Origin of the sequence: Tenacibaculum sp. FZY0031, assembly GCF_036350695.1 — a bacterium.
Taxonomy (GTDB): Bacteria; Bacteroidota; Bacteroidia; order Flavobacteriales; family Flavobacteriaceae; genus Polaribacter.
This window is the reverse complement of sequence record NZ_JAZDVY010000009.1, coordinates 81908-139578: the sequence shown is the minus strand read 5'-3', so window position 1 is coordinate 139578 and position 57671 is coordinate 81908. Positions and strand designations below refer to the sequence as shown.

The 57671-nt window shown below is 32.4% G+C and carries 57 protein-coding genes; 29 read left to right on the top strand and 28 right to left on the bottom strand.

Annotated elements, in window-relative coordinates; genetic code table 11:
- The first annotated feature begins 149 nt into the window (after nt 1-149).
- From V1T75_RS13940 to V1T75_RS13910, 7 genes are all read left to right on the top strand, one after another.
- Complete coding sequence (locus V1T75_RS13940; protein WP_330489114.1) at nt 150-431, top strand: riboflavin synthase subunit beta; 282 nt, start codon at nt 150-152, stop codon at nt 429-431.
- Complete coding sequence (gene mutL / locus V1T75_RS13935) at nt 432-2285, top strand: DNA mismatch repair endonuclease MutL (protein WP_330489113.1); 1854 nt, start codon at nt 432-434, stop codon at nt 2283-2285.
- Nucleotides 2286-2292: 7 nt separating this feature from the next.
- A complete protein-coding gene (locus V1T75_RS13930; RefSeq protein ID WP_330489112.1) occupies nt 2293-3018 on the top strand; it encodes a rhomboid family intramembrane serine protease in 726 nt (241 codons plus the stop codon).
- 42 nt (nt 3019-3060) lie between these two features.
- Nucleotides 3061-3921: a rhomboid family intramembrane serine protease gene (locus V1T75_RS13925; RefSeq protein WP_330489111.1), complete on the top strand. Its 861-nt coding sequence runs from the start codon at nt 3061-3063 to the stop codon at nt 3919-3921.
- Nucleotides 3922-4935 carry an endonuclease/exonuclease/phosphatase family protein gene (locus V1T75_RS13920; RefSeq protein ID WP_330489110.1) on the top strand — a complete coding sequence of 338 codons (1014 nt, stop codon included), beginning with the start codon at nt 3922-3924 and terminating at the stop codon, nt 4933-4935. It abuts the gene before it with no gap.
- A gap of 208 nt (nt 4936-5143) precedes the next feature.
- Nucleotides 5144-5869, top strand: coding sequence for an aspartyl/asparaginyl beta-hydroxylase domain-containing protein (locus V1T75_RS13915; RefSeq protein WP_330489109.1), 726 nt, complete (start codon nt 5144-5146; stop codon nt 5867-5869).
- A gap of 21 nt (nt 5870-5890) precedes the next feature.
- Entirely contained in the window at nt 5891-6886 is a 996-nt protein-coding gene (locus tag V1T75_RS13910) for a hypothetical protein (RefSeq protein ID WP_330489108.1), read from the top strand.
- Here V1T75_RS13910 and V1T75_RS13905 read toward each other — a convergent pair.
- The 5 genes from V1T75_RS13905 to V1T75_RS13885 form a co-directional block, all read right to left on the bottom strand.
- Complete coding sequence (locus V1T75_RS13905; RefSeq protein WP_330489107.1) at nt 6883-7425, bottom strand: hypothetical protein; 543 nt, start codon at nt 7423-7425, stop codon at nt 6883-6885. The two genes, V1T75_RS13910 and V1T75_RS13905, sit on opposite strands and share 4 nt — an antisense overlap.
- A 164-nt stretch (nt 7426-7589) precedes the next feature.
- Nucleotides 7590-8009, bottom strand: coding sequence for a hypothetical protein (locus V1T75_RS13900; protein WP_330489106.1), 420 nt, complete (start codon nt 8007-8009; stop codon nt 7590-7592).
- Between the two features lie 37 nt (nt 8010-8046).
- Nucleotides 8047-8388: a zinc-ribbon domain-containing protein gene (locus V1T75_RS13895; RefSeq protein ID WP_330489105.1), complete on the bottom strand. Its 342-nt coding sequence runs from the start codon at nt 8386-8388 to the stop codon at nt 8047-8049.
- A 109-nt stretch (nt 8389-8497) separates the two neighbouring features.
- Entirely contained in the window at nt 8498-9139 is a 642-nt protein-coding gene (locus V1T75_RS13890) for a response regulator transcription factor (protein ID WP_330489104.1), read from the bottom strand.
- A 6-nt stretch (nt 9140-9145) separates the two neighbouring features.
- On the bottom strand, nt 9146-11026 hold the full coding sequence (locus V1T75_RS13885) for an ATP-binding protein (RefSeq protein ID WP_330489103.1): 1881 nt from the start codon (nt 11024-11026) through the stop codon (nt 9146-9148).
- A gap of 201 nt (nt 11027-11227) precedes the next feature.
- On the opposite strand from V1T75_RS13885, the gene V1T75_RS13880 reads away from it, so the two are divergent.
- The 5 genes from V1T75_RS13880 to V1T75_RS13860 all read left to right on the top strand — a co-directional run bounded on the left by V1T75_RS13880 (nt 11228) and on the right by V1T75_RS13860 (nt 13939).
- Nucleotides 11228-11461: a thioredoxin family protein gene (locus V1T75_RS13880; protein ID WP_330489102.1), complete on the top strand. Its 234-nt coding sequence runs from the start codon at nt 11228-11230 to the stop codon at nt 11459-11461.
- Between the two features lie 68 nt (nt 11462-11529).
- Entirely contained in the window at nt 11530-11793 is a 264-nt protein-coding gene (locus V1T75_RS13875; RefSeq protein WP_330489101.1) for a DUF2024 family protein, read from the top strand.
- Nucleotides 11793-12395, top strand: a complete 603-nt coding sequence (locus tag V1T75_RS13870; protein ID WP_330489100.1) for a MarR family winged helix-turn-helix transcriptional regulator — start codon at nt 11793-11795, stop codon at nt 12393-12395. The genes V1T75_RS13875 and V1T75_RS13870 overlap by 1 nt, the downstream gene beginning before the upstream one ends.
- 91 nt (nt 12396-12486) lie before the next feature.
- Entirely contained in the window at nt 12487-13212 is a 726-nt protein-coding gene (locus V1T75_RS13865) for an AAA family ATPase (protein WP_330489099.1), read from the top strand.
- Nucleotides 13205-13939 carry a YggS family pyridoxal phosphate-dependent enzyme gene (locus tag V1T75_RS13860; protein WP_330489098.1) on the top strand — a complete coding sequence of 245 codons (735 nt, stop codon included), beginning with the start codon at nt 13205-13207 and terminating at the stop codon, nt 13937-13939. Before V1T75_RS13865 ends, V1T75_RS13860 begins: the two co-directional genes overlap by 8 nt.
- Here V1T75_RS13860 and V1T75_RS13855 read toward each other — a convergent pair.
- From V1T75_RS13855 to V1T75_RS13845, 3 genes are all read right to left on the bottom strand, one after another.
- Nucleotides 13936-15495 carry an ABC transporter substrate-binding protein gene (locus tag V1T75_RS13855; RefSeq protein WP_330489132.1) on the bottom strand — a complete coding sequence of 520 codons (1560 nt, stop codon included), beginning with the start codon at nt 15493-15495 and terminating at the stop codon, nt 13936-13938. The two genes, V1T75_RS13860 and V1T75_RS13855, sit on opposite strands and share 4 nt — an antisense overlap.
- Before the next feature lie 118 nt (nt 15496-15613).
- Complete coding sequence (locus V1T75_RS13850; protein WP_330489097.1) at nt 15614-15931, bottom strand: antibiotic biosynthesis monooxygenase family protein; 318 nt, start codon at nt 15929-15931, stop codon at nt 15614-15616.
- Nucleotides 15928-16428, bottom strand: coding sequence for a GNAT family N-acetyltransferase (locus V1T75_RS13845; protein ID WP_330489096.1), 501 nt, complete (start codon nt 16426-16428; stop codon nt 15928-15930). Before V1T75_RS13845 ends, V1T75_RS13850 begins: the two co-directional genes overlap by 4 nt.
- A gap of 127 nt (nt 16429-16555) precedes the next feature.
- Between V1T75_RS13845 and mtaB the strand changes: the two genes are divergently transcribed.
- The 5 genes from mtaB to V1T75_RS13820 all read left to right on the top strand — a co-directional run bounded on the left by mtaB (nt 16556) and on the right by V1T75_RS13820 (nt 21373).
- Complete coding sequence (gene mtaB / locus V1T75_RS13840) at nt 16556-17890, top strand: tRNA (N(6)-L-threonylcarbamoyladenosine(37)-C(2))-methylthiotransferase MtaB (protein WP_330489095.1); 1335 nt, start codon at nt 16556-16558, stop codon at nt 17888-17890.
- A gap of 344 nt (nt 17891-18234) precedes the next feature.
- The gene (locus V1T75_RS13835) at nt 18235-18981 is read left to right on the top strand and encodes a DUF6438 domain-containing protein (RefSeq protein WP_330489094.1); all 747 of its coding nucleotides are present in this window, start codon (nt 18235-18237) and stop codon (nt 18979-18981) included.
- Nucleotides 18981-19646 carry an alpha/beta hydrolase gene (locus V1T75_RS13830; RefSeq protein WP_330489093.1) on the top strand — a complete coding sequence of 222 codons (666 nt, stop codon included), beginning with the start codon at nt 18981-18983 and terminating at the stop codon, nt 19644-19646. The genes V1T75_RS13835 and V1T75_RS13830 overlap by 1 nt, the downstream gene beginning before the upstream one ends.
- A 36-nt stretch (nt 19647-19682) precedes the next feature.
- Nucleotides 19683-20585: a lytic transglycosylase domain-containing protein gene (locus V1T75_RS13825; protein WP_330489092.1), complete on the top strand. Its 903-nt coding sequence runs from the start codon at nt 19683-19685 to the stop codon at nt 20583-20585.
- 212 nt (nt 20586-20797) lie between these two features.
- Nucleotides 20798-21373: a helix-turn-helix domain-containing protein gene (locus tag V1T75_RS13820; RefSeq protein WP_047790475.1), complete on the top strand. Its 576-nt coding sequence runs from the start codon at nt 20798-20800 to the stop codon at nt 21371-21373.
- 35 nt (nt 21374-21408) lie between these two features.
- Here V1T75_RS13820 and V1T75_RS13815 read toward each other — a convergent pair whose 3' ends face one another.
- From V1T75_RS13815 to nadC, 11 genes are all read right to left on the bottom strand, one after another.
- Complete coding sequence (locus V1T75_RS13815) at nt 21409-23223, bottom strand: hemopexin repeat-containing protein (protein ID WP_330489091.1); 1815 nt, start codon at nt 23221-23223, stop codon at nt 21409-21411.
- Between the two features lie 143 nt (nt 23224-23366).
- Nucleotides 23367-24032 (bottom strand): phosphonatase-like hydrolase, encoded by a 666-nt coding sequence (locus tag V1T75_RS13810; protein ID WP_330489090.1) that lies wholly within the window; start codon nt 24030-24032, stop codon nt 23367-23369.
- Nucleotides 24033-24040: 8 nt separating this feature from the next.
- The gene (locus V1T75_RS13805) at nt 24041-25192 is read right to left on the bottom strand and encodes a TIGR03364 family FAD-dependent oxidoreductase (protein WP_330489089.1); all 1152 of its coding nucleotides are present in this window, start codon (nt 25190-25192) and stop codon (nt 24041-24043) included.
- Nucleotides 25182-26444, bottom strand: a complete 1263-nt coding sequence (locus V1T75_RS13800; RefSeq protein WP_330489088.1) for a DUF5690 family protein — start codon at nt 26442-26444, stop codon at nt 25182-25184. The genes V1T75_RS13805 and V1T75_RS13800 overlap by 11 nt, the downstream gene beginning before the upstream one ends.
- A 76-nt stretch (nt 26445-26520) precedes the next feature.
- On the bottom strand, nt 26521-29376 hold the full coding sequence (locus V1T75_RS13795) for a TonB-dependent receptor (RefSeq protein WP_330489087.1): 2856 nt from the start codon (nt 29374-29376) through the stop codon (nt 26521-26523).
- A gap of 314 nt (nt 29377-29690) precedes the next feature.
- Nucleotides 29691-30383: a GTP cyclohydrolase I FolE gene (gene folE, locus V1T75_RS13790; protein ID WP_330489086.1), complete on the bottom strand. Its 693-nt coding sequence runs from the start codon at nt 30381-30383 to the stop codon at nt 29691-29693.
- 47 nt (nt 30384-30430) lie between these two features.
- On the bottom strand, nt 30431-31795 hold the full coding sequence (gene hisS / locus V1T75_RS13785; protein WP_330489085.1) for a histidine--tRNA ligase: 1365 nt from the start codon (nt 31793-31795) through the stop codon (nt 30431-30433).
- Between the two features lie 178 nt (nt 31796-31973).
- Complete coding sequence (locus V1T75_RS13780) at nt 31974-32909, bottom strand: YihY/virulence factor BrkB family protein (RefSeq protein ID WP_330489084.1); 936 nt, start codon at nt 32907-32909, stop codon at nt 31974-31976.
- 100 nt (nt 32910-33009) lie between these two features.
- Nucleotides 33010-33579, bottom strand: coding sequence for a pentapeptide repeat-containing protein (locus V1T75_RS13775; protein WP_330489083.1), 570 nt, complete (start codon nt 33577-33579; stop codon nt 33010-33012).
- Nucleotides 33580-35682, bottom strand: a complete 2103-nt coding sequence (locus tag V1T75_RS13770) for a M3 family metallopeptidase (RefSeq protein ID WP_330489082.1) — start codon at nt 35680-35682, stop codon at nt 33580-33582.
- 84 nt (nt 35683-35766) lie between these two features.
- Complete coding sequence (nadC, locus tag V1T75_RS13765) at nt 35767-36627, bottom strand: carboxylating nicotinate-nucleotide diphosphorylase (RefSeq protein WP_047790486.1); 861 nt, start codon at nt 36625-36627, stop codon at nt 35767-35769.
- Nucleotides 36628-37757: 1130 nt separating this feature from the next.
- Between nadC and V1T75_RS13760 the strand changes: the two genes are divergently transcribed.
- The 7 genes from V1T75_RS13760 (at nt 37758) to V1T75_RS13730 (ending at nt 45169) form a co-directional block, all read left to right on the top strand.
- On the top strand, nt 37758-38345 hold the full coding sequence (locus V1T75_RS13760) for a 2OG-Fe(II) oxygenase (RefSeq protein ID WP_125343691.1): 588 nt from the start codon (nt 37758-37760) through the stop codon (nt 38343-38345).
- Nucleotides 38346-39188: 843 nt separating this feature from the next.
- Entirely contained in the window at nt 39189-40301 is a 1113-nt protein-coding gene (locus tag V1T75_RS13755; protein WP_330489081.1) for a PIN domain-containing protein, read from the top strand.
- A gap of 182 nt (nt 40302-40483) precedes the next feature.
- On the top strand, nt 40484-41689 hold the full coding sequence (locus tag V1T75_RS13750; protein WP_330489080.1) for a hypothetical protein: 1206 nt from the start codon (nt 40484-40486) through the stop codon (nt 41687-41689).
- On the top strand, nt 41686-42129 hold the full coding sequence (locus V1T75_RS13745) for a three component ABC system middle component (protein ID WP_330489079.1): 444 nt from the start codon (nt 41686-41688) through the stop codon (nt 42127-42129). Before V1T75_RS13750 ends, V1T75_RS13745 begins: the two co-directional genes overlap by 4 nt.
- Nucleotides 42126-43976 (top strand): DUF3732 domain-containing protein, encoded by a 1851-nt coding sequence (locus tag V1T75_RS13740; protein ID WP_330489078.1) that lies wholly within the window; start codon nt 42126-42128, stop codon nt 43974-43976. The genes V1T75_RS13745 and V1T75_RS13740 overlap by 4 nt, the downstream gene beginning before the upstream one ends.
- Nucleotides 43977-44233: 257 nt before the next feature.
- On the top strand, nt 44234-44710 hold the full coding sequence (locus V1T75_RS13735; RefSeq protein ID WP_330489077.1) for a hypothetical protein: 477 nt from the start codon (nt 44234-44236) through the stop codon (nt 44708-44710).
- A gap of 69 nt (nt 44711-44779) precedes the next feature.
- Nucleotides 44780-45169 carry a hypothetical protein gene (locus V1T75_RS13730; protein WP_330489076.1) on the top strand — a complete coding sequence of 130 codons (390 nt, stop codon included), beginning with the start codon at nt 44780-44782 and terminating at the stop codon, nt 45167-45169.
- Between the two features lie 146 nt (nt 45170-45315).
- Here V1T75_RS13730 and V1T75_RS13725 read toward each other — a convergent pair whose 3' ends face one another.
- Complete coding sequence (locus tag V1T75_RS13725) at nt 45316-46167, bottom strand: hypothetical protein (RefSeq protein WP_330489075.1); 852 nt, start codon at nt 46165-46167, stop codon at nt 45316-45318.
- Nucleotides 46168-46247: 80 nt separating this feature from the next.
- Nucleotides 46248-46373: a hypothetical protein gene (locus V1T75_RS13720; RefSeq protein WP_330489074.1), complete on the bottom strand. Its 126-nt coding sequence runs from the start codon at nt 46371-46373 to the stop codon at nt 46248-46250.
- A 145-nt stretch (nt 46374-46518) separates the two neighbouring features.
- On the opposite strand from V1T75_RS13720, the gene rlmH reads away from it, so the two are divergent.
- The 3 genes from rlmH to V1T75_RS13705 all read left to right on the top strand — a co-directional run bounded on the left by rlmH (nt 46519) and on the right by V1T75_RS13705 (nt 49476).
- Nucleotides 46519-46992 (top strand): 23S rRNA (pseudouridine(1915)-N(3))-methyltransferase RlmH, encoded by a 474-nt coding sequence (rlmH, locus tag V1T75_RS13715; RefSeq protein WP_330489073.1) that lies wholly within the window; start codon nt 46519-46521, stop codon nt 46990-46992.
- 167 nt (nt 46993-47159) lie between these two features.
- Nucleotides 47160-48026, top strand: a complete 867-nt coding sequence (locus V1T75_RS13710) for a hypothetical protein (RefSeq protein ID WP_330489072.1) — start codon at nt 47160-47162, stop codon at nt 48024-48026.
- 169 nt (nt 48027-48195) lie between these two features.
- A complete protein-coding gene (locus tag V1T75_RS13705) occupies nt 48196-49476 on the top strand; it encodes a glycosyl hydrolase family 18 protein (RefSeq protein WP_330489071.1) in 1281 nt (426 codons plus the stop codon).
- Nucleotides 49477-49536: 60 nt separating this feature from the next.
- Here the strand turns inward: V1T75_RS13705 and lgt are convergent, their stop codons facing one another.
- The 6 genes from lgt to V1T75_RS13675 all read right to left on the bottom strand — a co-directional run bounded on the left by lgt (nt 49537) and on the right by V1T75_RS13675 (nt 54889).
- Nucleotides 49537-50397: a prolipoprotein diacylglyceryl transferase gene (lgt, locus tag V1T75_RS13700; protein WP_330489070.1), complete on the bottom strand. Its 861-nt coding sequence runs from the start codon at nt 50395-50397 to the stop codon at nt 49537-49539.
- A 113-nt stretch (nt 50398-50510) separates the two neighbouring features.
- Nucleotides 50511-50747 (bottom strand): membrane protein insertion efficiency factor YidD, encoded by a 237-nt coding sequence (gene yidD / locus V1T75_RS13695; RefSeq protein WP_330489069.1) that lies wholly within the window; start codon nt 50745-50747, stop codon nt 50511-50513.
- On the bottom strand, nt 50748-52229 hold the full coding sequence (cysS, locus tag V1T75_RS13690; protein WP_330489068.1) for a cysteine--tRNA ligase: 1482 nt from the start codon (nt 52227-52229) through the stop codon (nt 50748-50750).
- A 108-nt stretch (nt 52230-52337) separates the two neighbouring features.
- A complete protein-coding gene (locus tag V1T75_RS13685) occupies nt 52338-53804 on the bottom strand; it encodes a coiled-coil domain-containing protein (protein ID WP_330489067.1) in 1467 nt (488 codons plus the stop codon).
- Complete coding sequence (locus V1T75_RS13680) at nt 53785-54348, bottom strand: hypothetical protein (protein ID WP_330489066.1); 564 nt, start codon at nt 54346-54348, stop codon at nt 53785-53787. Before V1T75_RS13680 ends, V1T75_RS13685 begins: the two co-directional genes overlap by 20 nt.
- On the bottom strand, nt 54341-54889 hold the full coding sequence (locus tag V1T75_RS13675; protein WP_330489065.1) for an RNA polymerase sigma factor: 549 nt from the start codon (nt 54887-54889) through the stop codon (nt 54341-54343). The genes V1T75_RS13680 and V1T75_RS13675 overlap by 8 nt, the downstream gene beginning before the upstream one ends.
- 100 nt (nt 54890-54989) lie before the next feature.
- On the opposite strand from V1T75_RS13675, the gene meaB reads away from it, so the two are divergent.
- Together meaB and V1T75_RS13665 are read left to right on the top strand one after the other, a co-directional pair.
- Nucleotides 54990-56063 (top strand): methylmalonyl Co-A mutase-associated GTPase MeaB, encoded by a 1074-nt coding sequence (gene meaB, locus V1T75_RS13670; protein WP_330489064.1) that lies wholly within the window; start codon nt 54990-54992, stop codon nt 56061-56063.
- Nucleotides 56064-56158: 95 nt separating this feature from the next.
- Complete coding sequence (locus V1T75_RS13665) at nt 56159-56500, top strand: tRNA-binding protein (RefSeq protein WP_330489063.1); 342 nt, start codon at nt 56159-56161, stop codon at nt 56498-56500.
- A gap of 81 nt (nt 56501-56581) precedes the next feature.
- Here V1T75_RS13665 and V1T75_RS13660 read toward each other — a convergent pair whose 3' ends face one another.
- Nucleotides 56582-57634, bottom strand: coding sequence for a HesA/MoeB/ThiF family protein (locus V1T75_RS13660; protein ID WP_330489131.1), 1053 nt, complete (start codon nt 57632-57634; stop codon nt 56582-56584).
- Nucleotides 57635-57671 lie beyond the last annotated feature (37 nt).

The following is a 57671-nucleotide window of genomic DNA, read 5'->3' as shown; positions in this document are numbered from 1 at the left end:
AAGCGTCAAGATTCAATATAATCTTGACGCTTTTTAACTTTAATTTATACACATTTTTTGACCACCTGTCTATAATTCAGTAACTTTGGAATTCGTCTTATTTGGTGTGATTTTTGTTCCACTTAAGCTATTAAAGAAGCAATAATTTTATGGGATTTATCAAAAGAGAAAATAAAAAGTTCGATTACAAACCTCGTTATTACAAAGGGGAAGGTAACCCTTATCAAGTAAAACATAAGTTTGATGAGTACAGAACTACTGTTGGAAAAAGAAAGAGTTTAAAGGGAAAATTCAATGCTGCTTTTGACGAATTAAAAGAATCTGGTTACAAACTGAACAAAACCATCGTGATTATAGCGTTGCTTTTAACGCTTATTTTCTTGTTTATTATCGATTTTGACCTTACAATTTTTTCCCCTAAAAACAACTAAATGTCCGATATTATACAGCTACTACCCGACCATGTTGCGAATCAAATTGCTGCAGGAGAAGTTGTGCAACGCCCTGCTTCTGTAGTAAAAGAGCTAATTGAAAATTCTATTGATGCTGGTGCTACTTCGATTACCTTATTGTTAAAAGACGCCGGAAAAACATTAATTCAAGTAATTGATGATGGTAAAGGAATGAGCGCTACCGATGCCCGTTTAAGTTTTGCACGTCATGCCACTTCAAAAATTAAAGATGCACAAGACTTATTCAATCTAACCACCAAAGGTTTTCGTGGAGAAGCTTTAGCTTCTATTGCTGCCATTGCACATGTTGAATTAAAAACGAAGCAGGAAAATGCTGAGTTAGGAACACAGATAAAAATTGAAGGAAGTGAAATAACCTCTCAAGAAGTAGTGTCAACCGCGAAAGGAACTAGTATTGCTGTTAAAAACTTATTTTTTAACATTCCTGCGCGTCGTAACTTTTTAAAATCTGACACTGTTGAAACGCGTCATATAGTTGATGAATTTCAACGTGTAGCTTTGGCACATCCTACTATTTCTTTTTTATTACACCACAACAACAACGAGCTTTATCACTTAAAGAAAAGTAACTTACGCAAACGTATTGTAGCTATTTTTGGAACTAAAATGAACGAAAAATTGGTTCCTATTAATGAGCAAACAGATATTATTACTGTTAACGGTTTTGTTGCTAAACCTGAATTTGCAAAGAAAAAACGTGGTGAACAATTCTTTTTTGTAAATAACCGTTTTATAAAAAGTTCTTATTTAAACCATGCTGTAGTAAATGCTTTTGAGGGGTTATTAGAAAATGGTTCGCATCCTTCTTATTTCTTGTATTTAGAGGTTCCTCCTAATACAATTGATATCAACATTCACCCGACAAAAACGGAAATTAAGTTTGATAACGAAAAAGCATTGTATGCTATTTTACGTGCTACTGTAAAACACAGTTTGGGACAGTATAATGTAGCTCCTGTATTAGATTTTGACAGAGATGCTACCTTAGATACTCCTTACGATTATAGTAAAAAGAGTAATTCATCTGTTCCTCCAATAACTGTTGATCCTACATTTAATCCGTTTAAAACGGAAACTAATTATAAAGAGCCTTTGAGTACGAGTAGCTCTCCGAAAAGCAGTACAACACAGAGTTACCAATCTAACTTTAAAAAAGATGTTGGAAACTGGGAAGCTTTGTATAGCAATTCTGAAACTTTTGAACCTATTCAGCAAGAGCAGCTTTTTGAATCTGAACAAGAAACTGAAACAGGAAAAACCTTCCAAATTCAAAAAAAATACTTGTTGAGTTCTATAAAATCAGGTGTGGTATTAATTCATCAATCTTTAGCACATCAACGTGTTTTGTATGAAGAATTTTTAGAGAATATTACTGTTAAAGAAGCAAGCAGTCAGCAACTGCTGTTTCCTGTAAACATTTCTTTTTCTTCATCTGACATAGAAATGATATACAGTATAAAATCCGATTTAGAGAGTGCTGGTTTTATGTTTGATGAATTCACTAAAGAAAGTGTGGTTATTGCTGGAATTCCCACTTCAATAAGTGAAAGTCAAATCACTCTTATTTTAGAACAACTATTAGACGATATTAAACTCGAAGTCCCTGATACTAGCTTTAGCCACTTTGACGTGATGGCAAAATCATTTGCAAAGTCACTAGCCATAAAAACAGGAACTTCTTTAAATGCTAAAGAACAAGAAAATTTAGTAAACAATTTGTTTTCTTGCAAAGAACCTAACATTTCACCCTTTGGCAAACCTACATTTAAAACATTAGCTTTAAATGAAATAGATGCCATTTTTAATAAATAAAAGTACTATGCCTAGATTAACACAAGCCATAAAGCATTTGATAATTATTAACGTGATTATGTATTTTGCTCCACAGTTATTAAACATGGATTTAACTAATCTATTTGCTTTACATTATCCCAAAAATGAACATTTTGGAGCTTGGCAATATATTACGCACATGTTTATGCATGGTGGTCCTGCACATTTACTTTTTAACATGTACGGTTTGTGGGCTTTTGGTACTCCACTAGAGCAAATGTGGGGACGAAATAAATTTTTATTCTTCTATTTTTCCGCTGGTATTGGCGCAGGTTTAATTTACACGCTTGCCAATTACTATCAATTTAATGGAATATACGAACAGCTAATTGGAATGGGTGTTTCTCCTGCTGAAATTCAAAACATTTTAAGTTCTGGGCAGTATAACGATAGCTTAATAACTTTATCTAATAAAACTATGCGTGAGTTTTATAGCTTATATCATACCCCTGCCGTTGGTGCCTCTGGTGCTATTTATGGAGTTTTAGTTGCGTTTGGATTGACCTATCCTAATGCCAAACTAGCATTGATTTTCTTCCCTGTCCCTATCGCTGCTAAATACTTTATTCCTCTAATCATTTTAAGTGACTTGTTTTTTGGTATGACAAGCTATTCTATAGGTAACATTGCACATTTTGCGCATATTGGTGGAGCTATTATTGGTTTTATTATTGCTTGGTACTGGAAAAAAAATCAATTTAAATTTCATTAATTTAGTAGCTAAAAATTTTCATTCTTACTGAAGTTATACATCATGAATGTACTTGAAAACTTAAAATATAGATTTAAACATGCAGGAATTGTAGAACAATTAATTTATGTAAACTTAGCTGTTTTCTTACTTGTTTTTATAAGTAATACTTTTGGATTTCTTTTTCAATCAAAAACAAATTTTTTAGTAGAATGGCTTGCATTACCTGCCAACTTTGATGATTTTATCCTAAAACCGTGGACGATTATAACCTATGGTTTTTTACACACTAGTTTTTTACATATTTTACTCAATTTAATTGCTCTATTTTATATAGGGCATTTATTCCAACAATACTTTACTCCCAAGCAATTGCTTAGTTTTTATTTATTGGGAACACTGTTTGGAGGGATTATTTTTGTTGTGAGTTATAATTTTTTCCCTGCTTTACAAAACGTTGCTCATAATAGTGTTTTGCTGGGTGCTTCGGCAGGTATTTCTGCCATCTTTATTGGTATTGCTACCTATATCCCCAATTACGAATTAAAATTTCCCTTAATTGGTTTTGTAAAATTGTGGGTATTAGCTTGTATTTGGATTGCTCTTGATATTATTCAAATTCCAGCAGGGAATGCTGGTGGACATTTAGCACACCTTGGTGGTGCTTTATTTGGTTTTTTCTATGTTCGTAGCGCTAGTAACAAGGAGCTCGCTATTTTTAAATCGATAAACAACCTTTTTTCTAAAAAAGAAAGAAAACTGAAAACAGTTTATAAATCTGGTAATAAAACACCAAAACCTAACGTTGATAAATCTAGAAACCAAGAAGAAGTTGACGCTATATTAGATAAAATTAGTAAGTCTGGTTACGACACTTTAAGTAAAAGTGAAAAAGAGTTTTTATTTAAACAAGGAAAAAATTAGATGAAAAAGTTTTCGATAACTCATAAGTTTATATTCTTTATCAATTCAGTTTTTGCGGCTGTCTTATTGCTATCATATGCACTTCCATACATATCTCCACAAACGATTCCTTTCCTTGCTGTTTTTGGGTTGTTTGTTCCGTTTTTAGTTATCGTAAACATTGCTTTTTTTGTGTATTGGCTAATTAAAATGCATCGAAATGCTTTGTTATCATTACTTGTTTTGGCTATAGGGTGGTTTGCTTCTACTCCCTTGGTTAAATTCTCTAATAAGGAAGTCATTTTAAATGATGATTTAAAAATAATGAGTTACAACGTACATCTATTCAACCATTATAAACACGAAGATGATGTAACGACCGAGCAGAAGATTTACGAGTTCATCAATAATGAGAGTCCAGATGTTATTGCTGTACAGGAATTTTACAACTCTAAAATGTTAGACATTAAACTTCCTTATAAATACATCAAAACGAAAACGAAAACGAATAAATTTGGATTGGCTATTTACTCCAAACACCCAATCATAAATGCTGGTTCTCTCGATTTTAAACAGAGTGCTAACAATACGATTTTTGCTGATATTCTTGTAAAAAAAGACACTATTCGTGTGTATAATGTACATTTAGAATCATTAAAGCTAAATCCGAAAAAAGAAAATTTTGGAGAAAAAAGTTCTGAGCGTTTATTTAAACGTTTAGAAAATGGTTTTGTAAAACAAGTAAGTCAGGTTCAATTAATTCAACAACATGAGTACTCTTGGAAAGGCAAAAAAATTGTTTGTGGTGACTTTAACAACACTGCTTATTCTTGGGCTTATAAACAATTGGCTTCTGATAAAAAAGACGCTTTTATTGAATGTGGAATCGGTCTAGGTAAATCTTTTAGATACGTCTACCCTATGCGTATCGACTTTGTTTTAACGGATAAAGAAGCGACCATTAATCAGTTTAAAACCTACGGAGATCTTAAGCTTTCTGACCACTACCCTGTGATGGCTCGTTTGCATTGGTAATTTTACTTTAGCAAAAGTTTTTCACTGAATACAAGTTGTGCTTAAACCTAAAAAACAATTCTAAAACGAATTAGCCGTTTAGTTTTATGTTTTGAGTATGCTTCCATACATGCTTAAAAATCGAGCACTTATGCTAAAAAAGTGCTTCTTTTATAATTTTTCTAGTAACTTGCTAGTAAATTATTTGAACTTTAATCTTTACATGCAAGTGAGAGACCTTAAAACTACCGCATCTTTAAAGCTTCCTTTTCTTTTTGATATTGATAAGCTTTTGTATGACTACGCTTTCGTTGTAAACCAACATTGGATTCCTCACTTTAACACATCTGGATATGAAGGTGAGTGGAAAGCAATTCCTTTGTATACTAGCAATGGCGATGCTTCTAATATTTATGCCTTTCAAAACGATAACAATACGATTCAAGAAACCCCCATAATGAATGATTGTAATTATTTTAGAGAGGTCATTAACTCTTTTCAATCTCCTATTTTATCAGCTCGTTTGTTACGTTTAGGTGTTGGTGCAGAGATAAAACCTCATCGCGATTATCAACTAGGGTATGAAGATGGAAGCTTTCGTATACATATTCCAATTGTTACCAATAACCAAGTTCAATTTATTTTAAATGATGAGCAATTAAATATGTTGCCTGGTGAATGTTGGTATACGAATGTAAATTACCTACATTCTGTTGCTAATAAAGGAACTGAAGATCGTGTTCATTTGGTTATTGATGCTATAAGAAATGAATGGTCTGATGCATTATTTTATTCACTCGCTCCTAAAGAAAGTTTCCACCCCATACAGGAAGAAACTGATTCACCAGAAACAATTCGTTTGATTTTAAACGAGTTAAAACATCAAAATGAACCTGCTTCAAAACAGCTTATTCATGAAATGGAGCAGACACTTATAAAGCTTGCATCAAAATAACAGCTCTTATAAAAACTTACAATGAATTTAAAAGATGAATTATTACGCATTAGCTCTCAACTCTTTGAAGAAAGTTCTGATTATTCTTCTACTTTAAAAGAGTACAAACAACTTCTGCGTAGCATTTCAAACCAAATCATAGATAGTGAAGCGTATCGAAACAATATCCATTGTAAAAATGGTATTGCAATAGGTACAGTATGGGCGGCTAATTGCCTTGATGATTTAGAAAGAACTCTAAAATTTATCAAAGGAATTGAGAGGGCTATTCAGGAAAGAATTCATCAAAAAGACTCATTACATATCCTTTACGCGGGTACAGGTCCTTTTGCTTCGCTTATCCTTCCTTTTGTATTGAGGTATGCCAACTTTAATATAACCTATACACTTTTAGAAATAAACCCCCTGAGTTTTGAAGCGTTAAAAAGTACAATTCAAAAATTCGATTTAGAAACACATCGTATTAATTTTATAAATACAGATGCTACAAAATATCAGTTTGCTAAAAGCATTTCTCCTGATATTATTGTAAGCGAAACCATGCAACGTGCGTTGGATAGTGAGCAACAGGTTGCTGTTTTTTATAATTTAATGAGGCAGTCTAATCCAGATACTGTTTTTATTCCTGAGAAAATAACGTTGTCTATTGGTACTAGCTCTTACAAAAATGATGAACCTAACATTCAACAAAAATATTACCGCTCACATCACAACGTTTTTGAAGTTAGTAAGGAAGCTATGGGCTCTAATGACTGGTGGTTTGACAAAACTACAGCCGAATTAAATTTTACTAAAAAACAGACTATTTTAAAGAGCAAAGAGCTTTCTATAGCTTTAGAGATTGTGGTGATGACAGGAATTACAATTTATAAAAATGAAAAACTTCTTATCAATGAAAGTGGTTTAACCGCTCCTAAATACATTCAGGATGTTTCTAACAACAAAAAAAAGCTCTTAACTATCTATTCTCGATATGTACTTGGCTCTAAACCCAAGCTTGAATTAAGAATTGTTTAAACAAACTTCAAGTTTACTCCTTTTTTCTCAGCATAAATTTTGGCCGCCTCTTCTAGTGTACGGTTTTTCTCTTTAAACTCCTCTAAACTTTTTGCTTTAAATTCTCTCAGCAGCTGATTAATTTCTTGTTGAGTTTTTCCTTCATCATACATATAAGCAATTTCAGCATAGTCTTGTTTATAAAAATCGATACAAAATTCAAACAGCGCAACTGAGGTACTAATTAACTCTTTTGAATCTTCATTTACTGCTAACCTTTGAATCTCTCTAAGACTTTTTTCAAGATCTGGTATGGTTACTTTATGAAGGTATTGAGAGTAGGTAGCAGCATATTCTTCCCCATCGCTATCGTAATACGTTAGGTACTCATTTTTTTGCAACTCTTTAAGTTGTTCAAAATATCCTATCCCGTAATTAGCCATTAATAAATTAGCTTTTAGCACTGTTTTTTCAATCACTTTTTGCGGAGTTTCTTTCTGACAGCTTACAAATAACAGTAGCAGTGTTATTATTCCCAAAACATTTGTCTTTCTTTTCATTTCTAGCATAATCTGTTGCGTTATGAAATAATATTAATCTTATAAAAAACATTGCAAACAAGGCTTTTTTTTGATTTTTTGATAGCAACCCCACATTCCCATCTTATTGAAGCCTTCGTTTACAATGTTATATCGTTTTTGTTCTTTTCCTTTAGTTAATTAGTTTATATGAATATAAATGAAGCTACAATCATCCATATTCCTACAGCTATTCCTAACAATCCTAATTTTCCTTGTTTTGGAGCAATCTTCCCTCTCAATATTTCTGCTTTTTCTCTAGCTTCAGGATTGTTTGATAATACTAATTTATTTATCATTCCGTATCCTAACATAAAGCCTAACCCTGCTTCAACGATACTTCCTGCTAAAAAGGTTCCCCACCATATTGGTGCTGTAGTTAACCAACCTATATTTAAAACGGCTGAAATAATTCCCCAAATTCCCCAAACACAGAAAACAAGTCCAATCCACCCTTGATAAGGTTCTATTTTTTCTAATAATTCTTTGGCGTTTGGTTTTTTTGATAGAATTAAAGACGGTACTGCTACTATACTTAAAAATACTAATGAGATTCCGTAAATCATGTTTAATTAAAATTTAAATGGTTTATATTGATTTTTCTTATTTAAGAATTAAAAGTGCTGAAGAAAACATAAACAGCATTAAAAAAGTTACAATGATAAGTCCCGAAAACATCCACCAAGGAGTTTTACTGGTTTGTTTGTATTCTTTGGCCTTTCGTTGTAAATCTGGTGGCATTTGACTTTTGCTCATTTCTAATTTACAATGTCCACAAATACTGTATGTTTTTTTAAACAATGGAACAACAGGAATCCAAAATATGTGTAGATACAATCTGTTTACTTGAATAAATAAACGCTCTTGTGCATTGCAATAACTGCAACTGTGATTGTTTACTGGCTGTATATTTATTTTGGCTTCTCGCCATCCAAAAATGACCATAACTTTATTACTTAATAATTACGGTACAAAGATGCGAGAGTATCTATTATTTAAATAGACTGAAACTAGTGAAAGTTATTACCCTGTTTTCAGGGGGTACGCTAAACTATTACTCTACAAGCCCTAATTTTATTGCGTATTTTGTTAATCCTGCTAGGTTTTTTACGTTGAGTTTAGATATCAAATTCTTCCGGTAACTTTCAATAGTATGTTTGCTTAAAAAGAGTTTATCTGCTATTTCTTGTGTCGTATATTCTTCAGCAATTAATTTAAGTACGTCTTTTTCTCTTGCCGTTAACATTACAGAGGTTTCTTTTCTTTTATTAAAAATAGTTTCCATATAAGCTTCTCGTACAGACTGTGAAAAATATTTTTCGCCATTAAGAATGGTTTGCACAGCTTGTAGCAATTCTGATTGTGTGGCATTTTTAGACAGGTATCCGTCAACATTATTCTTTATCAATGCATCTATCATTCCGGTATCTGTATGCATACTAACAATTAATGTTTTGATACCTGAATGTTCTTTTTTTATATAATCGTTCAATGTAACACCATCTATATCTGGCATAGAAATATCACTAATAATAATGTCTATGTGTTGCTCTGGATTTGTTTTGATGTACTTTATTACATTTTTACCACTATTTGCTGTTAGTAAGATATTATACACTTCTTCATTTTTAAAAATGTTTACCAATCCTTCTAAAAACATTTTATGGTCATCTACTAAAATTATATTATAAGTCATTATCTATTAATTTAAAGGTACATCAATATCTATCACTGTTCCTCTGCTGGGAAAAGAGTTTATCAAAATATTTCCTCTAATTGTTTTCAATCTATCTTTTAAGCTTTGAAATCCTAATCCGTATTTTACTTTTTCTTGATCAAAGCCAACACCATCGTCTTCAAAAAGTAGTTGTACGGTGTTATTAAATACAGAAAGCTGAATGTCTATTTGTGCAGCCTTCGCATGTTTTAATGCATTGGTTAATAATTCTTGAATTATTTTATAAAGCTCTACTTTCAAGTTCTCATCTATTTGATCCACCTCTTCTACTGGATGAATTTGTAGCGTTATTTGTTCTTTAGATAGTGCTTTAATATTGTTTATATACTCTGTTATAATTGTTGTAAAGGCAGAATCTTTAAACTTTTTAGGCATTAAATTATGAGACAATTCTCGTACCTGATTATAGGTTTCGTCTACTTGTTTAATGAGACTTTCTTCTTCTAATTTACTCTTATTAGATAATTGCAATTTTATAGTTGCTAAGTTGCCTCCAATACTATCGTGTAACTCTCTGGCAATACGTTTTCTTTCATGATTCTGCCCTTCTAGTGACGCTTTTACCAACTTTAATTCTTGGTCTTTAAGTAAGGTAGTTATTTTTTGTTGGTTTACTTCTTCTAATGTTTTATTGAGTTTGCTTTGTGTTTGTAGTTTTTGGTAGTACATATACAACAAAGCTAGTACAGGTATCAATACAATAAGAAAAGCTATTAGTATGTAGGCTTTCATTGTTTTTTGTCGCTCTATTTCTTGTTTTTGCTCTAGGGTTTTATACTGTACTTCTAATTCATTGACTTGCTGTTTATTTTGACTTACTAAAATTTCATTGTTAACGCGATTTAATTGTGTCATTAACGCATGGGCGTTTTTATAGTCTCCTGTCTCTGCATAAGCATTTTGAAGACCTAAAATAGCGCTTCTTTCTATTTCTAAATTACTCCATTGAATAGCATTTATATATACTGTAGATAATATAGTCTTGGCATTTTCATAGTCTCCCTCTTTCAAATAAAAGCCTCCAATTACATTACCTGCCTTTGCGTATAGGGTAAAGAAACCACGAGATAGTGAATCGTTAAACACATGGTAGCAAAGATTTAAAGCTTCAGTTGTTTTACCCTCCTTATGCAAAATTCTACTAAGCCACAAATCGGTTTTTAAAGCTTCTTTCACCAAGCCTTCGGCTACGTAAAATAATTTTGCCTTCTCATAATTTTCTTTTGCTCTTTCAAACTCATTTCTTGTGTAATACATAAAAGCCAGTTCAAAAAGGGCATCGTGTTTTAGCTTTTCGTTTGGAGCACTTTCAATACATTCTTCTAAAATTGCTTTTCCTTCCTCTTCTTTTCCTCTCACATATTTTACAGCTCCTAATCCTATCCTATTTTTGACAAATAACTCATCATTCGGTTTGTTGTTTGAATGCTCTATTCCTTTAAAAAACCATTTCAAAGCCTCATCAAAAAGTCCCTTTTCTAACTTTCCTTCAGCAACGATACTAGAAACCTTTGCTAAATGATTTTCTTTATCGATCAATGTACTCTTTGTTGTTTCCGCATACAGTTGGTTTCCATAGTATATAATGGAATCTAAATTTCCTTTTTCTCTGTGAAACTCAATAAGATCAAATGTGGCCTTGTATGTAGCTTGGAAGTTTTTAGCCGTATTTATTTTAAAAAAAAGAGAATCATTGGGTATCGTAGGGTTTACACCAAAAGCTTTAAACCTTTGCACGCCTCCCGACTGCGACATTCCCTTTAAAGTGAAAAACAAAAGAATGGTGCTTATAGCTTGTTTTACCAATAACAACCTCGTTTTTCTTTTTATGTAATTTATGCTCATCTCAATTATTACTTCTTTTCTATAAACAATAAGAACCGCTAAAATTACATAACATTTTTATTTCTTAATTCACTATTACCAACTTTATTCTTTACAACCCACCTACCTAACAAAACTAATTTTTATAAAAATTCTCAAAAATATTTTTTATAGTTAGGAAACCTAACTATATTTGTATTGAAATTTAAAACCTATCTAATTATGAGTAAATCTATTTTTTATCACGCAGGTTGTCCTGTATGTGTAAGCGCAGAACAAGACATTATTAACTTAATTGGTTCTGACAATGTTGAAGTAGTTCACTTTGGAGAAGACAAAAGTCGAATTATAGAAGCCGAAAATGCCGGTGTACAATCTGTCCCTGCTTTGGTAACTCCTACTGGTAATGTTCTCCATATTAATTTTGGAGCATCAATGGACGAAGTAAAAGGATAATTTTTTTTGCTCTGCAAAGTTAGGATTCCTAATTTTGTAGAGCTTTTTAATATTTTAAATTATATAAAATGGAAGTAGCGGTTTGGGATACTTATGTAACTAAGAAAGATACTACAATAATGCATTTTGATATTATTGTGCCTTCTAGCAATAAAGACACTGACATTATTTTTAATTATGGCAAAGAATATTTACAAACGAAAGGCTTAGAAAACCTTGAACTATCTTCAAAAGAATGTGTATTTTGCCATATTGAAATACTCAAACCTGAATGGGAAGATGCTATTCATAAAAAGGGGTATTTTATATACGAAATGGAAAACAGTAATTGATGAAATCTCCTTTTGACTTAAACCAGCAAAACACTAAAATTGAAAGTAAAATAGTTGTGGCTTTAGAGCGAATTTCGGAAGCTTTCAGGGTACTTCTTTGGAGCGAAAGCAAGGAGAATTCTTTAAGCCCTATCCAAATTCAACTTCTAATCTTTTTACTGTTTCATTCAGAAGAGAAATGTAAAGTGAGTTATTTAGCTGAAGAGTTTAACATGACTAAAGCTACTATTAGTGATAGTGTTAGGGTTTTATTAAAAAAAGAATTAGTTCAAAAGTTTCATACCCCTAGCGATACTAGAAGTTATATTATTGGTTTAACTGACCAAGGAAAACAAATGGCAGAGAAATCAGCTAATTTTACACTTAATATAGAGCAACCTTTAAGTTCATTACCTGAAGACCAGAAGAAAGATATACTTGCAGGACTCTTAAAAGTAATATACCAACTAAATAAAGCAGGGGTTATAACCATACAACGAATGTGTTTTACTTGTTCTTATTATAAACGTCAAAACGATGAGCATTTTTGTAAACTTTTACAATCTAAACTAGCCTCTAAAGAGTTAAGAATTGATTGTCCGGAACATGAATTTAAGAGTTGATATTTTAAAGCATCAATCCTACTTCTTAACGGTATGTTAAAAGGTTTAATTTATTAGGTACAACCTTTTATTTTTGACAAAAAATTATAAAATGGCTATACATAACTTGATTCTTCAATCGAAAGAAACAACTATTGAACTACACGAAGTTCATCTTAGCAATGAAAACAAAAATACGCTACATCAACTACTAAAAGAATTTAAACACGTTGCTGTTTTAGATAAATACAAACTGCCTGTTGATAATAAAATCTTATTATTCGGACATACTGGTTGTGGTAAAACTACCACTGCTAAAGCTATTGCTAAAACGCTAGATAAAAAAATCATCATACTTAATTTGGGCAGCATTGTTTCTTCAAAACTAGGAGAAACAGCTAAAAATATTTCCGAAGTTTTTAAAAAAGCTACTAGAGAAAGTGCTGTCTTATTTTTAGATGAGTTTGATTACATCGGTAAAGCGCGTGATTATGACAGTAAAGATTCTAGTGAGATGAAACGATTGGTGAATACAGTTATTCAACTTGTAGATCAACTTCCAAATGACGTTTTATTAATTGCTGCTACGAATCACTCTAGTGTTATTGACACTGCTCTTTTAAGACGTTTTCAACTAAAACTCAAGTTCGAAGCACCTAGTGAAGCTGACTTAGATAATTATTATGATACTTTACTACAACAATTTCCCCAAGAATTTAGAGAAGTAAATCGTGTATACGGGATATCGTATGCTGAAGCAAAAGACCTTGCTTTTAGAGCTGTTAAAAATAAAATTATTGAAAAAGAAGAACGTAATAGACAATTGGTAAATGGATAATATTCAACACAACCTCAACATTATTCATCAAAGAATACAATTTGCTTGTAAAAAAGCGAATAGAAACCCAAAAGATGTTCGTTTGTTATTAGCTACAAAAACGGTAAATACAGACAAAATAAATTTTGCTTTAGAGCAAGGTGAAGCTCTTGTTGGTGAAAACAAAGTACAAGAGCTAAAACAAAAATGCAATGCCATAAAACACTTGCAACCTGAAGTACATTTTATAGGTCACTTACAAAGTAACAAGATTAAAGAAGTTATAAAATGGGCTAGTTGTATTGAATCTATCGATCGCTTATCTGTAGCTCAAAAATTGCATCAACGCTTAATTTTAGAGGAAAAAGAAATAGATGTATACATACAAGTAAACACCTCTTTTGAAGAAAGTAAATTTGGTGCTAATCCAGAGGAAACCATTGAGCTTGTAAAAGAAATTTCAAAGTTTACAAACATCCATATCAAAGGATTCATGACTATTGGTTTGCTAAGCTCAAAATCAGATGAAGTTCGAAAATGTTTTCGCCTTTTAAAACAGCTTCAAGAAGAAGTTAAGGCACTGCATATTCCGAATGTTGCTATGGAAGAGCTTTCAATGGGAATGAGTAATGATTTAGAAATTGCTATTGAAGAAGGTGCTACTATTGTACGAGTTGGAACCGCTATATTTGGAGAACGTATCTACCCTGACAGCTATTACTGGAACGAAACAAAAAGTAATGCTTAGTTTTTCTGTACTCTTTTTAGATTTAACAAATCAATCGGGTTAATTCCTAAACCTATAACATTTTTCTGTGTAAAACGAATTACCTCGTCGTAGTATAATGGAACTACTGGAGCCTCTGCAATGATAATACTATCCATTCTTTGGTATAGTCTGTGACGCCTTTTTACAACTACTTCTTTAATGGATTGTTCGTACAACCTATCGAAAAGTTCATTTGTAAAGTGTGTGTAATTGGGGCCGTTTGGTGTAAAGTTTTTACTGTAAAATAACGACACATAATTTTCTGCATCTGGATAATCAGCAATCCAACTTGCTCTAAAAATAGGCAACTTACCATTGGCTTTTCCTTGGCGCAATGTTGAAGGCGGAATCACATCTACTTTAGTCACTATTCCTATTTTTTGTAATTCCCGTTGAATAAACTCGCACAAATCTAAATAATTGCTGTTCGTTGTAATGGCAATTTGCGGATTCTCATTTCCTGTTTCTTGTTTGTACTGCGCTACTAACTTCTTCGCTTCTTCAGGTTTGTATGAATATCCTTGTTGATGATTGAATGAAGGCAATCCTTTCGGAATGAATCCACTTGTAGCAGGACTCCCAATTCCATTTCGCAAAAACTTAATCATCTTCTCCCTATCAAAACCATAATTGATGGCTTGTCGTATCAGTTTTGATGTTGTTGGATGTTCCTCTTCTCCATCTAAATATATTCCTAAATATTCCGTATTTAAATACGCTCCTGTTTGCATATTGATTGTAGCAGCATATTTCTCTTTTAAGGTTCCATCAGTGTTTAGAATATCATCTTTATACGAAGCGTCCAAACTCTTCATAAAATCGATGTTCCCTTGAATAAACTGTAAAAACTCACTTTGTTTGTCTGGTAAAAAAGTAACCGCAACTGCTTCTAAATACGGAAGTTGTTTTCCTTTTTCATCCTTTTCAAAATAGAGTGGATTTTTCCTCAATACCAACTTGGTATTTTCAACCCAAAGTTTAAAATGGAAAGGTCCAGTTCCTATCGGATTTGCTCTAAACTCATTTCCAAAATAATCGACGGCTTCTTTTGATACAACCGAGCAATATTTCATAGCCAGCAGTCCTAAAAAAGGAGGAAAAGGCTGCTTTAAATTGATGGTAAAAACAGAATCGCTTTCTGCTTTAAAATCAGCAACATTTTGTAATACCCAACCTCCTGGAGATGCCACATTCTTATCAAGTAATCGATTAAAAGAATACTCAAAATCTTTTGCTACAACATTTCTTGTAGAATCTTTTCCAAACAATTCATGTTTATGAAATAATACGTCATTTCTTAAATGAAACCGATACATTTTTCCATCTTCAGAAACTGTCCAGCTTTTTGCTATCGAAGGTTGTACTTGTAAACTATCATCCAATTCTACCAATCCGTTATATAACTGATTTACTCCCCAAATATTTCGTTGATCTTTTGCAAAAGCAGGATCTAATGAAGTAATATTTGAATGCTCGTTATAACGAAAAACTTGTGAATCGTTAAAAGTTGATGTTTTTTTTTCGCAGGAGACCATTAAGAAAAGAGAAAATAGAGAAAAGAAAAAAGACTGTAAGCCTCGGTTACATTCAAACTGACGCTTTCTAGAGCCTCTCTTCTCTCTTTTCTCTTTTCTTTTTTCTTTTTTCTCTTCTCTATTTTTCAAATCCATACTCTCTCTCTACTTTACATATACGTAGTTGGTATTTTTTATACCATCTCTCTCTCCCTATATTTCTAGCTTCAGTATGCGCTATGTTGTTTTTCCACTTAACAATAGCATCCAAACTTTCCCAATAAGAAACCGTAATCCCAACCTCACTTCTTGTCGATTCAACACCTAAATACCCTTCCTGCTCTTTAGCTAAATTGTCCATTTTTTCAGCCATTTCATAATATCCTTCTGTATCCTCAGAAAGAGTTGTGGTGAAAACCACTGCGTAATACGGAGGTTTTAAATTATCTACGATCATAAAATTAGTTCATATTTTGTTTCTGGCAAACCAATATCGTCACTTATAAATTTCTCTATCGCAACAAAATTGAATCGTTCTAATATTTTAGCAGAAGCAACATTTTCATCTACCACACACCCAATAAGTTTTTTCATTCCTACCGATTTACAATACTGTATTAATCCTTCACAAAGCTCGGTTGCAAAGCCATTTCCCCAGTATCGTTCTATAAATCGATAGCCTATTTCATCATTTCCTTCTTCATCTTTTACCAAAGCAACCGTACCTATAAACTCACTACCTTCTTTTCGTTCTATGGCATATATCCAAAAATCATTTTCTTTATTGGTATATCGTGCTATCAACTGTTCTAAATCCTCCTTACTTTCTTCTAAATTTTTAGGTTCCCCTGTGGCGTATTGCAATACTTTCGGATTGCTTTCTAGCTCATAAAAAGGTTCTATATCAACAACTTGCAGCTTTCGAATAAGTAATCTTTTCGTTTCAAAAATCATGAATATTATCGTACTTTTGCAAACCCAAAACTGCTTTAAGCAGTCGTAGATTAAATAAACTATACGAACTTCTAAAAAATTAAAGACTTGTACAAGGCTTTTGTTTTTTATTTAGGATAGAGAAAAGATGAATGTAGATAAGAAAGTAGCTTTTTACACCTTAGGTTGTAAATTAAATTTTTCAGAAACCTCAACCATTGCCAGAAACTTTGTTACTGAAGGATTTGAACGTGTTGAGTTTGAAGAAAAAGCAGATATATATGTAATCAATACCTGTTCAGTAACAGACAATGCTGATAAACGTTTTAAAAGTATTGTAAAATCTGCTTTAAAGAAGAATGAAGAGGCTTTTGTGATTGGGGTAGGATGTTACGCACAATTAAAACCAGAAGAATTGGCTGCTGTTGATGGGGTAGATTTGGTATTGGGTGCTACTGAAAAGTTTAATGTAACGAGCTATATTAACGACTTAACCAAAAATGATATTGGTGAAGTACATTCTTGTGAGATTGAAGATGCCGATTTTTATGTAGGTTCGTATTCTATTGGCGATCGTACTCGTGCTTTCTTAAAAGTGCAAGATGGTTGTGACTACAAATGTACTTACTGTACGATACCGCTAGCTCGTGGAATTTCTCGAAGTGACACCTTAGAAAACGTATTAAAAAACGCCAAAGAGATTTCAGAAAAAGGAATCAAAGAAATTGTATTAACTGGAGTTAATATTGGTGACTATGGAAAAGGGGAATTCGGTAATAAAAAACACGAACATACTTTTTTAGAGTTGGTACAAGCACTTGATAAAGTGGATGGAATTAATCGTTTACGAATCTCTTCAATTGAGCCTAATTTATTAAAAGATGCAACGATTGATTTTGTTTCCAACTCAAATACCTTTGTTCCTCATTTTCACATTCCGTTACAATCAGGAAGTGACACTCTTTTAAAGAAAATGAAGCGTCGTTATTTACGTAAAGTATATACAGATAGAGTTGCTAAGATTAAAGAGGTAATGCCTAACGCTTGTATTGGTGTAGATGTTATTGTTGGCTTCCCTGGTGAAACAGATGAATTGTTTTTAGAAACCTATAACTATTTAGCTGATTTAGATATTTCATACTTACACGTTTTCACCTATTCTGAAAGACCCAATACAGAAGCTGTTGAAATGGACGGTGCTGTTCCTAAAAAAACACGTGCCAAACGAAGTAAAATGCTACGTGGCTTATCGGTTAAAAAACGTAGAGCTTTTTATGAAAGTCAGTTAGACAACACCTTAACTGTGTTATTTGAAAGTGAAAACAAAGAAGGGTATATCCACGGGTTTACAGAAAACTACGTAAAAGTTAAAGCTCCTTGGAATCCTGAGCTAGTAAATACATTACACACAGTTACGTTAACAAAAATTGATGAAGACGGTTTAGTTCGTTTTGATTTTGTGGATACTGAAGCGATTGCTTAATGTCTTTACAAAAGTATTCTTATATTCTATGTAGTGTACTCTTATTCAGCAGTTTATTTTTCTTATATGTTTTAATCAAAGACAGAATAGCAATTATTAGAAGCATAAAACCGAAAAGCATTAGAAGTTTTTTTGGGTATTATAACGATACAAGCCTTATTAATTATATTATAAGTTTCTTTTCTAGGTTTGATTGCTACAATTGCTATAAACATTATAGGACTACTTATATGGCTTCCTTTTTGGGTTCTTGACAAAATATTCAGTCTAAATATTTTTGAAGATAAATAATAGTGTATTTTTATAGTCTAAATGAATGTTCACTCAATCAAAAAAACTCACCTATGAAATACCTACTATACTCTTTTTTAGCCTTAGGAATCTCTTGTGGTATTCCTAAAAAAAATTCTGAAACTAAATTAACAGAGCCAACTGAAAAAGAGATTTCTATTGAAGAAAAAGTTACAAAGCCTACAGGTTCTCAAAACGAGCTAATTGTTGTTCTTAAAAACGCTAAAAGTATTAATGATGTAAAATCACTTATAAAAAACAGCGGTTTAACTTGGAGCAAAATAGCTTATGAAACCGGTGCTTCAACAATAGGTATTGTTGAAGTTCCTGAAGGAAAACGTGATTTTTGGATGGATAAACTACAGGAAAGTGGTGAGTTCAGATTGATTGATGCCAACACGGAAGAAAAATTAACTAACATCATTTCCGAAGAAAAAAATAATCTTTTAAGAATTACTAAGACTCAATGTTTTGGTGACTGTCCCGTATATACTGTTTCCATTGATAAAGAAGGTAACGTTGTTTACAACGGAGTAGAATATGTACTTGTAAAAGGAACTCAAAAATTTACGCTTTCTGAAAAACAACTACAGGAGTTAAACGAAAAACTCACTAAAAAGGATTTTAAAAGTTTTAAAGACGCGTATAACAATCCTAAAATTCCAGATTTGTCGAGTACTTACATAGTTCATGATGGAAAACAAATCTTAATTCGTTTATGGAAAGATATTCCTGATGAACTTATTGATATACATGAATATATAGATGGTCTTTTATTAGACAAAAAGTTTATTGAATAATGTCTAAAACTCACCTATATTTTGTTCCTGGTTTAGCTGCCGACACCAAAATATTTGAGCGTATTTCTTTACCTGAAGAACATTTTGAACTGCATTTTTTAGATTGGATGCCTCCAACATCTATCGATGAAAGTATTCAAGACTATGCGCAAAGACTCTGTGCTAAAATTCAACACAAAAACCCTCTATTAATTGGTGTTTCTTTTGGTGGTATTATGGTACAAGAGATGAGTAAAATTATTGACTGTAAAAAAATAATTATCATATCAAGTGTTAAAAACAACAAGGAGTTTCCTAAACGTCTTAAATTAGCACAAATAACCAAAGCCTATAAGCTTTTCCCTTCAAAAGTTATTGCTAATATTGAAAGTTACGAACGTTACTTTTTTAATGATTATTTAAAAAAACGAGCTGAGCTGTATAAAATATACCTGTCAGTTAGAAACAAAGAGTATTTACAGTGGGCCATATACAACGTATTGCATTGGAAGCAAGAAGAATCGATTCCTGGCATACTACATATTCACGGAAAAAAAGACGAGGTTTTTCCTATAAAGTACATCAAAAATGCAATTGAAATTGACAATGGCACCCATGTGATGATACTGACCAAGGCAAAAACTATTTCTGAAATATTAAAAAAGGAATGTTTTTTGATGGATTAACACCATTACACAACTTGACAAAAACTAAAAGAACACATGAACAAATCAATCCGTTTCTTATCTATCTTAACTATCGTATTTGTTGGAATTTTATTTACCAATACGATAAGCAAATCAAACGAACCCACCCTTAAAAATGTGGCAGAAAGCTATGAGGTTAAAGCGTTAAAACTACCTAACGATTTAAATTTAGCTGGAGAACGAGTTCCTATTGAAAAACCTGACATTAGAGAACGAATGGATCGCGAGCTTTTAGTAAATACCTATTGGCAATCTAATGGATTGTTATTAATAAAACGTGCTAATAAATACTTTCCTATTTTAGAACCTTTACTAGCAAAATATGGATTACCTGACGATTTTAAATTTTTAGCCTTGGCTGAAAGTGGGTTTATTGATGAAACTTCACATGTAGGAGCTGCGGGAATGTGGCATTTTATGAAACAAACAGGAAAGGAATACGGGTTAGAAATTAATAGTAATGTTGATGAACGTTATCATATAGAAAAATCTACCAAAGTAGCTGCAGAGTATTTAAAAAAATCAAAAGAGCGTTTCGGTTCTTGGACACTTGCTGCTGCAGCTTACAATGCAGGTAATTATGGTATTTCTAAACGCTTGGATACGCAAGGGGTAACTAGTTATTATGACGCTTTACTACCAGATGAAACTGAACGTTATGTGTTTAGAATTTTAGCCTTGAAAGAAATTATTTCAAACCCTAAGGAATACGGTTTTATTTTTGACCAAGAAGATTTATATACCCTACCAGAAACCTATACCGTTAAAGTAGATACTGCTATTAGTAATATCGCCTTATTTGCTAAAAAATTCGGAATTACCTACAAAGAGCTCAAGCTACATAACTCTTGGCTAAGAGAAAACAAATTAAACAACCGTAGTGGAAAATTATACGAAATTAAAATCCCCGTTAAATAGTGAAAAAAGTACTTCCTTTTGTATATTTATTCATAGGTATATTTATTTTAATTAGTACATTTTCTATCTTTTTTCAAAAAAGAGAAGTGTATCGACTTTTATTCAGCTTTACAACCGAAAACCAATATATTTTTTTACTCGTTAGAGTATTATTTGCTTCTTGGTTTATAGTGGATGGCGTTAAAAAACTAAGAAAAAACCAGTAAGTATTTATGGATAATTTTTTAATCGGAATAGGGAAACGAATTAAAGAAATTAGAAAAAAGCAACATATTACAATTAATACTTTAGCAACGAATGCGCAAGTAAGTAATGGTCTAATCTCAAGAATAGAAAACGGAAGAACCATTCCCTCTTTACCTGTTTTATTAGAAATTATAAGTGCTTTAGAAATAGATGCCAGTACTTTTTTTGAAGGGGTTGAGAAAAAAACCGGTTCAAAATATATTCATATAAAAAAAGAAGAGCAGCAATTAATAGAAAAAGAAGTAGAAGCTGAAGGGTTTACGTATTATCAAATTTTTGGTAAAAGTTTAAATGCCGTTGGTTTTGAAGCTGTTTTATTAACTGTATCTCCCAATTCTAAAAGAGAAAAGGTAATTACTGATGCTTGGGAGTTTAAATACATTATGAGTGGTGAATGCACCTATCTTATCGATAATGTTGAAGTTACTGTTAAAGAAGGTGACTCTTTGTATTTTGACGGAAGGCTTCCTCATGTACCTGTGAATCGCACTCAAACACCTTGTACCATGTTGGTCCTATATTTTTATTCAGAAAATAATTAAGTAGGGTGCTCACACACCCTACTTATTTTGCCCTTTTAGTTTTTTAATCCAGGCCAAGTGCTATTGTTAACCTCTTTAGGATAACCTGATACTGCACTATCTGTTGATTTATTATACTTAATATAGGTATTATCATCAAGGAAAAAGTAACAATAGGTTACATCCCAATCTACAGCTGCTGTAATCTTTGTTGCATAATCTCCTAATCCTGGCCAGCTTCCATTGGTAATAGCTGCTGGATATCCAGAATCTACGGAGTCATTTGTTATACTATATCTTATATAAGTTCCATCATTTAAAAAGAAATAAGCCCTGCTATTATTCCATTTAAAAGCTGCTACAATTTTATTTTTATACGGTTCCAACCCAGGCCAATTTCCATTTGTTATGTTTGCTGGGTATCCCGAATCTACAGAGTCATTATTCATATCGTAACGTAAATACCTTCCATCTTTTAAGAAGAAATATCCTTTATGATTATGCCATTTAAAAGCTGCGCTGATTAAATCTTTATACGCCCCTAACCCTGGCCAAGTACTATTATTTACTTCTTTTGGATAACCATCATCAGACTTATCTAGTAGTTTGTCATAACGTATATAACTATTATCACTTCTAAAAAAATAAGCTCTATTGTCTGTAAAATCATTCCAATCCAATCCTGCAATTATTTGAGAATTGTTATAGGCTACAGAACCTGTTTGTCCGTCAAGTAATACAGTGTAATTAATACTTCCATCAGAATTGTTAGCATCGGTAAAATACCCTTGCGAAGCAGGTACCGTTGCTACGTATGCATTATTTTTATAAATATCAACATTGTTAGATGCGTTAGAACTCCAATACACTGTATTCGCATTTTGCATCATTACTTTCCTAACACCTACATTTCCTACTAAAGAAGTACTATTTAATTGCCATTCTTTTTGAATCGGGATGTTTAAGTGAGTTAAGATAGAGGGAACGATTGCTGTTTGTGCAATATGACCGTAAATTCCGCCAAAATCTTGATTTGGAACATTTGAAACATAGGAATTAAATTCATCATTTCCTTCTTTGTTCATTCCTACAAAAATTGTTTTTTCTTGCGTTGTTTGTCCTCCATGATTAAATCCACCAAAGCCTCTTCCGTGATCAGTTACTACTAATATTAACCAATCTTCATTCGTTCTTTTTTCTACCTCAGCTACCATTCTACCAAACTGTTCATCTGCTTTGGTTATAGCATTATTATAAGCGCTACCAAAACCTAATGAATGCCCCACATTATCCACATTGTCTATATGCGCAAAAACTACATCAGAGTTTTCATTGTTTATCGCATGGATAGCTCCTGTAACGGTATTTTCATCTCCTCCACTTTTTGAGTGATAATCGATATAGTTTAGTTGCTCTCTAAAGAAATCGTGAATAGGTCCCCAAGTAACAACACTAGCGGTTTTTAATCCTGAATTTGATTCTTTAATTAATTGAAAAACACTTTTCGCTTTCGAAATATGCGAAGTACTGTTGTCTGTAACTCCGTGTTTGTTTACCCAAACACCCGTTAAAATAGTTGACCACCCCGGTCCGCTACTTGTTTTTTGTTCAGAAGAAGTATTATCGATTCCTCCTGCATACCCTTTTACAATATTCAGCTTATCTAAATTTGGAGTGGAAGTTCCTGCTATTTTCTCAAACTGGATTCCATCAAAACCTACGACTAATACCTTTTTCTTTAAAGAAGACTTTGTTTGTCGTTCTAGTTTTCCTTGTTCTTTGGATACCTCCTCCAAATTGTTCTCTTGACAGCTCGACAATGCGAACAATAAAATTAAAGCGCTTAGCTTTACTACATAATTGGTTTTCATTTTAAAAAAGTTTACTAATAGTTAAATTATTAATCAAAAATACACTATTAGTAAACTTTTAAACTGTTGTTTTTGAGTCTTAATACAAAGATAAATTAGCTAACATTAAAGATATATTTAGCAAACATATCATTTACATTTTATTAAACTAACTCACTTAAAGACAACAAAATATAATCTGGATTTTGAGATTCTAACTGTTCTTTAGTTTGTGCTCCTGATAAAACACCTATGGTTACTCCACAATTGGCATTTTTACCTTCCTCTATATCGATGGCTGAATCTCCAGCTTTTAAAACAAACCTGGTATTGGTTATATTAAATGCTTCCATTGCTTTGTGTATCATTTCTGGATGAGGGCGTCCCTTTTCTACATCAGAGGCAGTTAATAACATATCGTAATGTATGTTCTTGTCCCATGCCAATTTTTCTAACAGCTTTTCTGCTACTTGTCTGTTATAGCCCGTATTTAACACTACTATTATTCCTTTTTGTCTTAAATTGAGCAATACATTCTCTACGCCTTTTATGGGCATTACTTCTAAATTTTCATAAGCTTCATCCAGCATTTTTTTGAACTCTTCAAATATTGCTTCAGAATGCCCCAGTTTACTTGGCATGAATTCAACTAAAACATCTTTAATAGCCTGATGTTTTTCTTTTCCTGCTCCTATTCTTAAAACGGTATTTAAATCAACTGCTACTCCGTGTGCATTTAATGCTTTGTGTAAGGTTTTATACACTACATTTTGCTCATCTACTGTTGTTCCTGCCATATCAAAAACAACCATTTTAATATTTTCTAACATCTATTTACTTAAAATAATTTATTAATACTTTCTTTTGAAAAGCCTGCGCTACCTGTCATTCCTTTTCCTCCAATTCCTGTTACAATGTGTATATTTTCTCCTACCGAATGTTCGAAAAGATCTTTGGTTTTACATTGGCTATAAAATCCTGCCCAACGATGTTGGATTTCGTACGTTGGTAAATCGATAATTTTTTTAGCTTCTTGAATCATGAAGTTATCTATGTCTTCATTCAAGTCAAATCCAAGATCATCTATATTTTTTGCCGTTGCATATTCGTGTGAGTCACCCAAAATAACAGAACCGTCCGTTGCTTGCTTAAATAAAATATGTACTCCGTATTTTTTCTCAAACGAATTCGGGTCTTCATTAGCTTTTATTGTATTCCACGAAGCACATTCTTCAAAAGCTTCGTACCTTCTAATTGTTAACCCTGTTAAAATAGATCCGTCTAGTTGGTAATTCTTTTGTGGTTTTGTTTGCATCATTTGTAGCTTCGATACAATTAAATCACTTTCATTATATATTGACGGATACAGTGTTTTAAAATCACTTCCGTTGCAGATGATTACTTTTGACGCCAATACTTCTTCGGAATTTGATGTTAACACTGATACACCACTGGTAACATTGTTTGTAGCCATCACCTTAGTATTATAGTGTATTGTTACATTCAATTCTTTTTTCATGAACTCATGTAAACGAAGAATCATAACTCTAGGCTCCACAGTTACTTCTTCAGGAAAAAACAATCCTGCTTTACAGTAATCACTTCGCAAGCCAGCATACTTATCTAAGCATTGTTCTTTGGTTAAAAGTTGCGATGCGTAACTATTATTTTTATTAATTTGATGCAATTCTTCTATTAACTGAACTTCTTCTTCGTTTGATGCGATATATACAGTTCCGTTTTGACGTATGGAAACATCAAACTGTTGTTGAATTTCTTTATAAATAGCTAAACTTTCTCTTCCATAGTTTTGCCATTTTTGATTCATTCCTGAAGGTACTACTTGTCCGAAATTACGAACGGTAGCTCCTTGTGGTTTGTTATCTTTTTCTAAAATAGCTACTGACAACCCTTTCTTTGCAGCATGATAGGCATGAAAAGTTCCTAAAACTCCTCCTCCAACAACAATAAGGTCATATTTATGATTCATATACCAATTGATTTATTTTTTGTTCTTTGTTTTTTTTAGCCTTAAAAAAGTAAAAGCTATATAGTGTTATAAGTATTCCTATAAATGCTAATATGTAAAGTGCGTATGTAAAAAAGCTTAGCCATGAAATATCTCCTTTTCCGAAGTTTTTATATAATAGAATTAATATACTTCCCAAGTAACCAAAAGCATCAGCTATGTAGATTAAGAACCCTACATTTCCGTTTATTTTAAAAGTTGCAATCATGCGGTCGAAAAATATTCCGTTAAAAGGCACATAGCAACTATACAATCCTAAACCAGAAATAATCATCCACGTTAATGCTGAAATTTCGTTGTACTGAAATAAATAAGTACTAATAATCACTGCCAAACACGATACAAACAACACATAATGATAGTATACAAATGCTTTGTAGTTTTTGCTAATACTTCCTATTACCCCTAAAATAATGAGTACAATAATGGCTATAGGAATTTCTGAAATACTATAAATTGAAGCGTCTTTGTACCCTAAAGAGTCCCAGATTTCTCGGGCAAAGTTGTCTCTAAAATCTCTTAATGCCGTGAGTAGCATAAAAAAGAAAACGATGAGTATTAAAGGCCCTGAAAATTCTTTGAATAATTTTTTTCTTCCTGCTGAATCTAAGGGTTTACGCACTACTTTAAGTCGTGTATCTTCTGCTGTTGGTTTGGGTAACTTCTCTAGTAACCAAGCAAAAAATATCAACGGAATTATAAAAAACAGTCCCGTTATAAAAGGCATCCAATATTCGTTACACCCAAAGCTATCCAACACTATTTTTCCAACTGATTTTACAGCTCCTGAAGAAACTATAAAGCTCGAGGACAAGATTACTCCTAAGAGTTCTGTGGCTTTTCTTCCTTCCAAATAAGAAAACACAATTCCCCAAACCATGCCTAAGGGCAATCCGTTTAAAAACAGGAATAAGATATTGTAGGGTGCGGGAGTTATAGCAAAACCTAACAAGCTTACTTCAGCGAATAGAATAAAGCTAACTAAAGCGAGCATCCTTTTACCTGATTTCATTTCAGAAATGACTTTAATTCCTATAAACTTTGATAATGTATACCCTACTACTTGGGCTATTATCAAGAGAATTTTATAATCAATTCCCCAAAAACTTTCATCGGCAAAAGTGGCTACTGTAAATGGCTTTCGAAAAGCGTACATACAAAAGTACGTACCGAAAGCTGCTATAGAGGCTCTTGCTACAAATCTTATATTCATACTAACTTTTTTAATAATGCAAGCCCTCATAAAAAATGAGAGCCCGCATTGCATTTATAAACAGAAAATTATTTCATTACAGGTTATACTTTACACCGATGCTTCCTTTTATACCGTAGAATTCTACTTGCTTAGGACGGTCTTCAGTTTTTCCATAATGATAGATTAAGGGATTGTTTAATAGGTTATTTACATCTGTAAAAATGGTCCAGTTTTTACCTATTTGATATGAGGCTGAAAAATCTAGTGTATTGTATTTTCCATAGTAAATATCATCAATATCTCTTTCTCCAAACCCAATGGCATAGCTTCCTTTGTGGTTGTAGGCTAATCGTGTATTGAATCCTCCTTTTTCAAAGAATAATTGTGCATTAAATAAGGTCTTGGCTTGGTATGCAATAGATACTTTTCTTCCACTTGGTTTTGTCATTTCAGAATCCATAAATGTTGCATTTAACTGAGTTCCGAAGTATTGTAAGAATCCTGGTAAGAAATCAAATCGTTTGTTAATTCCTAATTCTATACCACCAATCCAAGCGTCAGCTCCATTTACAGGTGTACTAAACTCTACTCCTGTATTTCCGTTGTAAGTACCTTGATATGTATCGTTGAATACAGGATCTGTAATTGATTTATAGAAAATCCCTGCATTTATTACTCCTACGTTTTTAAAGTAGTACTCTCCTAATAAATCAAAGTTCCATGAGAATGTAGGATTTAAGTTTGGATTCCCTCCTTTAAACTCGTTATCAAATGAAATGAAAGTACCTCCTGGAGCGATATCTCCAAAATTGGGTCTTGAGAAACTTCTTGTTGCAGCAAAACGAATGTTTACATCAGCTTTTGGTGAGTATTTTACATGTAACATTGGCAATACTGCCCAATAATCTTTTACATTTCTTACAGCATTTAATTGACTTTGATCTGCATCCCAAACATAACCGTTTACCTCTGTTTCTGTTTTGGTAGCTCGTAAACCTCCCAATACCGTGAATTGGTCTGATAATTTTAAGGTTCCCATTCCGTAGAATGATAAGTGAGTTTCATCTACATTAAAGTTTCTTCCTAAACCTCCACCGTTTTGTAAAATTTCTGAATCTCCTTCTAAAACAGTTAGGTTATTTTTATTGTTTTTCCAGAAGTTTACCATTCCTTGTTCTGATAATACTGGACCGAAAGTAGCCTGAATATTAGCCCCCATTTCTTTCAAATAATCTGCTCTCCCTGGTTGCTCTATGATATTTTGAGAATACTCTGACAAATTAGGTGTGGTTCCTGCGTTTACTTCATCCCAACCATAATACACGTCCTCAAACTTAGCTCTACGATCTTTATCTCTATATTTTGTACCTACTTTTATTTTAAAGTTGTCATTAAAAGTATGCTCATAATTTAAAGACGCTACAATATTATCACGCTCTTTAATTGATATTTTATACAACTCTAAATCTGCAAATGACATTTGAGATGCATCCATTTTAAATGAAGGATCGCTAAAGAAACCAAATAAAGCATCTGTATCGTTATAGTCTAACAATCCACCATCTGCTTTCCAGTAAGCTCTATCGTCTCCAGCACCACCAGCTGCTTCTGGTCTATTCTGTAAATATTCAGGTTTCATTCCTACGCCATCTTGCTTAAACTTCACTACATAATAGCTCTTGTCTTGCTCTGTTGGAATTCCGCCGTATCTAAATTCATTATTATAATTAGCAATACTCCAATCAAACTTACCATTACCTGTAATATGTCTCCCACCAATTTCACCACCAATCATTTCAGTAATTAATTCATTGTAGATATTTTGTAATTCAACTCTTGCTGTGTTTGTTCCTGAATCGAACTTATCAAAACGTACTCTGTGCTTATAGTGTGTTTCGGTATCTGACAATGTTCCGTACACTCCTCTAAAGTGCATTTTATGCTCTGGTGTAAAATTATACTCCATCGCTCCGTTTAACCCTTTGGTTATTCTTACACCATTGTAATCTCTTAACTCCATTCTAAATACCCCTTCATCACCTTTTCTTCTCGCTTCAAAATTGTCCGTTCCCCAGTTTCTATTCCAATACGAACCGTTGACAATAAATCCAAACTTTCCATCTTTACTTCTATTTCCATACGTTAATGAAGCATTGTAAATAGGCGCTCCAGATTTCTCGTTATATCCTCCACCAACATTTACGTTTAAAACTCTTTTTGCTGGTGCTGTTTGTGTAATAAAGTTTACTCCTCCACCAATACCATCAGCTTCCATATCTGGTGTGTATGCTTTTGCTGCTTGTACATATGAGATTAAATCGGAAGGAAAGAAATCGAAAGCCGTTGCTCTTGAAGTCGTTTCTTCTTCTGCGGTAGGAATACGATTTCCGTTAATTGTTGTAGAAGCCCAGAATGGTGGCAATCCACGAACTGATACAAAACGTCCTTCTCCTTGATCTCTTTCAATAGATAATCCTTGAATACGTTGTACCGTTTCCGCTGCATTTCTGTCTGGTAATTTCCCTATTCCATCTGCTGCAATCACATTCATGATACTCATTGATTTCTTTTGAATACTCAATGCTCTTGCTTCACTGTTTCTTCTTCCTGAAGAGGTAATAATTACTTCTTCTAAATTTTGGTTAGATGGTACTAACGTAATTACGCCTACATTTTTCTTTACATTCGTGTTAATTGAAACTCTTTTTGTTTCAAAACCTATGTACGATATTTCTAAGGTTACTTCCCCTTTTTGGACATTAGACAACACAAAATTTCCATCAAAATCTGTGTTGACACCTTTTGTTGTTCCTGACAACATAACACTAGCACCAGGCAAAGGATAATTTCCATCATTTACTATTCCAACAATAGTAGCCCCCTGACCTAAAGCTGCACTACATGTAAAAAGAACAAATAGTGAACTTAGTAAAAGTTTAAAATTATTCATTGGTTTATTATTTACAATTATTAAAATTAATATTGCAAATCACTAAATTATTTTACTATTTGTAAACTTTTAAACATTAAGAAAACTTTTACGAATTGCTATTATAGCGTAACAGAATTGTTAACACCAAAGGTTTTAGTTTTAACTAAACGTAAACAATACTGTTTTTCAACTAGTTGAGAACTAATTTAGATATGGATACAAACAAAAAACGCTCAACCTTAGTTGAGAGTTCTCTTGTTATACTTTTTTACTAGAAGTAAAAAAAGCGCATTCTTTCGAAAGCGCTTTTAAATTTATTTACAACTTATTTTCTATTGAAAATCAGTGTTTAATTTTATGTAATCTAAGAATTCACGTTTGGTTTCTTTGTTTTTAAATGCTCCACCAAACTCAGCAGTTACTGTACTACTTTCAATATCTTTAATTCCTCGTGAGTTAACGCATAAATGTTTCGCATCTATAACACAGGCAACATCTTGTGTTCCTAATGCTTCTTGCATTGCTTGTACTACTTGCATTGTTAAACGCTCTTGTACTTGCGGACGCTTAGCATAATACTCTACAATACGATTCATCTTAGATAAACCGATTACTTTACCATTTGAAATATACGCCACATGTGCTCTACCAATAATGGGTAACAAGTGGTGTTCACATGTTGAATATACAATAATGTTTTTTTCAACTAACATTTCACCATACTTGTACGTATTGTCAAATGTAGACGCCTCTGGTTTATTTTTAGGGTTTAACCCCATAAACAACTCATTTACGAAAGCTTTGGCAACTCTTTTAGGAGTACCTTGCATGCTATCGTCTGTTAAATCCATTCCTAAGGTTTCAAGAATTTCTCTAACGCTCTCTTGAATTTTTTCAATTTTTTCCTTGTCAGAAATATCGAAAGCATCTGCACGTAAAGGCGTTTTAGCCGATGTACCAATGTGGTTCTCTCCTATTTCATCTATGCTATCGTCATTCATTTTGTTGTTGTTCACTTCAAACATTTCTATCTAAAATTAGTAGGGCGCAAATTTACAACATTGTTGGTAATTTACTGCACTTTATTTATCAATTCGTCTAAAGAACAAGTGGTTTGCTCTCCTGTAGACATATTTTTAACAACAAGCGTACCATTTTCAACGGTGGTCACTACAAACTCAATTTCTCTATTGGTAGCGTATTTCCACTGCTTTTTTTGCTGATTGTTGCTGCTTGCCACGTCTGGATACATTTCTGACTTGATATTGTTTTGTCTTAATGTTTTTATGGCTTTTATTTTATCTAAACTCTCGTTTTCGTCAAAGTTTAAGAACAATACTTTCGGTTTTGGTAATTCTACTGCTTCAAACAGTCCTAATTCTTCCATCACCAAGTAAATTCTATCCAATCCGAAAGATATTCCTACTCCAGAAACATCTTTTAAACCAAAAATACCTGTCAAGTCGTCATAACGACCTCCACCTCCGATAGACCCCATTTTTACACCTTCTGGAGCGGCTACTTCATAAATAGCTCCTGTGTAATAGTTCAATCCTCTAGCTAAGGTTACCTCTAATTCTAAACTAGCTGAATCTAACCCAATACTTTCTACATTATCAACTACGGTTCTTACATCAGCTACTCCTTGTAATCCTTCTTCCGATCCTTGTAACATAGCCTCTAAAGAAGCTAACTTATCTTGATTACTTCCAGAAAAATTAAATAACGGATCCACTTTTTCAATGGCTTCAGCAGAAATCCCTTTCTCCAACATCTCCTTAACCACACCGTCTTTTCCTATTTTATCTAACTTATCTAAAGCCACTGTAAAATCAATCAACTTGTCTGATGCACCAATTACCTCAGCTATTCCAGACAAGATTTTTCGGTTATTGATTTTGATAGTCGTACCATTTAATCCTAACTTACTAAAAACGGTATCATATAATTGAACGAATTCAACTTCTTGCCATAGTGAAGTACTTCCTACCACATCGGCATCACATTGATAAAACTCGCGGAAACGTCCTTTTTGAGGTCTATCCGCTCTCCAAACTGGTTGAATTTGGTAGCGTTTAAAGGGAAACGTAATTTCGTTTTGGTGTTGTACTACGTAACGTGCAAATGGCACTGTTAAGTCGTAACGTAAGGCTTTTTCAGAAATTTTTGAAGTAACTTTTTGACTGTCTTTATTTGCCAATAAGTTTTCATCTACTTTCTTCAAATAATCACCAGAATTCAAGATTTTAAAAATCAATCTATCCCCTTCTTCACCATATTTTCCCATTAATGTAGAAGAGTTTTCAAAACTTGGTGTTTCAATAGGTTGAAATCCGAAATTTTCAAACGAATGTTTAATTGTATTGAAAATATAGTTTCTCTTTGCTACTTCTGTTGATGAAAAATCTCTTGTTCCTTTTGGGATTCCTGGTTTCATTTTATTAGTTTTTAGTCGTTAGTTCTTAGCTGTTAGTTTTTAGTTGTTTGCTGTTAGCCCTAAGTGTACTAAGCATTAACGTATAATTATGATTTTTTCAATTAGGAGTTAATTGACAATTCGTAATTTGTTTTGCGTTTTAGCCTGCAAATATCCGAAAAAAATATGAAGAATAATGTTATTTAGCGCTTGCTTTATTTTTACGTTTTAAACGGTAAATTGTAGCATTCAACTCAAAGCCTAAGAGTAGGATTATGGCGTTTAACCACACGAACAACATTAAAATTAACAGGGTACCAATTGAACCGTATAGTTGGTTGTATTGCGCAAACTTTACTACATAAATTCCAAATAAATAAAAAGTAAACATGGATACTACGGTAGTTAAAATAGCACCTGGTGAAAAGAATTTCACTTCTTTCCCTTGTTTGGTTCCGTATCTAAAAAGTAGGGATACAATGGTAAAAATCATCACTAAAAACAAAAAACCTCTTCCGTAGTAAAACAAATCTAAATCTCCTGTATTTAACCATCCAAACTTATGGATTCTTGTTAGTGCTATTTGATAAAAAATAATCAGTGTTACGGTAACGATTAAGAAAAAAGACATGAGTAACGATACTGCTAACGAAACAACATAAGCTCTAAAAACGCTTCTCATTTCTGTTACATGATACGAATATTCAAACCCACCAAATATGGCGTTTACACCATTTGTCATTAAAAAGATAGACGCTAAAAAACCGAATGATAATAAGCCTCCGTACTGATTGTTAATGATATCTTTTATCACAAAATCTACCGCTTCAAAGGTTTTTGGTGGTAACGCTTCTTGCATTAATGAGAGTAGTCCGTCTTGAAATCCTTCAATCGGGATGTAGGGAATGAGCGTTAAAATGAATAATAAGAATGGAAAGATTGCCATAAAGAAACTAAAAGCAATCCCTCCTGCCCTTGTTGTTAATGCTCCTTTTACAATACCAATAACATACATTTCGAGTACATCGTACAAAGACATTCCTTCTAACCCCGGAATTTTAATCTTCTTTCCAAAGGCCACGAGCCAGTTTATTACTGGAATTTTCTCAAGGTTTTCTTCTATTTGTTTAGTCATTTTTGTTAGCTGCTGGCTTTTGGCTCTATGCTATTAGCTTTTAATTTTTCGTTTTTCACTTTCAACTTTGCATCTTTCAAACTTTTTTCACTTTCAAATTTTACTCCACCACAATATCATACTTATACAATAACCCTATTATGTTTTCATTGGAAAATTTTGCTTTTTTAACCCTATTATTTTCAGGGTCGATTGCAAAATTAGTGGCAGTTGTAAGATCTGCTTTTTCTAAATTCGTCTGATCAAAAATTGCTCCTTTTAAATCACACTCTTTAAAAAGACCTCTACTTAGGTCAGCTTCAACAAAATCTACTTCTTGCAAATTACAACTTATAAATTTTGTAGTAGGGATTTTTAATTGGTAAAAAGAAGATAAGTTTAGCTGGCAGTTATGAAAGCTCATTTCTAGCAAAAAGTTGTTGCATTCGTTAAACTTTACCCCAACCATTTTACAATTTTCAAAAGTGCAATCTTTAAAAAAAGTGTGGTTTACCACTGTATTACTAAAATTACAGTTGATAAACTCACACTCTAAAAATTCAATATTGGAAGCATGTACGTTCTCGAAATTGCAATTCTCAAACGTACAGCTGTCATATTCTCCTTTGTTGATTTTCGTGAGTGTAAAATCAACTTTTGTGAACGTTTCGTTGTCAAAGAAATCATTCATTTATTGTAATCCTCTCGCTTTTAACATTGGTTCAGCTTGTGGATCTCTTCCTGCGAAAACTTTATACATTGCTGCATAGTCCATCGTGTTTCCTTTCGATAAGATTTGCTCTCTAAACTTCTGACCGTTTTCTCTGGTTAACAATCCGTTGTTTTTAAACCAATCGTAGGCATCGTGACTTAACATTTCTGTCCATAAATACGAGTAGTACCCTGCACCGTATCCTCCGCTAAAAATATGTGCGAAATAGGTTGAACGGTATCTTGGTGGCACCTCATCAATCTTCAACTTCATTTTAGCCAATGCTTCTTCTTCAAATTTAGCTACATCTTCAATGTTTGTATCTGCTGAAATAGTGTGCCATTGCATATCTAAATTAGAAGATGCTAAGTTTTCAATAATTGAATACCCTTGATTGAACGTTCCTGCATTCTTAATTTTTTGTAATAAGGCATCTGGAATCACCTCTCCTGTTTTATAATGTAAAGCATAGTTATTTAACACCTCTGGATGTGTTGACCAGTTTTCATTGAACTGCGAAGGAAACTCTACAAAGTCTCTTGCCGTACTTGTTCCTGAAATGGATGCATATTTTTGGTTTCCGAATAACCCGTGTAACGCGTGTCCGAACTCATGGAACGTAGTTTCTACATTATCAAAACTGATTAATGCTGGTTCTCCTTCTGCTGGTTTAGGGTAGTTACAAACGTTGTAAATTACTGGTTTTTGTCCTCTTAATTTCGATTGTTTTACAAAAGCTCCCATCCACGCACCACCGCGCTTACTGTCTCTTGCAAAGAAGTCTCCGTAGAACAATCCTAACTTGCTTCCGTCTTCTTCAAAGATTTCATACACTACTACATCTGGGTGATAGGTAGGAATATCGGTACGCTTTTTAAAGGTGATTCCGTATAATTTTGTAGCCGCATAAAACACCCCTTTTTCTAATACGTTGGTTAACTCAAAATATGGTTTTACCTCGTCTTCGTTTAAGTTGTATTTAGACTTACGTACTTTTTCAGCAAAATGATTCCAATCGTATGGTGCTAAAGTAAAATCGTTTCCTTCTTTGTTGATTTCTGCTTGAATTTCTTTCGTTTCAGCAGCTACTTTTGATAACGACCCCGGAATTAATCCGTTGAACATTTCAAAAACTTTATCTGGTGTAGATGCCATTGTTCCTTGTAAACTCCAGCTTGCAAAGTTGTCAAAACCTAAGATTTGTGCTTTTTTAGCACGTAACGAAGCCATTTTCTTTACTAAATCGCTTGTGTTATACTCACCCGCATCAGTTCTGTGAATTGATTTTTCAAACAATTCTTTACGAACTTCTCTATTTTCTAAAGTTTGTAATAGAGGTTGTTGTGTCGTATTAATCAGTTGGATTTCGTACTTACCGTCTTTCTCTAAACCTTTAATTGTTTCTTCTGAAAGTCCTTTTAACTGTTCTTTATCGGTAACCGTTAACCCTCCTTTTTTACTAGCATCTAGTAACTTTTTTCCGAAGTCGTTAGATAAGCTTGCTAATTCTGCATTGATTTCTTTTAGCTCGTTTTTCTTTTCTTCAGATAAGTTAGCACCTGCTTTTACAAACTTTTTATACTGTTCTTTAACCAAGTGTTTAGACTCAGCATCCAATTCTAGATTCTCTAAATTATCGTGTACCGCTTTTATTTTTTCAAACAACTTAGTGTTTAATAAAATTTCATCGTTGTGTTTAGAAAACTTAGGCGCTAATTCTTTTTGATTGTCTTTAATTGTATCGTTTGTATGTGCTCCTGCTAATGCATAAAAAACAGCCTCAACATTATCTAACGTTTTACTACTTTCTTCAAAAGCGATAATTGTATTTTCAAATGTTGGTGCTTCTGTGTTTGCTATAATTTTAGCTATTTCTTCATTTTGAACTTCCATACCTTTTAAAATTGCAGGCATAAAGTGTTCGTTCTTTATTTTAGTAAAATCTGGTGCTCCAAAGTCTAAAGAACTTTTTACTAATAATGGATTTTCTACCATGTTTGAAGTGGTTTCTTTTTTAGTTTGCTCTGTTTTACACGACATAGCTACTACTAGCGTTGCTATGAGTAATAGTTGTTTTTTCATTGGTTTGTTTTTTTAGTATTTAAACAAAGTGAACGTAATTACCTGTTAAGATTACTTCGTTTCACTCGTAATGACGATTCTTTATTAATCAACAGCTTTTAAGCTTAAATCCATATTATATACTGAATGTGTTAAGGCTCCAGACGAAATAAAATCAACCCCACACTCTGCATATTCTCTAATGGTCTTTTCATTGATTCCTCCAGAAGATTCTGTTAAACACTGATCTCCTATCATAGCTACTGCCTTACGGGTATCTTCATAGTTAAAGTTGTCTATCAAAATTCTGTACACACCTTCGTTTTGTAAAATCTCTTCAATTTCTTCTAGGCTACGTGCTTCTACAATTATTTTAATATCCAATCCTTTTTCTGCTAAGTATTTTTTGGTTTTGGTAATTGCTTGTGTAATTCCGCCAGCAAAATCAATGTGATTATCTTTAATCATTACCATATCGTATAAAGCAAATCGGTGGTTTTCACCGCCTCCTATTTTTACCGCCCATTTTTCTAAAGCACGAATTCCTGGTGTAGTTTTACGAGTGTCTAACACCTTGGTTTTGGTTCCTTCTAACAAATTGGCAAAAAACTTAGTTTTGGTTGCAATAGCACTCATACGTTGCATTGCGTTTAGTACCAAACGTTCTGCCATTAAAATAGACTGTGATTTTCCTGATACATAAAAAACAATATCTCCGTACTTTACGGGTGAACCATCATTAATCAACGTTTCTACTTTTAAATCGGCATCTACATAGTTAAACACCATTTTGGCAAATTCTACTCCAGCTATTATTCCTTCGTCTTTTACTAATAGTTTTGCTTTTCCTGTTGCCTCGGCAGGTATGCATGATAATGAGGTATGGTCTCCATCTCCTATATCTTCTCTAATAGCATTGGCTATAATTAAATCTAACTCTTTATTAAATTGTTCTTGTGAAATCATAGTATTGAATTGTTGAGGTAAAAATACAATTATTTTTAGTTCTCTGTTTTGAGTTCTCTGCTTATTGTTGTGTAATTTTTACGGTTTCTTTACTAACAAAATTCTAAACCTGTTACAGGTTGTTTTTCATTTTATACTACTTTGTGTGTATGGTATTTGTTTAGCGTATTATCTTACACTTTATATCATCGTGCATTTTGAGAAAATTCTGTCAATTCGAGTGAATTTTACGAGTGAAATGAGTGAAGTTTGTATCGAGAAAAAGAGTTGTAGTGTTTAGATTTGTTCTCGATGGTTCTACTGATCGAAGTCGATGTACGATTTTCGTACTTCAAAATCACTCGAATTGACAGTTTTCTATTTTTGTATCTAAAGGCAAACTGGTTTAATCTATTCGTTTTCTTTGCTTGTCCAATGAAAAAAATCAAAAGAAAAGACACTTTTCCTTAGGTTTTTTTTCAGTTTTCACTGAAAACCTTTTGTCAAACTTTGCGTTGTTTTTTCATTAAAAAACAACTGAATTTCAAAACCTTGCATGCATTATTCTTGAGAAAAAGAGTTGTAGCGTTTAAATTAGTTCTCGATAGTTCTACTGAGCGAAGTCGATGTATGATTTTCGTACTTCAAAATCACTCGAACTGACAGTTTTCTATTTTTGGTCTCTAAAGGCATCAACTGGTTTAATCTATTCGTTTTCTTTGCTTGTCCAAAGAAAAGAATCAAAAGAAAAGACACTTTTCCTTAGGATTTTTTCAGTTTTCACTGAAAACCATTTGTCAAACTTTGCGTTGTTTTTTCATTAAAAAACAACTGAATTTCAAAGCTTTGACTGCATTATTCTTGAAAAAAAGAGTTATTGCGTTTAAATTAGTTCTCGATAGTTCTACTGAGCGAAGTCGATGTACGATTTTCGTACTTCAAAATCACTCGAACTGACAGTTTTCTATTTTTGGTCTCTAAAGGCACCTACAGATTTGACACTCTTGATTTATTTTCTTGCTTTTACGACTGTTTTTTACTTCTTCTTGTTTGTTTTTTATATTTTGCTTTCTAAAAACTAACCGAATTTTAAAACTTACGTGTTGTAAAGATTAAGAAATTTTCTTTCAACCTTTAACTACTCTTATATCATGGCTATAAACTACCCTTTTGGTCTTCCGTTAAAACATAATTTTGCTGAGTTTGTACACTACAACGGTTTATTTCTTCCGCATGAAACTGATAGAATTTTGAATTTATGGAATGAGAATCAAAAAATTAAGGCTACGCTTAGCGGATCTGACACTTATGATGATGAGCTTAGAAAAAGCGATGTGATGTTTATTGAAAATACGCCTGAAACTGAATGGATTTACAACCGATTGGCAGGGTTGGCTATTCAGTGTAATAACGAGCGATATTGGTTTGATTTATTGGGTTTTCATAACAATTTGCAATTGGCTAGTTATACTGAGGGTGATTTTTTTGATTGGCATTTGGATTTTGGTGCGGGTGAAATTTCTGATAGAAAACTGAGTATTTCCATGCAGTTATCTGACCCTGATGAGTATGAGGGTGGTGATTTACAGTTTATGCTGAATCAAAAAATTGTAAGTGCTCCTAGAGAGAAAGGGACCATCATTGTTTTTCCTTCTTTTATGATGCATCGTGTTACCCCTATTACTAAAGGGGTTCGTAAGTCTATTGTGGGTTGGGTTGCAGGACCTCCGTATAGGTAGTGGTTAGTCTTTAGTTATTAGTTTTTAGTGCTTAGTTGTTGGTTTTTAGTTATTAGTTGTTAGTGCTTAGTTGTTAGCTCTTAGCGATTAGCGATTAGCTCCTGGTAATTAGTAACTTACCTCTACGTAAAGCTCTTACAATGTTACGGTAGTTGCCTTTTATATAAAGGTCTGTGCCGTGGTGTCTGCGGAGTATGCCGTGATATTAGCGACCCGTGCCGTGGTGTCTTCGGAGCACGCCGTGATATTAGCGACCCGTGCCGTGGTATCTGCGGAGCATGCCGTGATATTAGCGACCCGTGCCGTGGTGTCTGCGGAGCATGCCGTGATATCAGCGACCCGTGCCGTGGTGTCTGCGGAGCACGCCGTGATATTAGCGACCCATGCCGTGGTATCTGCGGAGCATGTCGTGATATCAGCGACCCGTGCCGTGGTGTCTGCGGAGCACGCCGTGATATCAGCAACCCGTGCCGTGGTGTCAACGGAGCATGCCGTGATATCAGCGACCCGTGCCGTGGTGTCAACGGAGCATGCCGTGATATCAGCGACCTTGACTACTACATCTAAAGTCGTTAGTGACACGTAACACTACTTTTATTACTTAAATAATTGAGCTTATGGGATTCCGTAAGAATGTATGAACGCTTTGTATTAGGTTCGCCGGAATTGTACAATTAATTAACAAATAGCGATAACTCGTTAATAACTTTATTTCAAGTAAAGTATTGGTTTTATTATATTTGGTAGCGTATGAAAATTGCTAAGCTTTATGATATCACATGCTTTTATCGGGATAAAAGAAGTAACGTTTGACATAAAACTAGTTGTGCATAATTACACAAAATGAAAATAGTACTTGATTCAAACATAATAATAGCTGATTTTTGGATGGAATCTACAAACTTTACGATTCTTTTTGAAAGTGCTAAAAACGGAAGTATTGAAATATACATTCCAGAAGTTGTAATTGATGAAATTAAAAATAAATATTCTCAAAGATTAAAGAAATCTAAAACCGATATTAAAACTGAACTTAATAAGTTTAACAAATTATCTAAACAAAATATTGGTGAAATATTAATAGATCAAAATATAAATGATGCAATTGAAAAATACGCTATACATCTTGATAATATAATTAGAGATAATAAAATTCAAATTCTGCCATATCCGAAAGTTAGCCACAAGTTTATTGCTAAAAAAGCAATAAAAAAAACTAAGCCTTTTAATGCTAATGAAAAAGGATATAGAGATAATCTAATTTGGGAAAACATAAAGAACTTGCTCACAGACGAAGAACTTGCTGTAGCATTTCCTGAATTAGTTTTTATAACAAATAATCACAAGGATTTTTCCGAAAACAATACTCGAATTCCGCATAAAGAATTATTAAAGGAATTAGAAGAACGTGAATTTTCTACTAAATCAGTTGTTATCTACCCAAGTCTAAGTGAATATAATGATAAACAAGGGAAACTTTTCTTTGAACAAGCAACAATTTTTGAAGAGAAATTAAAAGCAGGTGAATTTTACGATTTAGATTTAACACAAATCACAAGTAAATACTTATTTGAAAACTTCGTTGGATCAGAATTGCATATGTATGATGTAGATGTCCCTAAAAACTATAGCGAGCCAACTGTGAGAAGTATATCTGAAGACTACAAAGTAGAAATAGAATCAGTGAAAAAGTTAAATAACAATCAATTCATTATTGATGTTAAATTTGAAGTTGAAGCGGAGATTGATTTTTTTGTAGATAAACACGAATATTATTATTTGAATGAAGAACATTCTTTTTCAATAGAAGATTCTAACTGGAATAAATGGGTAATGTGGGCATCAGCATCAATTAATGTACCTCTTTCAATGATAATTATAATTAATAATGATTTAGAAATTATTAATTGTCAAATAGATAAAGTTAATGAAAACTATGCACAACAATATGTATAAAAAGTAGCTAATTAGGTGCTTAACCAAAAGATCCCTCTCTATTTACTAAGATCTTCAAATTTTGAATTTGGCTTTTAAAATGAATAAATTAAAAACAAAATATAAAAATTCGGTTCTGTGTTAATCCGAAAAGTTAGTCCCTTTTTGCATGTTAGGGCTAAATTAAAAAAACAAGAAACTTAATGAGTAATAAAACACATATTGAGAAAACAGGAGCCGAAACAAAATCAATTGGATTCGATTTTCAATACTACTTTTTCTTGTGGAAGTTATTAACCCTTAATAAAGGTGAATCTGTTGGTTTAGAGGTAAAAGATGATGTCCACACTGAACTAGAAAATGATATTAATATTTTTTATCAAGTTAAGCACTCTATACAAAAAAACAAGCAGGGTGACATAAAAAATATGACTGCCTCTGACACTGATTTATGGAAAACTCTATTTAATTGGGCGAAAGTAATAAGTGATGAAAATGACAACAGAAAAGAAATAAAGTCACAATTGGAATTTGTTCATAAATCTCATTTTGTAATGTGGAGTAATAAAAACCACAGCTCTAAAAATCAAATTATTGATAATATAGAGCAACTAAAAAACAAGACAATTTCTATTGATCATTTTATCAAAAACATCAAGGAATTTGAGGAAAACTCAGAGAATGACACAATAAAAAATTACATTAACGAATTTTTACTTTTAGATAAAAATGTTCTTAATCATTATATATCAAAAATCACTTTTGAACTAGGAGAAGATGAAATACTTCAAAACTGTAAAGACGCAATAGAAACAAAGTTAATTCCAAAAAATAAAATTGATGATGTTTTCGCAAAAATTGATTCAAGAATAAGAGAAGATAATTTTATAGAAATTAAAACTGGTAATAAAATTCAAATCAGTTTTGAAGATTTTCAGAGAAAATACAGAAAATACTTTAATAATACTCGAACGGAACGCCTTCAAATTGTACCTCTAACTATTGATTTACCTGATAAACTAGAGAGCCAGACATTCATTAAACAGCTAGTAGAAATTAACGATATTAAAATTGACGATATAGATTTAATGGCTCAATTTACACGTTTTAAACTTAAACTAGAAAACAACATAGCTAAATGGTATACAGAAGGTGAAATAACAATAGAAGAGATTGATAACTATAGAAATGAAGCTATATTAAAATGGTCTAACAAATTTAGAGCATTAACTAATAAATCAGGTTTTAATAATGATTCAAGTTTGGATATAATAAATCACTTAAGAGAAGAAAATCTTAGAATTGATGGACAAGAATTAGGCACAGAATTAAGTAATGGAGAATTTTATTATTTATCAGATATTCCAAAAATTGGATGGAAAAAGGATTGGAAAAAACATAAAAAATGAATTTAGAAAATTACAACAATATTGGAATTACATCAATAGCCATAACCTCTGTTTTATCTTTATCTAAAGAGCTCTCTTTATCTAAAGCTCTACTTATTATGCCTTTATTTACAAGTAAAGCCTTAACAGCACATCTAGCAAGAAAAACAACAGAAATTAAAAGTATTGAAAAATTAATATCTGAAAAAACTCCTTTATTTTCAAATTTTAACAAAAGGTATTATGATACGTTAGCTAATTCACTAAATGCAATACAACTTTTAATTGAGACTAATAACATTGCAATTAAAAATGGTAATTTAATAAACCATCAACCATTTAAGTTTGAAAAAACTATGGGGAAAAGAGCTGGTAAAATAAATTCAGCCTCCCAAAATGTATCAAAATTACTAAATGAAAACACTGAAAAACTTTACTTAAATCTTAGAATTGAACTATGAAATATAATATTGAAAGAATAATTCTTTGGCTTAAGAATGGAAAAAAAAGAGAATTAGAGTTTAAACCGAACAAGGTTAATGTAATCACAGGAGATAGTAATACTGGAAAAACGGCTATTTTAGAAATAATAGACTATTGTTTTTTTTCTAGTAAATCAACAATTTCTGAAAGTATTATAAATGAAAATGTTTCTTGGTATGGTTTAAAATTAAACATAAATGATAAAAAATACACCATTGGAAGAAAATCTTTATTTGAAGGGAATGTTTCAAGTGAGTATTATTTTTCATCTACAGGTGAAGTTCCAATAACAATTCCAGAATCAAACAATACTGAGGAAAATATAAAATCACTAATAGAGACGGAATTTAGTATAGACAAAACAGTATCATTCCCTACTGGTTATGGTAGTAATAATATTAAAGTTGGTTCTAAGATTTCTTTACGATATTTTTTGATGTTTAATACTATTTCTCAAGACCTTATTACTAACTCGCGAGGAACATTTTTTGATAAGCAAAATGAATCGAGATATAGAGATGCATTACCTCGAATTTTTGATATCGCAACTGGTATAGAAAAAATAGAAAACATACTAAAAAAAGAAAAAAAAGTAGAATTAGAAAAGAAACTAACAAAACTAAAGCGTAAAGAATCTGAAATATCTAAAAAATCAGAATATTTTGAACGAGAACAAAAAGCATTAATTAAAAAGGCTAAAGAATTTTCTTTAATAAACCCTGACACAATTGAAAAAGAAGCAATAGGTGAATTAAATGAAGTTGTAAATGGGGCTGTAATAGAAACTGGAACAGGTATTGAAAGAGCAAAATTAGAAAAAGAAAGAAATATTGTTAAGAGGAAAATCAAAAATTTAAAAGATTTTACTAATGAATATTCTATTTTCAAAAAGAACCTAATAGATGTTGAAGACAGTTTAAAACCAATTTCTTTTATTCAGAGAGAAGCAGACAAAATAATTAAGACAGATAATTTCAAAATTCTTATTTCACAATTATCAACCGAGTTAAATGAAATAAAAGATGCTAGAAAAACAAAAACTCCAATTGACAAACAGGTTTTAGACGAAATATCTCAATTAAATTCACAATTGTCTTCTTTAGAAGATAAATTAGAATCCTTACCCAAAGAGAATAAAATTTTCGAAAATGAGAAGAAAAAATATATGTTTATTGGTGAAGTTAAAGCCAAGATAAGCTTATATTCAAAATCAGACACATCTCCATCTACTTCAGTAAAAGAAGAAATACAAAAAATAGAAGAAGAATTAAAATCAATAGTAATTACTAACACAGAGACAAAAAGAGAGTTAACAATAAAACTCATAGAAGAAATTATAAGAGAATATATGATAACCGTTGATAAGGCAATGGAAAACTATAAAGATTTCTTACCAGTTTTTGATTATAAAAACAAAGCTTTATTATTAAGAAAACCGAAAACAACGTTTTATGAAAATGTTGGAAGTAGTTCTAATCATATGTTTTTACATTTATTTTTCTCATTAGCAATGCACGAAATAATTTTTAAAAATGAATCTCCTTATGTAGCTCCTTTTTTAGTTATTGACCAACCAAGTAGACCTTATTACGGAGATGATGGTTTAAGAAAATTAGATGAAGACCATAGTGATGATTACAAAATAACTCAAGCTTTTAAATTATTAGATAAATTTATTCAAGAAAGAAACAATAATAATAGTGAATTCCAAATAATTGTATTTGAGCATATTTCGAAGAATCAGTTTAAGAATATGGAAAATATCCATCTTGTCGATAGTGAATTTAAAAACGGGAATGCCTTAATTCCGACAAGTATGATGTAATAATAACAAGCCTTAAACAAAAGGCTGAGATAAAAAAGTAAGTTTTGCAAATTTACCTCAAAGTAGTTTTATAGTTCATTTTATACAGTAAAACACTTTTTATTAATAACAAAAGCTAGTTTGTTAGCTTCTGATTTTCCTACTGAAAATCCGCGAGGATTTTCTATTTGGTTTGTATTTGCTAAATTAGTTACTTAAAAACATGCACCTAATCTTATACAAAAACATTGTAAACAAGTAGAAAAACTTACTCAAAATTGATAAAAAAGATAGTATTTGGAATTTTAGCATTTATGGTCGGAATTGGGATAGCATACCATTCTGAGTCTTTTTTTCGTGACTTAATTCAGAATATTTTTATATGGTCAACTTCTGATACCATACAATTCATTGGTAAAAACTTTTTTGTTTTCTCTAACAAACTTTATTTCCTAACATTTGGAATTGGACTTCTGATTCTGACTCTAGAAAACCTGAATCAAAAAACCATTCATATCCTAAAAAACGTAATTATTTACCTAATCCTTTTTGGGATTTCATTAATTGCTATTTCAGCAATAGATGCTAACATTAAAGTTATAGAATGTACAGCTTGTGAAGATGGCATTAGGAAATTACATTGGAATGAAGTAAAATATGGGCTTATCATAGGAACAAGTGCTATCATTTCTCTAATTCCAAGTCTGATTAGAATATTAAAAAGAAAGAAAAATCTGGCCCACAAGACCGTATAAAATTAATTGCTAGTTTAGTTACCTATAACGCACTACTTAACTGATACAAAATACCACGAAACACTGAAAATGAAAAAAACACTAATTTTAATACTAATCTTTTTACCTCTCACTATACTCGGACAACACTTAAAATGTTGTGAATCGAAACAAGAAGTGAAATCTTATTTGAGCGGAAAATGGAAAATAAAAAATTCTGACTCAAAAACCATTTATCATTACTGGTTTGAAAAAGGACAGGGAAACCTAACCGAAATGGAACGAACCGAAAATGAAAACGAATATTTAATAATTGATGATCATCCTTTTGTTGATATCATCAAATATGACCAAGGGTTTAAATTAAAATTTATAAGCTTATACAATAACTGGACTTCTGAATTAAAATATTTGAACTCAAATAGAATGATATTGGTTACCGACAATAAAGAGGTTGAATATATTAAAGACCCTGAATAAAATAATGTAAACAGCAATACATAACCACAATTACGGCAGATTCGACTACGTCCGAATCCACTCGGAATTACTAACATATGCTCTAAACCGAAAAACAATACCTTTAACCTAGTAGTTATTTGTTACACGAGGATTGTTAATAAACATCAAAAGTCTAATTCATCTCCTAACTTTTCTACAATTTTTTTAGTTAAACTATAAGGGAACTTATCCATTCTTTTGTAAAACTCAATAGCCCCAAGATTTTCTCTTTGTATTTTAAGTAAAGTACTACTGTCTTTACTAGTACCTTCATTTGTCAAATATGCAATTCTTTTTTTATCAAAACTCGTACCTTTATCTAACCTTTTTTTAATTTTATTAAAATCACTCAACTCTAAATATTCTTTACCATCATCAATAAAAGTGTTGAAAATCTCTATATAATCGTGAATATAAATTATTCTCCGATTATCAAATCTATTCCCAAAAAGCTCTTTTAACCATTTATTAAATGTTCTTTTATTAACATTAAATTCATCGGCTATTTCTTGTTTAGTTGTCTTAAAAAATATTTTTACAACTTCTTCTTTCTCAACTATATCTAAACCAAAAAAATCAGTAATATGAGATTCAATTATTACTCTATTTTCACTATAGAGCTTAACCAATTTTAAAAACTGTTCTTTTGGTACTCTTTCAAATAAAGAGATTATTTTTTCTTCATTTTTACTAAGTTGATGAACAAAATCAGATATGTTATAGCTTTTCTTTATAACCTCAAAAACCTCTTTAAACAACTCCAAAACAGGAAACTGTTGTAAGAAACCATGTATTATTTCTTCATCATTTAAAGATGCTTTTTCCATCTCTTCAAACTTTTCTTCTGCCTTTTTATAATCTCCATCAAAAAGCACAATTATTAATACCCGAGGTATTAGAGGTATTAATAGTAAAAGTTCTTCTTCTTTTTCACCTAAAAGCTGTTTATAAATTTCTTCTATAATTCCACCAAACATGTATACATATAAAAAATAAGCTACTTACAAATATATAGTAAATAGCTTATTAGAATTAGTAATGATAAACAATCCAATTTCTATTTAGAGTTATTGGGGTTTAATTGATCTGCTCTGTTATCAAGATTATTTTGATAAGTAGTGTTTGTTCCACTTGTTCCTGAGTTTGAGTTACTAATATCAGCCTCATGATTTGAATCTCTCATATTATAAAAAATTTAATTAATATTAAGACAAATATATTTTGGAATATTAACCTTTTGCCAAATTATACACGATAGCAAAATATCAAAACAGGAGTCGAACCTAAACTAACTTTAAGAGTTTATAAAACATTCGTAATTTTGCCGTATGAAAATAAAACTACTCGCCATAGGCAAAACTGATAATAAGCAGTTACAGCAATTAATTGACGAATACCAAAACCGCTTAAAACATTACGTAAAGTTTGAGTTAGAGATTATTCCAGATATCAAAAACGTTAAAAACCTAAGCGAGTCGCAACAAAAAGAAAAAGAAGGCGAGTTAATTCTATCCAAACTACAAGCTACCGACCAACTAGTTTTATTAGACGATAAAGGGAAGCAACATACTTCCGTAGAGTTTTCACAATATTTACAAAAGAAAATGAACTCAGGTATTAAACAACTGGTGTTGGTAATTGGAGGTCCTTATGGTTTTTCTGAGGCTGTATATCAAAAAGCGCAAGGAAAGTTATCCTTATCAAAAATGACCTTTTCTCACCAAATGATTCGTTTATTTATTGTGGAGCAAGTGTATCGTGGGTTTACCATTCTTCGTAACGAGCCTTATCATCACGAATAACTCTTGTTAAGCTATTTATTCACATCAAATTTCATGTGAGTCAAAGCATTATGCTTTTAGTTTCTTGAAAAACACAGTAAAAAACATGTTAAAAAGTTATTTTTTTTTCGCATTTAGCCATACTTTTGCGCCCCGAAAAAACAAAAACTTAATACCATAAAATTACAATGAAAACACTAAGATTCTTAGTCACTTTAACTTTTTTCATAACGTTTACTTGCCAACAAGTAAATGCTCAAGATGACATTAAAGCTTTAAAAGCTCAGGTAAAAAACAAGAAAGATCAAATTAGCGCTAATGAAGAAATTTTAGTGAGTGGAGTTGGTGCTTTAAAACGTGTAAAAGGAAATTTAGAGCGTTTTAAAACAAGTAAAAAAGCTACAAAACAAGAGGTAGAAAGAAAAGAAAAAATTGTTGCTAACATGCAACAAAGACTAAGCAAACTAAACAGTCAAATTGATTTACACAAGAAAGATTTGGCGTCTCTTGAAAGAAAGTTAGCTAGAAAACTTAAAAAAGAAGAAACTAAGGAAGCAGAGGTAAAAGAGGAAGCTAAAGCTACAACTGCAAGCACTGGTCTTGTGGTATATGAAGATAATATAAGTGATGAGCAGAAAGAGGTTCTTTTACAAAAACAAAAGCTTGAAGAGGCTCGTAAGAAGTTAGACGAAGAAAGAAAAGCTAGAGAGCTTGCTTATTTAAAAGAACAAGAGGCTTTACGTTTAGAGGAAGAAAAACTAAAACAATTAAGCAACCAAATTAAGGCTAAGGAACAAAACATTAGTAAAGAGAAAAACACCTTAATAAGTGATCTTGAAGATGATATTAGCATTAACGAAGAAATTTTAATTAGTGGTAAAGAAGGTTTAGCTAAAATGAAATCTAAATTAGAAGAGGCTAAGAAAGATGCTTCTACTTCTAAAGAGAGTATAGAAAGAAAACAAGCTATTATCAACAAAATTGAAAATCGCTTATTAAAAATTGAAAACGAAATTGATGCTAAAAAACAAGAGTTAGCAAAAATTAAAGGATAAAATTCCTGACTTTATACAATAAAAAAACTCCAAGCTTTTCGCTTGGAGTTTTTTGTTTTCTATAGATGTAGCTTTCAACCAAGAAACTGTTTTACAAAACTTATTGTATTTTAGTAATTCTTAGAATTTTAGAAGCTATGATTATTTACTAACCTATCTTTTTATTAACATGAAACACCCCCCGAATAAGCAAACTTGGTTACTCCTTACTCATTTATTTTTAATCGTCTTCATTACTTCATGTTCAAACTCTAAAAACAAGGAAGCACAAACTAACAACTCAAAACCTGTAGAGCACAAAGACTCCATAAACATTGCAGATGGCAAACAGTTTATAAGTCAGCGTCACTTACATGAAAAAACCTATGGCGGTTTAAATTTTACTACCGAACAGCAATGGGATAGTTTAAACAACATTTCTTACAAACCTATAACTCATAAAAAAGGAAACGTACATCCTAATTATCGCACATTTGGCTGGCATGTATATTCCAACGGCTCTTCTTATAAAAGTTATAATTTTTCTATGCTTTGGGGAATTTCATACTTTTCTTATGCTCTTGATCCCAAAACAGGTAATTACAAAAGTATACACCAATGGAAAACTACTTCGTTAATCGACAGTGCTCAAACAAAAGGTTGTAAAGTCTTTTTGTCGGTTACTAACTTTGGAAGCGAAAACAATGCTGTGTTTTTGAATAATTCAAAAGCACAAACAAGACTCATAGAAAATCTAGCTGAGTTACTTGCCTTAAGAAATGCTGATGGAATTAATATCGATTTTGAAGGGGTTGCTAAAGAAGATAGAAATCAACTTACACAGTTTATCATTCAGGTTTCAAAAAAGCTAAAAGAAAAGAATCCTAATTATAGCGTCTCTTTGTGTTTGTATGCTATTGACTGGAATGATGTGTTTGATATTCCTGCTATCAATCCGCATATTGACTTTTACACGCTAATGGGATACGATTACTACGGTAGTTTTAGCAAAACTACCGGGCCTGTAACACCTTTTAAATACAGTGAAAAATTCGGAAATGGTTTAGAAGCCTCCGTTACTTATTATAAAAACAAGGGAGTGTCTCTAGATAAATTAATTGCGGGACTTCCTTATTACGGTGCTGAATGGTACACTAAAAAACCTGAAATGGGCGCTAAAGTAACGAAGTTCAAATCGCACCCTCGTTATTATACCATACGAGATATGTATATTGATTCTTTACAAATTCCCGTTAAGTTTGATCCTAAAAGTGCTTCTAGCTATCTAATTATCAAAGACAGCAACCATGAATATAGACAGCTATTTTTTGAAGATGTGCAGTCGCTTTCAATAAAATACGACTGGATAAAACGCAATAAAATAAGCGGTGTCGGTATTTGGGCGTTGGGTTATGACAATGGCTATTCTCAACTGTGGGATTTGCTAGCTGAAAAGTTTTCTAAAGAGTAAAACGGTAACTTTTGAATAATAAAAAACTCCAAGGGTATCCTTGGAGTTTTTTTATTGTTTTTATGCAGTTGCTTTAGGTTTTCTAAACATTAACCAAAAACCGATCAACACTAGCGGAATACTCAACACCTGACCTGTGTTCAATGTATTGAACACCCAATCTTCTCTTCCTTCTACTTGTGCTTCTTTTAAGAATTCTATTACAAAACGTAACGACCATAATACCACCATAAACAGTCCGAATAAAAAGCCTGTTTGATTTTTCTTGTCTGTTTTCCAATAGAAATACCACAAAGCAAAGAATAGTACTAAATAACTAAATGCTTCGTATAATTGGGTTGGGTGACGTGGTACCGTCTCTCCTGCTCTTTTAAAGATGACACCAAAGCTGCTTCCTGTTGGTTTTCCGTAAATCTCAGAATTAAAGAAGTTTCCGAAACGGATAAAAAATCCTGCTAAGGCTACCATAATTCCTAATCTATCTAGAATAAACAACCATGGTTTTTGTAAGTGTTTCTTAGCGTAAAAGTACATGGCTATTGGAATTGCTATTGCTGCTCCGTGACTTGCAAACCCTGTAAACCCGGTAAATTTCCATCCATCTAACAATCCGAATAAAGCCGAAGCTCCTTCTTGCTTTTTAAATGGTAATATGATTTCTAGTAAATGATTTTGATAATAATCCCAACTATAAAAAAAAACGTCACCTAAACGCATTCCTATCAACATAGAAACGAATACGTACATAAATAACGGATCTAGTTTCTCAACAGCAATGTTATCGTTGATATATATCTTTTTCATTAATTGAAGTCCTAAAATAAACGCTGCTACAAACATTAAACTGTACCAACGAATACCAAAACCTCCTAAGTTTATTATTTCTGGGTTCCAATCCCACACTATGGATAAAAAATTCATCTACTTTAATTTGGTTTTTGTGTCATTGCGAACCTTTCGGCTGTCAATTAAGACAAGTTAAAATGAAGCTATCTCATAAGATTACTTCGTTGTAAACTCCTCAATGACAATTATTATTTTTCTTTTTTCTCTGGAACAGGATCGTAACCGCTTCCTCCCCAAGGGTGACAACTGAAAATTCTTTTCAATGCCAACCAACCACCGTACAATAATCCGTGTTTTTGTAACGCTTCAATTGTGTAGCTTGAACAGGTTGGTGAATATCTACATGTTGCTGGTGTAAACGGAGATATGGCTGTTTGATAAAATCGAACTAGTAATATAAACGGATATGTTAGTATTTTTTTCAATTAGTTAACTGTAAATGTTGTTCCTTCTCTACCGTCTTTTAATTGAATCCCTAATTCCAGTAATCTATCACGAATTTCATCAGACAATGCCCAATCTTTATTTTCACGTGCTTCTTTACGCATGCTAATTAACATTTCAACTACACCACTTAGTTTGTCTGAATTATTTCCTTCTGAAGTTTCATTCATTAGTCCTAATACATCAAAAACAAACGCATTGATTGTATTTTTAAACACTTCTAAGTCATCGGTAGTTAAACTTGCTTTTCCTTCTTTTATTTGATTGATAACTTTTACTGCTTCAAATAAATGTGCTATTAAAATTGGTGTATTAAAATCATCATTCATGGCATCGTAGCAATCTTGTCTCCATTTTTCAACATCAAATGAAGAAGAACTACCTGCTTCTATTTTATCCAAGAAATCTACAGCTTCCATCAACTTTGCATGCCCTTTTTCAGCAGCTTCTAACGCTTCTCCAGAAAAGTCTAAAATGCTTCTATAGTTCGCTTGCATATTGAAAAAACGAACCACACTTGCAGAAAACGGTTTTCCTAAAATGTTATTTTCTCCCGTTAAAATTTCATTTGGTAAAATAAAGTTCCCTGTTGATTTTGCCATTTTTTGACTGTTCAACAATAACATATTGGTGTGCATCCAGTAATTTACTGGTTTAACACCACTACAGGTTTGCGATTGTGCAATTTCACACTCGTGATGCGGGAATTTTAAATCCATTCCTCCACCATGAATATCAAATTGCTCACCTAAGTACTTTGTACTCATTACTGAACATTCTAAATGCCAACCTGGGAAACCATCACTCCAAGGTGAAGGCCAACGCATGATATGACGTTCATCTGCTTTTTTCCAAAGTGCAAAGTCTTGCGGATTTCTTTTATCTGACTGTCCGTCTAACGCTCGTGTGTTATGAATAGCGTCTTCAAATTTTCTACCAGAAAGAATTCCGTAGTTACCCGTTTCGTTATATTTTAACACATCAAAATATACAGAACCGTTTACTTCATAAGCAAAACCTTTCTCCATGATTTCTTTAATCATTTCAATCTGTTCTACAATATGACCTGTTGCTGTAGGCTCTATACTTGGTGGTAAAAAATTGTAGTTGTTTAATACATTATGGAAATCAACTGTATAACGTTGCACTACCTCCATCGGTTCAATTTCCTCTAGTCGTGCTTTCTTTGCAATTCTGTCTTCTCCTTCATCTGCATCGTTTTCTAAGTGACCCGCATCGGTAATATTACGCACATAACGCACCTTGTACCCAAGGTGTAATAAATAACGATACACCACATCAAAAAACATAAAAGTTCGTACGTTTCCTAAATGGGCGTTGCTATATACTGTAGGACCACATACATACATACCTACGCGTCCTTCAGTTACTGGTTTGAAAAGCTCTTTTGATTTGGTTAAAGAGTTGTATATTTTAAGTTGATTTTCTTTGTATAATTCCATAGTAAAAATGACTATTTGCAATCGCTAATATAGGCACTTTATAAAGAATATAGAAAAAGAATTTGGTAGCAATTTTGTAGAAATAAAAAGTAATTTTGTTTGTATTTCTTATTGATTTTTAACTTTTAACTGACTGTATTTACCATCTATTTCAATTTTCTTATCGTTTGAAATTAAAATAAACTCTCCATTATATTCTACACTTCCATCTTTTCGTTTCTTAACCTTACCACTCTGAATATCGAATTTTTTGTTTATTCCTGCTAAATCAACTCCCGCATCTGAATAGCTTAAAAGTACTTTTAAATTATCATGGCTAGGGTGTACTTTGGTAATGGTTAAGTTTCCAAACTTATTATTCACTTCAACATTACTATAAACATTGTTTACTACCAATCCTGATGAATTAGCATTTACGGTTGTATTGGTAACCGATGCTAATTGAGCATCGGTTACATTATTTAAGAACAACGTACAAGCGTTTAATGAATTTATGTTTACTGGTGAAAATGAAATATTTAATTTTCCACCGTCAAGTGCATCAGCTTTAAAGGTTCCATAACTAACCTTTCCTGAAGCTTTGGTTTTTGGAAGTTTTACTTTACAGTGACGTGTATTCAAGTCAAAGGTTGCTGATTTTGGGACTTTTATTGTAATCTTCTTTGTGATTTTTACTTTTTTTCCATTAATCATAAGGTTATTGCTGTCAGAAGCGTAAGAATAATTCATGCGAACTTTTTTCATCTCTTCTCTTGCCTTGTGCATTTCTTCTCTAGCTTTGGCAAGTTCTTTTCTGATTTCTTCTCTATTTATTTTTCTAATTTCAGCTCTAGCTTTCGCCATTTCTTTTCTCAATTCTTTTTCATTGAGACGCTCTTTCTTAACGCTTTCTAATTCTTTTTTTATCTCTCTTTTTCTTTCTTCTTGATGTTTTTTAAACTCTTTATACTTATCTGTTTTCTTAAATTCTTCCCACTCTTTTTTTGACTTAATAGTAATATCGTTTACCCCATCTTTCCATTGAAAGAAGTAATTTCCTCCATCTTTTGCATACTTATCAAAGTCAAATTCGATGTCTTCTAAACCAGTAACGATTTCTTTAAAGTTAATTTCTGGGATGTTAATTTCAGGGATCTCTGGGATTTCAGGCATCTCCGGAATTCTTACTTCTGGAATTACCACAACCTCATCATTCCCGTCAAATTGAAATACTCTTGGGTAATTATTGTCTGATGAATTGAAGAATACAATATTGTCTCCTCCTATTCTAAAGCTATTTCTATTGGCATTAATTTGTACCTTGCTTTTATTCCCTAAAGCTTCAAATTTCCAGTTGTCTAAATATTTTTGAGCTTCTTTTTTATCGAGTCCTTCCACTTCCACAACTGCTTCTACTGAAACCTCGTTTTTGTTCCATGTAGTTACCTCTACATCTGCATTAGATGCATTGATAGAAACTACTACGTCTTTATTTGTTTTAAAATTTTCACTAAACTTTTTGTTGTATTTCTGTGCAGATACAACGCCAGTTACTAACAGTAAAAAAACACTGATGTTAAATTGTTTGAATGTCATTTTGAGTTGGATTTTTAAATTCTTGTAATTGTTTTTGCATACGTTTTAACAGCTGTAAACGCAATTGCAGGTTTCCAATCAATGCATTGATAGTATCGTCGTTAATTCCTTTTGTATTGAGCTCTTCGGTTAACGATTTATATTCTTTGGTTAATTCACCTAACTTAGTTAAGTAACCATCAAAAAGTTCTTTATTATCGTCGGTTAATTCTAACTGACTTAATTCGTAATTAATAGTATTTACATAATAATCTTCTACTGTTTTTAATTCAGGTGAAATTGCTCCTAAACTAATTTGATTTTGAGTTTCTTTTGGAAGCTCTGTTATTGGGGCTACAGTATTTGTTGGGTATAACTGAATTCCCAAACTCACCAACAACACAATAGATGCTGCTATATACAGCCATTGATATGTTTTTTTTGTTGAGGGTGTTGCATGCAATTCATCTAGCAACTTTTGTTGAAAACGCTGTCTGTGATTTGTTGATAACCTCTCGGTGTTTTCAACATTGTTTTTTAGTATTTCTCTAATATCTTTAGACATGATGTACTGCTTTTAATTGTTCTTGCACTTGTCTTTTTCCTCTTAATAAATGTGTTCTCGAACTCACTTCCGAAATTCCTAATATCTGAGAGATTTCTCCGTGATCATACCCTTCTAATAAAAACAGGGTTAACACAACTCTATATTTTTCTTTTAATTGCTGAATGCAGTTTACAATATCTTGATACGATATCGTGGCGGCTACATTCCAATTATCATCATCTGCTACTGTGGTAATTTCTTCGTTAATAGAAACCAGTTCTAATTTTCTCTTCTTTAAATAATCAATACTTTGGTTGATAACGATTCTTTTTAACCAAGCACCAAACGCTACTCCTTCTTTATATGAATCAATATTTTTAAATGCTTTTACAAATGCTTCTTGCATTACATCTTCCGCAATAAACGAATCTTTTACATACCGTAACGCCACTGTATACATAGCATCACAATACAAGTCATACAATTGCATTTGTGCTTTTGCATCATTGTTTTTACAGGCATCTATTACCGGTTGATGTAACTGTTTAGTTGATTTCATTCTTGATTTCTTACCCTAAATACGAGACTTTTCCCACCGCGTTGCATTTTCCTGCATTTTTATTTCTAAATTTACGTTATTATTTTGTTTTACCTACATAATGACCGACAAAGACACATCTGCACTCTCTGAAAAAGACGGGGTTTCCCAGCCTGAAACCACCAGTAAATCCTCTGCAGAAAAAATAAAGCGCAACAGAAGAAAAACTACCACGACCGAAGAATTTGTTACTCAAATAGTTGCTGGTAATATTCCTTTTTTAAGTAGAGCTATTACCTTAGTGGAAAGTACTAATCCAAAACATCAACAACAAGCCAATGAAATTTTAGAAGCTTGTTTACCGCATGCCAATAAATCGGTTAGAATTGGAATTACAGGTGTTCCTGGTGTAGGAAAAAGTACATTTATTGAGGCTTTTGGTAAACATTTAACTTCCTTAGGTAAAAAAGTAGCTGTTTTGGCGGTAGACCCAAGTAGCTCTATTAACAAAGGAAGTATTTTAGGCGATAAAACACGTATGGAGGAATTGGTAACCGATGAAAATGCTTTTATCCGCCCTTCTCCTTCTGGAACTTCGTTGGGTGGTGTTGCTCAAAAAACACGTGAAAGTATTATTTTATGTGAAGCTGCTGGTTTTGACACCATTATTATTGAAACGGTGGGTGTGGGACAGTCGGAAACTGCTGTACATTCTATGACCGACTTCTTTTTATTATTGAAATTGGCAGGTGCTGGTGACGAATTACAAGGTATCAAACGCGGAATTATTGAAATGGCTGATGCGATTGTGATTAATAAAGCGGATAGCGGTAATGAGAAAAATGCTAAACTGGCAAAAGTAGAGTTTAACAGAGCTTTACACTTATACCCTGCTAAGGAAAGTGGTTGGCAACCCAACGTTTTATTAGCAAGTGCGCTACATCATCAAGGAATTGATGCTATTTATGCTATGATTGAAGAGTACATGAGTTTAGTGAAAAAATCAGGTTATTTTCAACAGAAAAGAAATGAACAAAATAACTATTGGTTGTTAGAAACCATTAATCAACAATTGAAAAATAACTTTTATAATAACCCAAAAATTAAAGAACTTTTAAAACGGGAGGTAGCAAAGCTAGAAAGTGGAAAAACCACACCATTTACTGCTGCCAAACGATTGCTAGAAAATAACTAAACTATGGAAGCCCATAATGGGCACTTAATAAAATCTTATTTTTAAACAATTAATTTAAAACTAATAAACACCTAACTGGTATTATTTACAGACATATGGAAGAGAACACCCTCACTTGGAACGATTTTACAAAAGTAGAGATGCGTATTGGCACCATTATTTCTGCGGAAATTTTTAAAGAGGTTAAAAACCCTGCCTATAAAATGCAAGTTGATTTTGGCGACTACGGAATAAAAAAAACCTCAGCACAAATCACTAAACTGTATCAACCTGAAGATTTAATAGGAAAACAAGTGGTTGCTGTGGTAAACTTTCCTAAAAAACAAATTGCTAATATGATGAGTGAATGCCTTGTATTAGGTGGTTTAGGTGATGATAAAGAGGTTACTTTGTTAACTGCTGAACGTACTGTTAAAAACGGGACAAAGATTGCGTAGCATCCTTTCTTAGATTTTTTAATTAAGTATTGTTTATCTGCTGGAAATAAGAAAAGTCTGCTTTTAAGCTCTTGTAAATTACTACCCCAGTCCCTTTTTTAAATTTAGAAAAGTAATGCTGTCAAATTGTTGCTCTAAAAAATCAATTGCTCGTTGGCTTCTTACTCCTGATTTACAATAAACTACCACAGATTTTCCTGTATTTATTTCATCATATCGTTGAGCAAGCTCTCCTAACGGAATATGTTGTCCTCCAATATGATGCTGCTCTCGTTCCCAATCTTCCCGAACATCCAATAAATTATAAGTTGACAGATTGTTTTGTAGTTCTTTTAAAGTTATTTCGTGGGTCGCTGTTTTAATTCCACAAAAGAATTCATAATCGTTATCTAACTCCGTTACCTCAGCTTTATCGGTTCTTTCAAACTTCAAGAGCATTTGACGCATGCTTAAGGTATCATACATCAATAATTTATCAGCTAACACCTCTCCTATTCCACAAATGATTTTAATGGTTTCATTGGCTTGTAAGCTTCCTATAATTCCGGGTAAGACACCTAGTACTCCTATTTCTGAACAATTGGGAGATTCTTCTGGTTTGGGTGGCGTTGGATACAAACATCGATACGTAGCACTTCCCTGATAATTAAACACGCTTACTTGTCCTTCAAACTTAAAAATAGCCCCATATATCAACGGTTTTTGAGTGAGTACCGCTGCATCGTTGGTTAAATAACGAGTCGCAAAATTATCACTCCCGTCTACAATTACATCATATTTCTCAAATAAAGAAATAGCATTTTGATTGGTTAGTTTTTCTTTAAACACATGAAACTGAACAAAAGGATTCAATCTTGACAAACGATGGGCAGCTGTTTCTGCTTTAGACTTTCCTATATCATCTATGGTATATAAAACTTGGCGTTGTAAATTGCTCTGATCTACTACATCATCATCTATAATTCCAATCGTACCTACACCTGCTGCCGTTAAATACTGTAATACAGGACACCCCAATCCACCAGCACCGATTACCAATACTTTGGCCTGTTTTAGTTTTAGTTGTCCTTCTTCCCCTATTTTATCGAGAATTAAATGACGATTGTATTGTTTTTGTTCTTCGTTTGTTAGCATTTGGCATTTGGCTTTTGGCTTTTGGCTGTTGGCTGTT

What these genes read in the sequence shown, in the direction of transcription:
- V1T75_RS13940 (WP_330489114.1), top strand. Translation starts at nt 150, where the DNA reads ATGGGATTTATCAAAAGAGAAAATAAAAAGTTCGATTACAAACCTCGT.
- mutL (WP_330489113.1), top strand. Translation starts at nt 432, where the DNA reads ATGTCCGATATTATACAGCTACTACCCGACCATGTTGCGAATCAAATT.
- V1T75_RS13930 (WP_330489112.1), top strand. Translation starts at nt 2,293, where the DNA reads ATGCCTAGATTAACACAAGCCATAAAGCATTTGATAATTATTAACGTG.
- V1T75_RS13925 (WP_330489111.1), top strand. Translation starts at nt 3,061, where the DNA reads ATGAATGTACTTGAAAACTTAAAATATAGATTTAAACATGCAGGAATT.
- V1T75_RS13920 (WP_330489110.1), top strand. Translation starts at nt 3,922, where the DNA reads ATGAAAAAGTTTTCGATAACTCATAAGTTTATATTCTTTATCAATTCA.
- V1T75_RS13910 (WP_330489108.1), top strand. Translation starts at nt 5,891, where the DNA reads ATGAATTTAAAAGATGAATTATTACGCATTAGCTCTCAACTCTTTGAA.
- V1T75_RS13905 (WP_330489107.1), bottom strand. Translation starts at nt 7,425, where the DNA reads ATGAAAAGAAAGACAAATGTTTTGGGAATAATAACACTGCTACTGTTA.
- V1T75_RS13900 (WP_330489106.1), bottom strand. Translation starts at nt 8,009, where the DNA reads ATGATTTACGGAATCTCATTAGTATTTTTAAGTATAGTAGCAGTACCG.
- V1T75_RS13895 (WP_330489105.1), bottom strand. Translation starts at nt 8,388, where the DNA reads ATGGTCATTTTTGGATGGCGAGAAGCCAAAATAAATATACAGCCAGTA.
- V1T75_RS13890 (WP_330489104.1), bottom strand. Translation starts at nt 9,139, where the DNA reads ATGACTTATAATATAATTTTAGTAGATGACCATAAAATGTTTTTAGAA.
- V1T75_RS13885 (WP_330489103.1), bottom strand. Translation starts at nt 11,026, where the DNA reads ATGAGCATAAATTACATAAAAAGAAAAACGAGGTTGTTATTGGTAAAA.
- V1T75_RS13880 (WP_330489102.1), top strand. Translation starts at nt 11,228, where the DNA reads ATGAGTAAATCTATTTTTTATCACGCAGGTTGTCCTGTATGTGTAAGC.
- V1T75_RS13875 (WP_330489101.1), top strand. Translation starts at nt 11,530, where the DNA reads ATGGAAGTAGCGGTTTGGGATACTTATGTAACTAAGAAAGATACTACA.
- V1T75_RS13870 (WP_330489100.1), top strand. Translation starts at nt 11,793, where the DNA reads ATGAAATCTCCTTTTGACTTAAACCAGCAAAACACTAAAATTGAAAGT.
- V1T75_RS13865 (WP_330489099.1), top strand. Translation starts at nt 12,487, where the DNA reads ATGGCTATACATAACTTGATTCTTCAATCGAAAGAAACAACTATTGAA.
- V1T75_RS13860 (WP_330489098.1), top strand. Translation starts at nt 13,205, where the DNA reads ATGGATAATATTCAACACAACCTCAACATTATTCATCAAAGAATACAA.
- V1T75_RS13855 (WP_330489132.1), bottom strand. Translation starts at nt 15,495, where the DNA reads ATGGTCTCCTGCGAAAAAAAAACATCAACTTTTAACGATTCACAAGTT.
- V1T75_RS13850 (WP_330489097.1), bottom strand. Translation starts at nt 15,931, where the DNA reads ATGATCGTAGATAATTTAAAACCTCCGTATTACGCAGTGGTTTTCACC.
- V1T75_RS13845 (WP_330489096.1), bottom strand. Translation starts at nt 16,428, where the DNA reads ATGATTTTTGAAACGAAAAGATTACTTATTCGAAAGCTGCAAGTTGTT.
- mtaB (WP_330489095.1), top strand. Translation starts at nt 16,556, where the DNA reads ATGAATGTAGATAAGAAAGTAGCTTTTTACACCTTAGGTTGTAAATTA.
- V1T75_RS13835 (WP_330489094.1), top strand. Translation starts at nt 18,235, where the DNA reads ATGAAATACCTACTATACTCTTTTTTAGCCTTAGGAATCTCTTGTGGT.
- V1T75_RS13830 (WP_330489093.1), top strand. Translation starts at nt 18,981, where the DNA reads ATGTCTAAAACTCACCTATATTTTGTTCCTGGTTTAGCTGCCGACACC.
- V1T75_RS13825 (WP_330489092.1), top strand. Translation starts at nt 19,683, where the DNA reads ATGAACAAATCAATCCGTTTCTTATCTATCTTAACTATCGTATTTGTT.
- V1T75_RS13820 (WP_047790475.1), top strand. Translation starts at nt 20,798, where the DNA reads ATGGATAATTTTTTAATCGGAATAGGGAAACGAATTAAAGAAATTAGA.
- V1T75_RS13815 (WP_330489091.1), bottom strand. Translation starts at nt 23,223, where the DNA reads ATGAAAACCAATTATGTAGTAAAGCTAAGCGCTTTAATTTTATTGTTC.
- V1T75_RS13810 (WP_330489090.1), bottom strand. Translation starts at nt 24,032, where the DNA reads ATGTTAGAAAATATTAAAATGGTTGTTTTTGATATGGCAGGAACAACA.
- V1T75_RS13805 (WP_330489089.1), bottom strand. Translation starts at nt 25,192, where the DNA reads ATGAATCATAAATATGACCTTATTGTTGTTGGAGGAGGAGTTTTAGGA.
- V1T75_RS13800 (WP_330489088.1), bottom strand. Translation starts at nt 26,444, where the DNA reads ATGAATATAAGATTTGTAGCAAGAGCCTCTATAGCAGCTTTCGGTACG.
- V1T75_RS13795 (WP_330489087.1), bottom strand. Translation starts at nt 29,376, where the DNA reads ATGAATAATTTTAAACTTTTACTAAGTTCACTATTTGTTCTTTTTACA.
- folE (WP_330489086.1), bottom strand. Translation starts at nt 30,383, where the DNA reads ATGTTTGAAGTGAACAACAACAAAATGAATGACGATAGCATAGATGAA.
- hisS (WP_330489085.1), bottom strand. Translation starts at nt 31,795, where the DNA reads ATGAAACCAGGAATCCCAAAAGGAACAAGAGATTTTTCATCAACAGAA.
- V1T75_RS13780 (WP_330489084.1), bottom strand. Translation starts at nt 32,909, where the DNA reads ATGACTAAACAAATAGAAGAAAACCTTGAGAAAATTCCAGTAATAAAC.
- V1T75_RS13775 (WP_330489083.1), bottom strand. Translation starts at nt 33,579, where the DNA reads ATGAATGATTTCTTTGACAACGAAACGTTCACAAAAGTTGATTTTACA.
- V1T75_RS13770 (WP_330489082.1), bottom strand. Translation starts at nt 35,682, where the DNA reads ATGAAAAAACAACTATTACTCATAGCAACGCTAGTAGTAGCTATGTCG.
- nadC (WP_047790486.1), bottom strand. Translation starts at nt 36,627, where the DNA reads ATGATTTCACAAGAACAATTTAATAAAGAGTTAGATTTAATTATAGCC.
- V1T75_RS13760 (WP_125343691.1), top strand. Translation starts at nt 37,758, where the DNA reads ATGGCTATAAACTACCCTTTTGGTCTTCCGTTAAAACATAATTTTGCT.
- V1T75_RS13755 (WP_330489081.1), top strand. Translation starts at nt 39,189, where the DNA reads ATGAAAATAGTACTTGATTCAAACATAATAATAGCTGATTTTTGGATG.
- V1T75_RS13750 (WP_330489080.1), top strand. Translation starts at nt 40,484, where the DNA reads ATGAGTAATAAAACACATATTGAGAAAACAGGAGCCGAAACAAAATCA.
- V1T75_RS13745 (WP_330489079.1), top strand. Translation starts at nt 41,686, where the DNA reads ATGAATTTAGAAAATTACAACAATATTGGAATTACATCAATAGCCATA.
- V1T75_RS13740 (WP_330489078.1), top strand. Translation starts at nt 42,126, where the DNA reads ATGAAATATAATATTGAAAGAATAATTCTTTGGCTTAAGAATGGAAAA.
- V1T75_RS13730 (WP_330489076.1), top strand. Translation starts at nt 44,780, where the DNA reads ATGAAAAAAACACTAATTTTAATACTAATCTTTTTACCTCTCACTATA.
- V1T75_RS13725 (WP_330489075.1), bottom strand. Translation starts at nt 46,167, where the DNA reads ATGTTTGGTGGAATTATAGAAGAAATTTATAAACAGCTTTTAGGTGAA.
- V1T75_RS13720 (WP_330489074.1), bottom strand. Translation starts at nt 46,373, where the DNA reads ATGAGAGATTCAAATCATGAGGCTGATATTAGTAACTCAAACTCAGGA.
- rlmH (WP_330489073.1), top strand. Translation starts at nt 46,519, where the DNA reads ATGAAAATAAAACTACTCGCCATAGGCAAAACTGATAATAAGCAGTTA.
- V1T75_RS13710 (WP_330489072.1), top strand. Translation starts at nt 47,160, where the DNA reads ATGAAAACACTAAGATTCTTAGTCACTTTAACTTTTTTCATAACGTTT.
- V1T75_RS13705 (WP_330489071.1), top strand. Translation starts at nt 48,196, where the DNA reads ATGAAACACCCCCCGAATAAGCAAACTTGGTTACTCCTTACTCATTTA.
- lgt (WP_330489070.1), bottom strand. Translation starts at nt 50,397, where the DNA reads ATGAATTTTTTATCCATAGTGTGGGATTGGAACCCAGAAATAATAAAC.
- cysS (WP_330489068.1), bottom strand. Translation starts at nt 52,229, where the DNA reads ATGGAATTATACAAAGAAAATCAACTTAAAATATACAACTCTTTAACC.
- V1T75_RS13685 (WP_330489067.1), bottom strand. Translation starts at nt 53,804, where the DNA reads ATGACATTCAAACAATTTAACATCAGTGTTTTTTTACTGTTAGTAACT.
- V1T75_RS13680 (WP_330489066.1), bottom strand. Translation starts at nt 54,348, where the DNA reads ATGTCTAAAGATATTAGAGAAATACTAAAAAACAATGTTGAAAACACC.
- V1T75_RS13675 (WP_330489065.1), bottom strand. Translation starts at nt 54,889, where the DNA reads ATGAAATCAACTAAACAGTTACATCAACCGGTAATAGATGCCTGTAAA.
- meaB (WP_330489064.1), top strand. Translation starts at nt 54,990, where the DNA reads ATGACCGACAAAGACACATCTGCACTCTCTGAAAAAGACGGGGTTTCC.
- V1T75_RS13665 (WP_330489063.1), top strand. Translation starts at nt 56,159, where the DNA reads ATGGAAGAGAACACCCTCACTTGGAACGATTTTACAAAAGTAGAGATG.
- V1T75_RS13660 (WP_330489131.1), bottom strand. Translation starts at nt 57,634, where the DNA reads ATGCTAACAAACGAAGAACAAAAACAATACAATCGTCATTTAATTCTC.